Below are 53437 nucleotides of genomic sequence, written 5' to 3' on the forward strand. Positions count from 1 at the left end.
CAGCCGTCGGACACAACTTCCGCCGCATCCTCGCCTGGCTGAGATATCTCTTGTGCCTGTTCCTGGCCCAGCTATGGCGCACGCTCGCCCGGCCAGCCTCGATCAATCCGGCTTCTTAACGGACGACTGCGTAACCCAGTCGCTGTTCGGCGCGATCGACGACGCCTTGAAGCCGGAGGCGATCACGTAAGCCCAACGACGTCGGCCCGACTACGTAAGACTACGGGGTAGGGCTTGTTGGATAAAATTTGCAGCAGTTCTGTAAGTCGTTTGCAGAACCCTTTCCTTAGAAGCGGAACTCCAGCCAAGGTAGGGGTTATGCGAATGGGAAATCTTCCGGATCACGGTTTACCGCTGGTTCAGCTTAAGGAGCAGCGGCGCGATCTCGTGGTGGCGCTGCAAAACCGCAAGGGACCAGTGGGCAGCTGGGAATTGATGCAGATCGCCGCGATCCAGCAGGCGATCTCGGCGTTCGAGGATGTGATTGCCGACCTCGATGCGGAGCTCGAGCTCGAGGCCGCAGCGGCCTGAGCTTTTTTAGTTCAGCCGCGTTTTCTTCACGCGAACCGGTGTGCACGTCGCTCGAAAAGTCGGGCGAACTGATCAGGCCTGCAGATAGCGGCCTTCGAGCGCCTTGCGCTCGGCCTGGCCGAGCCCGAGGCCGTCGCGGAAATAACCGTCGAGGCCGCCATAGTCGGCATCGATCGCCTCGAATGCAGCCTCCAGAAACGCCGCGCGCACGGTGCCGAGCACCTGCTTGACGTCGTCAGGCAACTCGGTGCTATGGGCCGGGTCGCGCTTGTAGAACTGGTTGGTCAGGAGATAGTCGTCCGCGATCACCTGCTCGGACACGCCGAGCGCGTGCAGGATCAGCGCGCAGGCAAATCCGGTGCGGTCCTTGCCGGCGGTGCAGTGGATCACGAGCGGCGCCCGGTCTTCCAATAGATGAGCAAACAGCGTGCGGTAGCGCGCCGTGTTGTCCTGCACATAGCCCCGGTAGGAGTCCCGCATCACGTCGATCGCATCGGCTTCCGAGAGCTGACGGTTGCCGGCGATCTCGCGCAGCGAAGCCACCACGGTCGGCTCGACGGGAAGCGAATGCACGGTGACGTCGCTCATGCCGCAGAGCGCCTCGGCGCGCTCGGCGACGCCGCGAAAATCGAACGCGCTCCTGACCCCGAGCGAGCGCACCACGGCAACGTCCTGCTTGGTGAGATGCCCAAGATGGTTGGAGCGGAAGATCTGGCGCCAGCGCACCGTCCGGCCGTCGCGCGTCTGGTAGCCGCCAAGGTCGCGAAAATTGCTGGCGCCGGCGAGATTGAGATGACGGGCAGGGGCTTCGGACATCGGGCGGGCCTGTTGCAGCTGATGAGGTCTTGGCGCAGGAATAGCGGCGCAGACAGGTCTATAACCGGCCCGTTGGGGGGAGAATATGACTTATCGCGGGGGCGCCATTGTCATCGGCGCAATTCTTTTCGAGCTCTTTGGTTCCTCGAACGTGTCGGCGCAGTCCGCCTTCCGGAATTATCATTGCGCTGACGGCACGCAGTTCATTGCCGGGTTCTTCAACGGGGATACGCGCGCGCATCTGCAACTCGACGGCAAGGCGGTGACGCTGAAGAAGCGCCTGTCGCTGACGGGCACGCGCTACAAGGGCGGCGGGGTCACGCTCGAGATCAGCCGGGCCGGGCTTGCCAGGCTCCGGCATGCGAGGCGGCCGGCGACGGCATGCGAGCTGGCATGAAAAAAGGGCCGAAACGCTCGCGTTCCGACCCTTGTTATTGTTCTGCTGCTGTCTGACGTTTTTGCGTCGCGCCCCTCGATCGCATCGGCATCAGTGATCGCGGCCCGGCTTGGCGTCGTCGATGGCCGCCTGATGGTACCAGCTCTCGCTGCAGACCGAGGTCTCGACTTCAGCGGCGAGTTCGAGCGCGGTCCGCGTCTCGCCGTAGCGGCGTCCGCCAAGAGCCGCGCGGCCTCCTGCCGGGAATTGATAGATTGTTGCCGATCCCTGGATCGGTCCTTGGTTTTGGCCCGTGGTGATCATGTCAAAGTCTCCTTTGGCCGGAGCGAGCCTCCATGGTGCGCCCGACTCATTCGCGTGTGGTTACCGTGTTTTCGATATCGGCCCGGGCTCGGCGGGGTGCAAGTGACCAAGAAATAGTCATCGTTTGATCAATTCGTGGGCGGATTCGGGTTTGCTTCCTGTGAGGCAGGATGCGGCTGACCAACGCTTGAGCCGCGACGATGGTTGCGGGGCACCCGATCGTCGGACACGAACGGTCACATGGCGCTGCCGCCGCATTAAGCGGCGGGCGATGCCGTAGCCGAATTTGCTGCAGAAACGGGCGGCGGAGGGCGCGGGGAGAAGATTTTGACTGACCGCGGCGCATGCCAGCCGCGCTGCTATGTCGCAGAAAAAAATGCGATCTCCGCTGTGGACATCCGCGGTCAGGCGGCGGCCGCACTGCAGCGACTGGCATTTTAATTGCTTAGTAAGAGCCGGCCGATGGTGGCCGGGTACGCGTGCGGCGGCCGACTGGCTTTCGGTTCCTCACGGTTTTGCATCATCAACAGAGAGGTTCAATGACCAAGTACAAGCTCGAGTATATCTGGCTCGACGGATATACGCCGACGCCGAGCCTGCGCGGTAAGACGCAGATCAAGGAATTCGCGTCGTTCCCGACCCTCGAACAGCTTCCGCTGTGGGGCTTTGACGGTTCGTCCACCCAGCAGGCTGAAGGCCACAGCTCTGACTGCGTGCTGAAGCCGGTCGCCTGCTATCCCGACGCCGCGCGCGAGAACGGCGTGCTGGTGATGTGCGAAGTCATGATGCCCGACGGCAAGACGCCGCATGTCTCGAACAAGCGCGCCACCGTTCTGGATGACGAAGGCGCCTGGTTCGGCTTTGAGCAGGAATACTTCTTCTACAAGGACGGCCGTCCGCTCGGCTTTCCGGAAGAGGGTTATCCGGCGCCGCAGGGCCCGTACTACACCGGCGTCGGCTACAAGAACGTCGGCAGCGTCGCCCGCAAGATCGTCGAAGAGCATCTCAATCTCTGCCTCGCCGCCGGCATCAACCACGAAGGCATCAACGCCGAAGTGGCGAAGGGCCAGTGGGAATTCCAGATCTTCGGCAAGGGCTCCAAGACCGCCGCTGACCAGATGTGGATGGCCCGCTACCTGATGCTGCGCCTCACCGAGAGCTACGGCATCGATATCGAATTCCATTGCAAGCCGCTCGGCGACACCGACTGGAACGGCTCGGGCATGCACGCCAACTTCTCGACCAAGTACATGCGCGAAGTCGGCGGCAAGGAGTACTTCGAGAGCCTGATGAAGGCCTTCGACAAGAACCTGATGGATCACATCGCCGTCTACGGCCCGGACAACGACAAGCGCCTGACCGGCAAGCACGAGACCGCGCCCTGGAACAAGTTCAGCTACGGCGTGGCTGACCGTGGTGCCTCGATCCGCGTGCCGCACTCGTTCGTCAACAACGGCTACAAGGGCTATCTGGAAGACCGTCGCCCGAACTCGCAAGGCGACCCCTACCAGATCGCTTCGCAGATCCTGAAGACGATCTCCGAGGTTCCGACCGGCGCCAAGGCTGCGGCTTAAATGGCTGCGGCCTAAGCTGCTATCGGACCCGGATGGAGCCATCCGGTACCGCAAATCGGGTCCGCCAGGGCGATAGCCTTGGCGGACCTTCGCTGTTTAGCGATACCCTTTGCAGGCGGCGTTCCGCCGAAACCGATTTCGCTGCGTTATGAACCGCGCTAGATAACGGGTGCATCTTGGCTGCCGGGGACGCGGCGCTTGTTTGAGGGGTTTTACAAGGTCCGGTTCGAACTCGGCGGCGCCGTCGGCCGCAGCGTGATGTATGTCGGCGATGGCAAGATGCTGGGCGGCAATTCGGCGTTCGCCCATATCGGCACCTACGAGAAAGCCGGCGACGAGGTCGCAGTCGAGATCCAGACCGTCCGCCATAACCCCGATCCGAACTACCGCGCGATGGCCGGTACCGATGACGCCACGCTGATTGCCAAAGGCCGGCCGGACGGCGACCTCTACCGCTTCAAGGGCGAGCTGAAGGAGTTGCCCGGCGTGCCGTTCCAGTCGGTGATGACGCCGATCACCGAGGGGGACATCCCGCTCGCCGGCGGGGTCGGCGAGGGCGGCGTCATCAACGGGCTCTATTCGATCCACATCCGCGTGCTCGACGGGGTCGACGGCGGCCTCACCGGCGTGATGCTGCTGAACAACGGCCGCATCCTTGGCGGCGACGCCTTCTTCTACTATCTCGGCACCTACACTTCCGAGAAAGGCCGCTGGAAGGGCCAGATCCTCAATCAGGAGCACACTTCGGCGATGGGCGAGAACCCGATCTTCGGCGGCCACGAGGTCGGCATCGGCTTTGCCGGCACCTGCGACGCCGAGGGCGCCGTGCTGGAGGCGACCGCGCTTGCCGGCAAGCGCAGCCTGCGCCTCATGGCCGCGCTCAAGTTGATGCGGCGGGCATAGGCCATATGAGCAATTCGGTTCGTGTTCTTTCGACACTGGCGTTGAAGGGCGCGGTCGCGCGGCTTGCCGCCGCCTATCAGGCGGCGAGCGGCGTTGCGATCGACGCCGATTTTGCGCCGACGCTGGCGCTGCTCAAACGCCTGCGCGGCGGCGAGGGCGCCGACCTCGTGATCCTGACCCGCGAAGGCCTCGATGAGATGATAGGCGAGGGCCGCGTTGCGCGGGAGAGCGCAGTGGATCTTGCGCGTTCCCATGTCGGCGTCGCGGTGAAGGCGGGGGCGGCGCATCCCGACATCGCAACTGAAGCCGCGCTGCGTGCGGCGCTGCTCGGTGCGCGGGCGGTGGCCTATTCGCGGCTCGGCGCCAGCGGTATCCTGTTCGCGCAGCTGATCGCGCGTCTCGGCATTGTGGCGGCGATCAACGCGCGGGCGGTGATCATTCCGAGCGGCTTCACCGCGGAAAAGCTCGTCAGCGGCGACGCCGATCTCGCAATCCAGCAGATCAGCGAGTTGAAGCAGATCGAGGGCATCGAGGTCGTCGGGCCGATTCCGCTGGATTTGCAGACCCCGGCGGTGTTTTCCGCCGGCCGCATGGCAGCCTCACAGCGCGCAGCGGCCGCCGATCATCTGCTGCGCTATCTGTCGTCGGCTGATGTCGCGCCGGTGCTGCGCGAGACCGGGCTCGAGCCTTGAATTTGCCCGCACCGCGACGCAACCTGCTGGTCATGTTCAAACCACTTCACGCGATTGTCTTTGCTGCGGCGCTTGCCGCGCCCGTGTCTGCCCACGCGCAATCGGCCGACCTCGTGCTGTGCGACCGGCTTGCCGCCGATCCCACCGATCCCGACAAGCCGGCCGACGTGAAGGGCGTGCCCGACATCGCGTCGGCCGACATCGCGACCGCGATCAAGTACTGCGCGGTGGCCGCAAGATCGTCGCGCCGCGCGATGTACCAGCTCGGCCGGGCCTATGCCGCCAACCGGCAGACGGCGGAAGCCGCAAGCGCTTGGCGCAAGGCGGCCGACAAGGGCTCGACCTCGGCGATGGTCGAACTCGGCGTGCTTTACGGCAACGGCACCGGCGTTGCCAAAGACGAGGCGCAGGCGCGCAAATTGTTCGAGCGCGCGGCGCAGGCCGGCAACGCGCGCGGCGTCAGCAATCTCGCTGCGCTCGGCGGCGGCGGCGCGGCAGCTGATCCGGCACGCGCGCGCGAATTGCTCGCCAAATCCGCCGAGACCAATGCCGAAGCGCAGTACCAGCTCGGCATGATGCTGGCCGAAGGCCAGGGCGGCGCGCAGGACGATGCCGGCGCGCGGGCGCTGTTCGAGAAGGCCGCTGCGCAGAACCATCCGGGCGCGCTGGAGCGGATGGGCGCCTTCGCGCAGGCCGGTCGCGGCGGGCCGAAGGACAGCGATGCCGCGAAAGCCTATTACGAGCGGGCGGCGGCGCTCGGCGACGAGGATGCCAAGAAGGCGCTGGAGCGGGCCCGCTGTCCCTATGTCATCAAGGACAAGCGCGGCAATGCCGTGACCAATCTCTGCTTCTGACCGAACTGGAACGCTCGCCGCGGCATGTCGTTGACATGCGAAAGGCATTGGCGAGGCGTTGCGATGATCCGCAAACTAAGTTCCGGCGGGTACCGGCTCTATTCCCGCAAGGTCAATCCGAAGACCGGCAAGCGCCGCAATCTCGGCACCTTCAAGTCGCGAGCGGCGGCGGAGAAGCACGAGCGCGACGTGCAGTATTTCAAGCGCCACTAGTTGGGAGTTGCGCGACTTAAGGCACTGGGCAGGCCGCTCCGGTCTTCACCCAGGCCTCGACCAGCGCGCCGGCCTGCGCCTGCGTGCCCGGTGCCGGTGCGCGGCCGAAGCCGGGATGCCAGGCCCAGCCCACTAGCGTGTCCTTGCCGATATGCTCGACCAGCTCCTCGACCTTGCGGCCGCCATTGCGTGCGGGGTCGCGGATTTGCGCGCAAATCTCGCCGACGGTCTTGCCGGCCCATGCCATCTCGCGCGGCGCAAGGTGCCATTCCGGGTGGCCCGGCACCCGACCGGGATCGAAATTGGCGTGCTGGTGACAGATCGAGCAGCGCATGGCGTCCTTGCCGTGGCCGTCCGCACCGCGCGTCACCGGCGGCTGATGCATGCGGCTGATATCGCCCTGCCGCGGGCTGTCGCCGGCGGGATGGCAATTGGTGCAGCGCGGATGCGTCAGAACCTTGCCGAGCTCGGTGAAGATCGCCGCCGAGCGCTGCTCGACATTCCCGATGCCGGCAAAGCTTTCCGGCGAGGCGAGGGCATGGCTCGCGCTTTCCGACGCCGCGTAGCCCGCGCACAGGCTGGTCGCGAGCGCCGTCAGCACTGCAACGATCCGAAACCGCGTTTCCGATGGCATTGCTTGCGCGCTCACTTGCTAGCGGTCAGATAGCGTTTGGAATCGGCGAGGATCACGTCGCGCACCGCCTGGTGATACTTGATGTAGCCGGTGCAGCGGCACAGATGGCCGTCGAGCGCATCCGCAATGACGCTCTCGAGCTGGTCCCGCGCCACCGGCGCCTTCGCCAGCCGTTCGAGCAGCACCTGGCCCTCGTTGAGGAAACCGGCCGTGCAATAGCCGCACTGGAACGCGAAGTGGTCGATGAAGGCGCGCTGCAACGCCGAGAGTTCGCCGTCCCTGGCGTGGCCCTCGACGGTGCGGATCGCCTTGCCGTCGAAATTCGCGGCCGGCACAACGCAGGTCGGGGTGGTGTAGCTCGTGCCGTCGGGATTATCGATGATGACGGCACAGCTCAGGCATTGCGCGGCGCCGCAGCCGAACTTGGTGCCGGTCATGCCGAGCATTTCCCGAAGGAAATCGTTCATCGAGAGGTCGTCGCGGACCTCGATCGGGCCGTGCTTCCGGCCGTTGATGGTGAGGTTGAGCGTCGTCACGCCAGCGCTCCCTTGAGCAGGCTTGTTGTCACCGGCAGTGAGCGGAAGCGGTGGCCGGTGGCATCGTTGATGGCGTTGAGCAGCGCCGGCACGATCGGGATCATCACCACCTCGGCCATGCCCTTCGGCGGCTCGTCCGGCGTCAGCGGCGGCAGCATCTCGATCTCGAGATTGTGCAGCGGCAGGTCGGAGCCGCGCGCGATCAAGTACTGGCCGAGATTCCACTGCCCGTTGCCGGGCCCGCCTTCGAACGGCGGCAGGGTTTCCAGCAACGCGTAGCCGACGCCCATCGCGAACCCGCCATGCGACTGGCCGAGCACCACTTCTGGCACCAGCGCCTGGCCGCATTCGAACACGCTGTAGGCCTTGGCGATGCGCAGGATTCCGGTCGCGCGCTCGATCTCGACGCGGACCAGCGTGCCGCACATCGAGGTGTAGGCGGTGCCGATCCGGTTGTTGTCGGTCGGCGGGAATTTCACGCTTGTTCGGTCGATCCGCTCGAACTGGCTTCGGCCGCGACGAACAGCGAGCGCGTCGATCTCGGCGCGATACTGTTCGCCGAACAACGGGAAGCGGGCGCGCGACCAGGCCCAGCGCGAGAAGCTGTGCGCGATGGCGCCGGTGACGAAGCCGCGCGCATGCGCGGTCGCGGCAAGCTTTGCCAACGGCAGCGGCGCGAGATCGTCGAGCACCAGCTGGCCATCCTTCCAGCGCGCTCTGTCCCGTAGGCGGGTGCGGGGATCGGCCTTGGCGATGTGCCAGAGCTCGAGCGCCGCCGGCCACAGGCCGAAGCGGAAGATGACGCGGGCCGCCTCGGCCGACGAGTGCGTGCCGACATGGGCACCGATCGATGCGCTGGTCGCTGAGCTGATCGCCGGCACCCAGCGCGGGTTCCTCTCGGCGATATCCTGGGTCTTCTGATCCATCGTGTAGGGATCGCCCGAGGTGACCAGGCCAAGCGCGTCATAGCTGTCGACCCGGGAGACCGCGACCTCATCGGCGACGGCGCCGAGATGACTCGCGACCCGGTTGGCGAGCGCGGTGCCGACGCCATTGCCCATCTCGACGTGGTCGCAGTGGATCGCGATCCGTCCCTCGGGGTCGATCTCGACCCGGCCGAGCGAGCAATCCGCGCCCGAGCCGTAATCCTTGGTGACGCAGGCGACGCCGGTGCCGACCAGGCGTCCCTCCGGTGCCTTCTGCTTGAACTCAGCGCGCTGCCGCCAGATCGGATGCGTCTCGAGCTTGTCGAGGATGTCTGATGTGCGCACCGACACGATGTAGGGATTGCCGGTCATGGTCCGGCCGTTCTGCTTCAGCGCATTGTTGCGCCGGAATGCGATCGGATCGACCTTGAGCTCGCTCGCCGCCTCGTCGATCAGGACTTCTAGCGCGGTCATGGTCTGCAGCGTGCCGTAGCCGCGCATCGAGCCTGCGGTGACGCCGCGCGAATGCAGCGCCACGGTGGTGACGTCGACTTTCGGGATGTCGTAGATGCCGATCGCAGCGGTCGCGGCGACGACCGCGACATTGGCGGAGAAGTTGGCGAGCCCGCCGCCGTCGAGCACATGATCGGCGGCGAATGCCGTGATCTTGCCGGTGGCGCGATCGATGCCGATCCGCGAGCGCATCTTGATCGGGTGGCGTTTGATGCCGCCCTGGAATTGCTGGTAGCGGTCCTGCGCCAGCCGCACCGGCCGGCCCGGGAAGAACATCGCCGCCAGCGCCACATAAAGCACGAACGGGGTATGGTCGCGGCCGCCGAAGCCGCCGCCGACATGGGCGAACTGCGCGTTGATGTGCGAGGGCCGGAACGGCGGGCGAGCCTTGCCGAGCATGAAGGCGATCGACTCGGTCGCCTCATAGGGCGACTGCACGCCGAGCACCAGTTCGAGATTGCCGCTGTTGTCGCTGTACCAGGCGAGCCCGCTCTCCGGTTCCAGGAACATCGGATCGACCGACTGGGTCTCGAACTCGCGGTCGAGCACGAGCTGTGTCGGATCGTCCTTGGCGAGCTGGGCGCGGATCGCTTCGCCATGGGTTGCGGCCTTGGCGTAGTCGGCCTTGGTCTCCTTGGCGAGCGGCAGCCAGACCGGCAGCGCCGCGTTCTGGATGCGGCTCGGCGAAACCCAACCGGCCTGGATCGGCGAATAGACGTCGGGCGCGTCAGGCGTGGCGCCCGCCACGCGCGTGAAGCGATACGCGCCGTAGTTCGGCAGGATGACAGGCCCGGTCTCGTCGCCGAATTTGACGAAGCCGCCGTCACGCAGCGCGAGGCGCGCGCGGTCGAAGGCGTCGAACTGCTCGAAGATCAACAGCGCGACCGGCTGACCGAGATAGAGCGGCGTCTTGCCGACTGGGCAGAACAGGTCGCCGGTGTAGAATTCCGGGACCCGCGTGCCGATCCGGTCGAGATCGGCAGCGGTCACGATAACCGACGGCTTTGCCGAACCATCGAGACGGGCGAGGTCCATGCCGGCATAGACATGCGTCGCGTCATCGGCGCGGACCAGGATGGCATGCGCGGTGGTCGCGGGCCAGCCCGGCATGTCGGCGGCGCGGAAGTCGGACGCGTAGAGTTTTGCGCCGGTGACCTTGGCGACGCCGTCGACACGGCCGGCGCCCTTTTCCGCCGGGTTGAAATGGCCGCGGCCGGGCAGCGTCTCGCGGGTCGCGAAAGCCGGTTCCTTCGCCAGCGCCAGATGCGACAGGCTGACCGAGATGCCGCCTGCCGACAACCACTTCACGAAATCGCGTCGCGAAGGCCGCATGGTCTGATCTTTCATCGACACCTCGACGACGGCATATCGCGCCGGGGTTTAACAATTGGTGCAATACACGCGAAAGTATTGCGGCAAAGCGAGCGCAACCGCAACGCCGCAATAGGTCGTAGCTGCCTCACTTGTAGCTTTGGTCTCACTTCAGGTCGGCGATGGTGGCCGGTCCCGGACCCGGCGTGATCAGCGTCGGCCACTGCTTGGAACCGAACGGCACCAGCGGCGGCAGGAAGGCGGTCATGCCGCGCTTCTTGGTCTCGGCGATGATCGCCTCGCGCGCGTCGCCCCCCATCAGCTCATAGTCCATCAGGTGATAGCTGCCGAAGAACAGCGCGCCGACCGAGCGGTCCGCGATGATCCGGGTCAGCGACTCCAGCATGTCCGACGGCGTGGTGCTGAAGGAGATCGTCTCGATCAGCATCAGGCGGCCGTTGATGGCGTCGGGCCCGAAGAACTGCGCCAGCACGCTGAAGATCACGTTGTTCTGCCGCGCCACATAGATCGTGTTGCTCGCGCCGTAGGTCTTGTCCCAGTCGGCGCCGAGTTGCGACTTCCAGTCGGCCATGACCGTCATCCAGTGCGCAACCTGGGTCTGCGCAGCCCAGGCGACGTTCCTGGCGAGCAGCGGCGCCTGCTTCTTGCCGAACGCCTCGAGCGTCGCGAAGGGGATCGCGCCGGCAGTGAGGCATTCATCCATGAAGGCGATGTTGTTCTTGAGGATGGCACGGTTGTTGTCGCGCCAGTCCGCCTGCATCGGCGTGGCATCGAGCCCGTCGAGCGCCGACTGCATCCGGCTGCGATAGGCCTGCATCGAGCCGCGCCACGCCTTGTCGTCGGGATTGTTGACATAGGGGCCGACCACCTCGGCCAACGCCATCGTGCTGTGGCCGACCGATTTGAGCAGCTGATAGACGATCGGCACCTGCGGCGCTTCGGTCGGCGGCTTGCCCGGCCGGTACAGGATCAGGCGGCCGCCGGCGCCGGAGAACAGGCCGAGGATCACCGGGTGCTTGTCGAGGATGTTCTTCTGGAAGATCCGCGCCGCATCGCCATAGAGCTCGAACATGCCGGTGTTGAGCGCGAGCACGTCCTTGGTCGCGACGTCGGCCGGCGTTGATGAGGTCTTACCGGAGATCGGCCCCATATAGTCGGGCAGCGACTGGGCCAGGGCTGTGCCGCCGCTGCCGAGCAGCAGCGCCAGCGCGGCGGCCAGACCAAAGCGATTGATCATGTGATGCTCCTCGAAGCCTCGCCTGTGTCGAGGCCGGGTGCGGCCGCGCGACCATTGGCGGAATGCGCAAATGCTTGGACACAATGAACTGGGAGAGTAGAGAACCGGCAGACCGGATCCCGCGTGACGCAGCACGACGCGGGCGGTGCCTACAGCTAAGCGACGAATCGGCCGCTGTCCACACCCGGACATTGCGGGTTTGCCTGCGCCAAAAGACGCAATGGTGCGGCGTTCGGCCCGGTGCTATGTGGCGAATAGAATCAATTTTATTTTTTGGATTTTTTGCGTGCTCAACGGACTTTACAAGGTCGAGTACGGCATCAACGGCGCATTCGGCCGCAGCATCATGTGCATGCATGACGGCAGGATGCTCGGCGGCAATTCGGCCTTTGCCCATCTCGGCACCTATCAGGTGACGGAAGGCGAGATCGCCGCCGAGGTGATCACCGAGCGCCACAATGACGATCCGAACTTCAAGCCGCTGATGGGCGCCGACGTCACCGTCATCAAGGTGCGCGGCAGGAGCGAGGGTTCCACCATCCTGCTCGAGGGCAAGGCCGACGCCATGCCGGACGGCGTGTTCTGGGCGAATTTGGCGCCGCTCGACGACGAGGCCTTGCCGCCGCGCGGGGCGGTTGGTCCCGGCGGCATCGTCAACGGACTGTACTCGATCCATCTGCGCGCGCTCGACGGTGTCGATGCCGGGCTCACCGGGGTCATGCTGCTGATGGACGGCCGCATCCTCGGCGGCGATGCGTTCTTCTACTATCTCGGTTCGTATTCGTCGGCCGATGGCCGCTGGCGAGGCGAGATCGTCAACCAGGAGCATACGCCGGCGAAGGGCGAGTACCCGGTGTTCGGCGGTTATGAAGTCGGCATCGGTTTTGCCGGTTCGTGCCGTGTGGACGGTGCCGAGCTCGAAGGCATCGCGCTGGCCGGCAAGCGCAGCCTTCGTCTGTCCGCCGAATTGCGGCTGATGCGCCGCGCCTGACGAGAGCCCGTCAATCCTTGATCAGAAGCACGCCGCCGATGATCAGCGCGATGCCGGCCAGCCGTGAAACCGACACCGGGTGCTGCGCCAGCCCGAACAGGCCAAAATGGTCCATCGCGATGCCCGCGAGCATTTGACCCGCAACCACCAGTGCCAGCAGGGTCGCGGCGCCGAGCGGCGGCAGCAGCAGGATCATCAGCAGGATAAAGATGCCGCCGAGGACGCCGCCGCTCCAGGCCCACCACGGCACAGCCGTCACCAGCTTCCAGGACGGCACCGGCTCGCGCGTCGCGACCAGCACGACCGCCATCGTCACGAGCCCGCCGAGATAGCTGACGAGCCCGGCCCAGGCCGGCGAGTTGAGGGCGGACCTGAGATTGCCGTTCAGGACCTGCTGAACCGCGACGCAGATGCCGGCGCCGAGCGCGAGCAGATAGAGAAGCCAGACTTGCATAAGATGCCCCAAAACCGATCGTCGAACCGCTTCATGTCATATTCGATTGGCAACGATCGTGGCATGCACGAAACGCGGCACGAACCTGCGGAATGGGCTTCCACCGACGTCCCAGATCGAATAAGAGGCCGCAAACCCTCAGTTCCCCAGTATTAGAGCATGATCCGCCTCGATAACGTCTCCAAGCAAGTCGGCCACCAGATCCTCTTCATCGAAGCCTCCGCGGCGCTAAAGAAGGGCGAGAAGATCGGCCTCGTCGGGCCGAACGGCGCCGGCAAGACCACGCTGTTCCGGATGATCTCGGGCCGGGAAATCCCGGACGAGGGCCAGGTCTCGCTCGATCGCGGCATTTCGATCGGCTATTTCAGCCAGGATGTCGGCGAGATGTCCGGCCGCAGCGCGGTCGCCGAGGTGATGGATGGGCCAGGGCCCGTCAGCGTGGTCGCGGCCGAGCTCAGGGAACTCGAGGCCGCGATGGCCGACCCCGATAAGGCCGACGAGATGGACGATATCATCACGCGCTATGGCGAGGTGCAGCATCAGTTCGAGGAGCTCGACGGCTATGCGCTCGACGGCCGCGCGCGCGAGGCGCTGGCAGGTCTCGGCTTCAGCCAGGAGATGATGGACGGCGACGTCGGCAAACTCTCCGGCGGCTGGAAGATGCGGGTGGCGCTGGCGCGCATCCTCTTGATGCGTCCGGACGTCATGCTGCTCGACGAGCCGAGCAACCATCTCGATCTCGAAAGCCTGATCTGGCTCGAGCAGTTCCTGAAGGGTTATGAGGGCGCGCTGCTGATGACCTCGCATGACCGCGAGTTCATCAACCGGATCATCAACAAGGTGGTCGAGATCGACGCCGGCCAGCTCACCACCTATTCCGGCAACTACGAGTTCTACGAACAGCAGCGCGCGCTGTCCGACAAGCAGCAACAGGCGCAGTTCGAGCGGCAGCAGGCGATGCTCGCCAAGGAGATCAAGTTCATCGAGCGCTTCAAGGCGCGCGCCTCGCACGCAGCCCAGGTGCAGAGCCGGGTCAAGAAGCTCGACAAGATCGAGCGGGTCGAGCCGCCTCGGCGGCGGCAGACCGTGGCGTTCGAATTCCAGCCGGCGCCGCGCTCGGGCGAGGATGTCGTCAGCCTGAAGAACGTCCACAAGGCCTATGGCAGCAAGCGCATTTATGACGGCCTCGACTTCATGATCCGTCGCAAGGAGCGCTGGTGCGTGATGGGCATCAACGGTGCCGGCAAGTCGACGCTCCTGAAGCTGGTCGCCGGTTCAACCGAGCCCGACGACGGCGCGGTCGCGGTCGGCGGCAGCGTCAAGATGGGCTATTTCGCCCAGCATGCGATGGACCTGCTCGACGGCGAGCGCACCGTGTTCCAGTCGCTGGAGGACGCGTTTCCGCAGGCCGGGCAGGGCAGCCTTCGCGCGCTCGCCGGCTGCTTCGGCTTCTCCGGCGACGACGTCGAGAAGAAGTGCCGGGTGCTCTCGGGCGGCGAGAAGGCGCGGCTCGTCATGGCGAAGATGCTGTTCGATCCGCCGAACTTCCTGGTGCTCGACGAGCCGACCAACCATCTCGATCTCGCCACCAAGGAGATGCTGATATCAGCGCTCTCTGAGTTCGAGGGCACGATGCTGTTCGTCTCGCACGACCGGCACTTCCTCGCCGCGCTCTCCAACCGCGTGCTGGAGCTGACCCCTGACGGCATCCATCAATATGGCGGCGGCTACACTGAATATGTCGCGCGTACCGGCCAGGAAGCGCCGGGACTGCGGAGCTAGCTCAAGCTCTCCACCGCGCGCAAAACGCCTCGACATCGCCGGACTGGAATTCGGGCAGGCGTTCCCAGATGGTTTCAGCCGGCCAGTTCCACCAGGCGATCTGCGACAGCTCGGCGGCGATCTTGCGATTGAACCGCTCCTTGATCGGCCGGGCCGGCACGCCGCCGACGATGGTGTAGGGTGCGACATCGCGCGAGACCACGGCGCCGGCCGCCAGCACCGCGCCGTCTCCGACGGAGACGCCGGGCAACACGATCACGCCGTGGCCGATCCAGACGTCGTTACCGATCACGACGCGATCCGCGCGTCGGTTCCTGAAGAAGTCATGATCGCGCTCGGCTGTGGCCGTGTAGTATTCCGGGCAGTAGGTGAAGCGATGCTGGGAGGGGCGCTCGAGCGGATGATTGGGCGCGCCGATCCGGACCTGCGCCGCAATCGCGCAGAAGCGGCCGATCACGGCGTCGGCGACGATGCAGCCGCTGCCGAGATAGGAGTAATCGCCAAGCTCGGTGTATTCGATCGCGGTGTCGCCGAGCACTTCGCAACAACGTCCGACCTTGACCTCGCGCAGCTTGACCGTCGGCTCGATGACGGTTTCGGCGATCTTGGGGCGGGTCAGGCTCGGTGCGTTCATAGCGTTGTCCTCGATGCGACGAGCCGCTTCAGTCGCACAATTTCTATGACGAAGAGATGACAGGAGGCCGGATCTAACGCCCGGTGAGGCGGGCGATGGTCTCGATCTCGTTGGTCCAGATGCCGCCGGAATAGCTTTCGGGCAGGCGACGGAACAGATCGGCATCGTCGACCCCGGTAGAGAATTCGCCGCCCTGATAAGGCCCGAGCACGAACACCGCGCTGTTGGCCGCGGCTATGCGGTTGAGGAAGCGGTCCGGCCATCCCCATAGCCAGGGCGCGTAGTTGATCGGAACCAGCACGATGGCGTTGCGGCAGGCATCAGGCACGATGCCGGTCCAGCCATAGCCGATATAGCGGATGAGGCAGCTCTTGAGCGCCGCGCGGGAAATGGTGCGGGTCTCCGGCGCAAGCCGCCGGATCGTCTCGATCGGCTCGTCGCCGCCATAAACCATGATCAGCTTGCGCCGTTCGGCGGCGAGCCGGTTCAAGACCGTTGCGAGCTTCTCGCCTTCGGAGGGATCGCGGCTCTTGACGTTGATCAGGAGCCGGCGATCCGGAAAGGTCTTGAGCACCTCGTCCAGCGACGGCATCAGGCCGATGCCCTTGCCGCGGAACGGAAAGGTCTTGCCGCCATCGGCGGTGTAGCCATAGCCGATATCGAGCATCTTGAGCCGCGCCATCGGCTGTTCGCGGGTGACGCCTTGGCTGTCGGTGCGGCAATCGACGGTCCAGTCGTGAAACACCGCGAACTCGCCGTCGGTCGTCGGATGGACGTCGAGCTCGACGATATCGGCGCCGCGCTCGAAGCTCGCCCGCATCGAGCGGATCGTGTTCTCGAGATAGTCATGGGTCGGCGGCAGCATGCGCGCCGCGGTGCAGGTGTCGTTTTTGAGGTCGCGCTCGTCGAAACGCTGCGCCATGCCGCGATGGGCGAGCAGCACCGGCTTGCCGCCGGCATGCGTTGCGAGAAGGCTCGTGTTGTTGAGGTAGATTGCGGCGGCGACGGCAACGATCGCCGCTGCCGCGTATTTCAGTTTCCTGCCCAAGCGACTCGGTTCCTTGCTGGATCGCCGGCCCGGGTAGGGGGGCTTTCTGGTCGATTTGCGGCGGCCTAATCCTTCAAGCCGTCCACTGCGGCAATCGCCCGCACCATCACGTCCTGGAGTGCCGCGCTGTTGGCGGGATTCGACTGGCGGCGACGGCCGGGATCGTCGAAATCGTGGGTGGCACCCGGATAAACCACGACGTCGATTTTGCTGCCGGCAGCAACGGAGCGGCTGGCGACGTCTCGGCAGCGGTCGGGCGATACTTCCTCGTCGTCCGTGCCGAGCAACATCGTGATCGGTGCTGCCGACCTGAGCGTCTGCGCCAGCAGCGCGGCCGGCCCGCAGCCCGGATAGAACACGAGCGCGGCGCGATAGCCCGACGTCGGGCCTTGCCGCTGCATCACGTTCAGCGCGGTGCTGCCGCCGTTCGACCATCCCTGCAGGAAGATGCGGTTGCCGCTGATCTCGTTCTGACTGCGCAGCCAGCTCAGCGCGCCCTCGGCGTCGAGCGGCCGCACGGTCTTCTCATTGACGTCGGTGCGATCAGGATCGTCATGGGTGAAGCGGCCGAAGCCGTGCGCCTTGCCGCGCGGGCCAAAACTGTCCGGCAGCAACGCGAAATAGCCGTGGCCGGCCCAATACTGTCCCCACATCGCGTGGCGCTTGGACAGGCTGCCGGCATTGCAGGCCGCCGACGGATTGGTCTGCGACACCAGCGTGCAGTCCTTGTTGACGTTGATCGAATAGGGCCCGCCGCGGCCGTGCAGCAGCACGATGGCAGGGTGCGGACCTGGCGTTTGCGGCCTGAACAGGTAGCCGACGATCTCGGTCTTGCCGTCGGCGCTCGGAAAGAAAACGGTGTCGGGCGCGGCTGCCGCCGCTGTCGGCAATGTCGTGAGCATCAGGAGGACGATCGGAATCGCGCGATGGGTCATTCCCGCAGCATGAGCAGGATTTCGGATGAATTGCGGCATGGTTGTTTCCCTCCAGCAATGCAAAGCCGCATGGCGTGCTGCACGGTGCTCGGCTTGTGAGGCGAGGTGCCGCCGCTACGCTTTACAAAAAACCGGGAGCGAAACAACCATGAAGCAAATCAGGATCGGCGACATCACGATCGATGCGGTGATCGAGCGCGAAGGACCGTGGCGGCGGCCGCAGGATTTCTTCCCGACCTATAACGACGATGTGTTCAAGCATCATCTGAAGACGATGGAGCCGGAGGTCTTCGACGCCGCGCGCGGCATGATGGTGATCACCTATCAGACCTTCGTGGTGCGGACGCCGCGCTACACCATCCTGGTCGATACCTGCACCGGCGAGGACAAGGGCCACCCGCCGCCGTTCGACTTCCCGGGCAAGGAGCGCTGGCGCAACGAGCTGTTCGCGCTCGGCATCTCCTATGAGCAGATCGATTATGTGTTCTGCACCCATCTGCACATCGACCACACCGGCTGGAATACGACCCTGCGCGACGGGCGCTGGGTGCCGACCTTCCCGAACGCGAAATACGTCTTCCACAAGGGCGAGTACGCGGCCTGGGAGGCCGAGAACGCCAAGGGCGCCAATCCGCCCGGCACGGTGTTCCGCGACAATTGCCTGCCGATCGTCGAGGCCGGGCAGGCGCTCCTGGTCGACGACGACTACGCGCTCGACGACACCGTGACGCTGACGCCGACCCCCGGCCATTCGCCCTGCCATTGCTGCGTCAATATCTTCTCGAAGGGGCAGCGCGCGGTGGTCGCGCGCGACCTGATGCACCATGCGATCCAGTGCCGCGAACCGGAATGGTCGGCCAAGCCCGATTGGGACCCGAAGCAGTCGGCACTATCGCGGCGGAAGTTCTTTGCGTCCGTTGCCGAAACCGACACGCTGATCCTGCCGATCCATTTTCCGGCCCCGACGGTCGGCCTGATCAAGGCGGATGGCGATCGCTTCGACTATCGCTTCAAGCGGGAGTAGGCGCGCGACAGTCGGCAGCTCAAGGTCACCGCGCTGCGCGGGTCCGGTGCGGGACTTGGGTCAGAAACCGTTCCAGATCGGCGCACAGGCGATGCGCCATTTCCTCGTCGATCGCAAACGTCGCGACGGTGCCGGCGCAGTCGATCTCGATGGTCCCGCGCAACGGTGCGGCGGAGGCGGTCGATACCGTGATGTTGGTCGCTCTCTGCACGGTCATGTCGTCAACTTCCCTTCGGGCCGGTTGCGCCAATCCACATTTGGCAATCCTCACCTTGGAATGACGGGGCGTCCCTTGCGCCGTCTCTCTTCGATGAACCTCACGCCGATCTCGGCGCCGTCGACGCGAACCAGTTCGCAGCGGCGGAAAGCCAATCCACGCGAGGACAGCACCAGGAAGAACTCCTGGGCCTTCAGCACATCGAGCGTTCCGTCGACCTCGAGGCGGGCCCCGCTCTGCGAGACGTCGAGCAGGATGCAACTCCGCCGCCATGTGCCGTCGACACCCATGAGATTGACGGGATAGCGCGTCTCGAGCCTGACGCGTTCCGCCCTGCGGTCACCATACGTCATTCATCACTCACACTGCCTGGGAGCGCTTCGCGGTCAGCTCGCTAAGCGAACCAAACCGGATCGTGCGCTGCGCGTTGGATAGCGCCAGTCCTTCAAACATGTCCCGTGCGCGCTGCAGCTCATCGGGTGCAACCGTCAGCCCGGCCTTCCGGTAGCTGACGATGGCAGCCGTCGTGTTCCAGTTCAGTCGCGATGCGCGGCAGGCGATCACGAGTCCGCTGATGTCGGCGGCTTCTATCAGCGGTGCGATCGTCTCGATCGGCACGGTTGCGAGCTGCGCCAGCGCCGCAACGACGTTGCGGACCTCTCGCCTGATCGCGAAACGGTTGACGCTGGAATCGTTCAACTGCCCGGTTCTGTTCAAGGCCAGCACGGTGGCCCGCGCCTCCGCATAGTCGATTGTGGCTGGTGGGGTTGCGGAGGCGCGGGCTGCGCTGGCATCGATCGCAGCGCGGATCGCGTCCCGGGGCGTGCGCGTTTGAGCAGCCGGGCCTGTTGGCGCGGCGTTGATCGCATCACGAGGTCGACAAGAACGCGGTGGGGCAGGTCGCTGCGCGATATCAGCGCGTCGGCGATGTCGTCGTCGCGCTCGGCGGCATCGACCATCATGGCGAGGCCTGCGCTGGTCAGATCAGCGCCGGGATTGCGCGCGAGGACTCGAAGCACGCTGCTGTCGCCTCGCATCAGGAGAATGTCCGTGAGCTCCGCATTGACGGCCTTGCGTCCTGCGATCGCGCAGAGGTGTCCCTCGGCCCGCATCCAGGCGATGTCGATCAGGTCGGCATCGGGGAGGCATTCGCATTTGCGCAGGATCGGAGCGGCGACATCGGCGTCGTCATGGTTGGCCAGACGGCGCGCGAGTTCCCGCGGCACCAGGCGCAAATCGGCAAGCGAGCGGCTGAGCGTGGTCAGGGTCCGCAGTTCGACGCTCTCGGTCAGACGGACCAGGATGCCGTCGAACATCTCGACGTGGTGCGCGCTGAGGCGGTGAGCGTCTTCGAGAAACAGCCCGGCCACCTCCTGCAGCATGCGCGTGCGGAGGTCGGGCGAGCCAGCTTTCAAGACATGGTCGAGTTTGGCAATAAGATCGGGCGAGGCAATAACTGTCATTGCGGTCTCTAAAATGGTCCGCGACGAGGAACATCATCGTTCCCGATGCCAATTTGCTCCTCGAATCTTTAATAGGGGTATAGAAATCGATGGGGAGGGCCGATCGCGGCGGTGGATATCCCGCTAAAGACTATCGAAATTCGGCAGCCGCGTTACATTGCCGGATTGTCCGGTGCGACGAACGGACCGCATTTTTCCTGATTGAACCTATTGGACGATTCGCATTTTGTGCATGGAATTTATTGATGAGGCCGGCGCGCAAGGCGCCGCGTCGCGCGCAATTTTTCAAGAGCATTTCACGGGAGCGGTCATTTGACGGCGCCATTACCGGTGCCGAGAGTCTTTCGTTTTGACGACGTTGATGCATTCCGGAGTTCGATCCGAAATCTGGATGTTGATTTCACGCCACTGGCGCGGAAGATTTCGGCCGAGCAGGTCATCCTGAGTTTGCCGGGATGCGAGCTCAACTACACGCAGTCCTTTCCGCGGATCGTCGACGCACAGCTTGCGCCGCACACCACTGCGGTCGGCTTCACGATGGATGACGGGGTCCCGATCCGCTTCAACGGCGTCGAGCGCGATCGCGCGGTCATTGTGCTCGGTGGCGGTGGCGCGTTCTACTCGTCGGTGGAGGAGACGCCCCGCCAATATGCCTCGGTGATGTTTACGCCGGAGATTGTCGACCGCGGCTGGCCGCAGGCAGGTCTCCATTTCAGCATTCACGAAATTTCTCAACGCGCGCAGGATCGGCTGCGCGAAGTGGTAAGGCACATCCTGCTCGTGACCTCGCAGCCGACCGAGGACGCCCCGTTCGCTAGCGGCGAGTCGATCAAGGAGACGCTGCTTGCGGCGATCGACAACGCCTTCGCCGAGATCGTACCGGCCAAGTGGACGACGCGGGCCAACACGACGCGCCAGTTCAAGGTCTTCAACGACGCGCGCGCAATTCTGGCAGGCGACGTGGCGCACCCGATCTACAGCGGCGAACTCGCCAGGCAGATCGGCGTGTCGGTGCGCACGCTGCATGACGCCATCCAGCGCTACCGGGGCGTCAGCCTGCATCGCTATTTGCGGTTGCGCCGGCTCTGGCTGGTGCGCCAGCAACTGCTGGCCGGTGCGCCGAGCGTCAAGACGTGCGCGCTGGCCTACGGATTTTGGCACTTAAGCGATTTTTCGCGCAGCTATCGGTCGCAGTTCGGAGAAGCGCCATCGGAGACACTGGCCGCCTCGCGCCGTCCGGGCGCCACCCGCGCCGATCCGTCCCGCGGACACGGTTCGTAACCATCGATCTGAACGGAATCTTAACGGCCGCCGACGAGCCTGTGGGTACGATTTCACCAGAGGCGGCCTGATGCATCCCCGGAGATTTGCGCGTGTTCGTCCGAGCGGATGCGTGTCCAGCGTGGTCAAGCTCCAGCTTGAACCGAAGGCGCCGCTGATCGAATGCCGGCTGGTGGATTATTCGGCCGGCGGGGCCTGCCTGGAATTTGCCAAGCCGACCCAGCTGCCGGAACGTTTCGAAATGTTTCACGGCAACACCAGGAAGCGTTGCCGGCGGGTCTGGAGCAGGGGCGTGCGGGTCGGCGTCTCGTTCTGAGGGCGCCTCAGAATACGCGTCCCGTCCAGCGGCCCTCTACCGCCAAAAGCCGATCGGGCCGCGCCCGGCGCGACCCGATGGTCTGTCCCCGATTGTGGGGGCGTGTAGACGCCCGTCGAGGGCTCAGGCGCCGCTCTGGCACTTCTTCATGAACGAGGTTTTGGCCGCGCCGGCGAGCTTCTTGCCGTCGGAGCCGACTGCCTTGGTCTCGCAGGCATCCGTCGTGCACTTCTTCATGAACGAGGTCTTGGCCGCGCCGGCCAGCGGCTTGCCATCCTTGCCGACGGCTTTCGTCTCGCAGGAGGCGTCCTGTGCAAATGCCGAACCGGCGGCAAAGGTCGCGATCACGGCCGCCAAGAAAATCCGCTTCATCTGGGTTCTCCCTAAACCAAACCAGTGGCCGGATTGGATACGGGATTCTTGGTCCGATCAAGTTCCCATGGCCGATTTTGTCGATAAAATAACCCGATCAGATCAAGGAAATTCCGCGTGCAGCGCGGAACAAAATCGGGGAAGCGCGGAATGGAATTCGAGACGCTGGTACAATCACGCAAAAGCGTGCGCGGGTTCAAGAAGCAGCCGGTGTCGCGGGCGACCGTCGAGGAGATCATCGAGGTGGCCAAGCGCGCGCCGTCCTCGATGAACACCCAGCCCTGGCATGTCCACGTCCTGACCGGGGCGCCGCTGGAGGAAGTGCGCCGCCGCAACATGGAAGAGATGGTCGCCGGTGCCAAGGTGAAGCGCGACATCGTCAGCCATGGCGAATACCAGGGCGTGCACCGCGGCCGCCAGGTCGACATCGCCAAGAAGCTGTTCGGCGCGATGGGGATCGCCCGCGACGACAAGCCGATGCGGCAGGATTGGGTGCTGCGCGGCTTCCGCCAGTTCGACGCCCCGGTGTCGCTGGTCCTGACCTACGACCGGATCCTTGATCCGGGCGCGGTCTGCCATTTCGATCTCGGCGCGCTCTGCTACGGCATCGTGCTGGCAGCCTGGGATCGCGGCCTTGGCAGCGTGATCAACGGCCAGGGCATCATGCGCTCCGACATCGTGCGCGAGGTCGCCGACATCCCGGAAGATGAGGTGATCATGACCTGCGTCGCGATGGGCTATCCCGACGACGGCTTTGCCGCCAATGCGGTGCGCTCCGACCGCGAGGCCAACAACGATTTTGTCCGCTACGTCGGCTTTGCCGATTAGCGCGGCGTCGTTCGCTTGCTCGGGGCAACAACCTCGTGCGGCGCGATCGGCTGCGCGATGCACGGGCGTGTCCGGCGACTACGCCGCGGGATATTGAATTCCGCGCCGTGAAACCATCGCGCGAGCGTGAGCGCGGCTGCGCGTTTCCGCTATTCCCGCCGGTAAAAAATGCGCTACTGGTTTTTTGAAGCACAACAGCGCAGGCGAGGAATCTCAGATGAGCGACGATGAACAGACAGCCATGATCCGCGAAACCGTCGCGAGATTCGTCGATCGCGAACTGATCCCGATTGAGCCGCACTATCTGAAATCGAAGCTGCCCGGCAGCGATCACCCCGAGCTCACGTCGGAACAGCGCAAGCGGCTGCGCGACGTCTCGAAGGAGCTCGGCCTCTGGGGCCTCGATGCGCCCGAGGATCTCGGTGGCCACGACCTGCCGACGCGCACGATGGCTGCGGTGCACGAAGAACTCGGCCGCAGCTGCGTGCCGTTCGTGCTGCCGCCGGACTCGCCGAACCTGCGCATGCTGCAGGCGGTCGGTACCGACGCACAGAAGAAGAAATATCTGCAGCCCTATATCGAAGGCCGGATGGCCTCGGCGATCGCGATCTCCGAGCCCGGCGCCGGCGGCGATCCCGCGGGCATGAAGACGCGCGCGGTGCTCGAAGGCGAACAGTGGGTGCTCAATGGCCGCAAGATCTGGATCAGCAATGCACGCGCCGCCGACTTCATCATCGTGATGGCGCGGGTCGGCAACGATCAGCGCCAGGGCGGCATCACCTCCTTCATTGTCGAGAAGGGCACGGCGGGCTTCATCATCGAGCGCGAGATCCCGATGGTCGGCGGCGGCTCGACCTACGAGATCGTGTTCGAGGATTGCCGCATCCCGAAGGACTCCGTGCTGGGCGAGGTCGGCAAGGGCTACGCGCCGATGCAGCTGCGGCTGCGCACGCGGCGGCTCGAGATGGGATCGACCTGCGTCGGCATCACCAAGCGTGCGCTCGACATGATGTGCGAGCACGCCAGGCAGCGCGAGACGTTCGGCGTCAAGCTCGCCGATCGCCAGGCGATCCAGTGGTGGATCGCCGACATCTCCACGCGCATGCATGCGTGCCGGCTGATGGTGCGCGAGGCCGCCGACAAGACCGACCGCGGCGAGGACATCCGCCACGAGGCTTCGATGATCAAGGTGTTCGCAACCGAGATGGCCTATGACGCCTGCGACCACGCCATGCAGACGCTCGGCGCGCTCGGCGTGACGCTGGAATTGCCGCTGAACGCGCTGTGGCAGAAGGCGCGCCTGATGCGGGTCTACGAAGGGCCGAGCGAGGTGCATCGCCAGGCGATTGCCCGCCGCGTGCTCGGCCTGCGCGGCGGCTAGCAGGGCGCGCGGCCCTCAGGCAAACCCGTCATTGCGAGCGCAAGCGAAGCAATCCATCGTGCCGCAGTGGAGACATGGATTGCTTCGTCGCTGTCGCTCCTCGCAATGACGAGGAGAAAACCTGCCACGTGGTCACCACGTGCTCTCGATTACGCGGCTCGCACGTCGGACAGGAAGCGGTTGACCTGGCCGGCGAGGTCCTTGGACTGCGTCGAGAGCTGTTCGGCCGCGCCCAGCACCTGGTTCGCGGCGCCGCCGGTGTCGTCGGCGGCGCGCTGCACGCCGGAGATGTTGGAATTGACCTCCTGCGTGCCGCGCGCGGCTTCCTGAACACTGCGCGAGATCTCCTTGGTCGCCGAGCCCTGTTCCTCGATCGCGGCGGCAATCGCGGTGCCGATTTGGTCGATCTCGGTGATGACGTCGATGACGCTCCGGATCGCCGTCACGGTCTCGTCGCTCGCGGTCTGGATCGCGGTGATCTGTTCGGAGATCTCCGTGGTTGCCTTCGCGGTCTGGCCGGCCAGCGACTTCACCTCGGACGCGACCACGGCAAAGCCGCGGCCGGCCTCGCCGGCGCGGGCCGCCTCGATGGTGGCGTTGAGCGCGAGCAGATTGGTCTGTGCCGCGATGCTCTGGATCAGCGTCACGACGTCGCCGATCTTCTGCGCCCCCTCGGCCAGCGAGCGCGCGGTGTCGCCGGTGCGCCGGGCATGATCGACCGCGCGTGCGGCGATCTCGGTCGAGGTCGCGACCTGGCGGGCGATCTCCGAAATCGAGGAGGTCAGCTCCTCGGTGGCACTCGCCACCGTCTGCACGTTGGTCGAGGTCTGATCGGACGCGGCGGCGACGACGGCGGCCTGGCGGTTGGTGGCGGCGGCGGTGTCCGACATCGATTGCGCCGTCTCCTCCATCACCGAGGATGCCGCGGACAATCCGCCGACCAGCTCGGTGACCTTGGCTTCGAAGGTGCGGGTCAGGTCGTCGAGCACGCGGGCGCGGCGCATCTTGACGTCGTTCTCGGCTTCCTTCTCGGCGGCGAGGCGATCGGCTTCGATCTTGTTGTCCTTGAACACCTGCACGGCGGCGGCCATCGCGCCGATCTCGTCCTTGCGCGCGGCGCCCGGAATCGTCTCGGCAACTTCGCCAGAGGCAAGGCGCGACATCCGGCCGGTGAGGGCGGCGATCGGGTTGAGGATGCGGCGGCGGACCATGACGATCAGGCCGGCGCTGACGGCAACGACCGCGAGCAGCCCGATCAGCGCCACCACGAAGCTGAAGCGCGCCGACGAATAGGCGCTCGCAAGGCCTTGCTCGGCATTCTCGTAGAATGCGTCGCGCACGGTGATGATGGAGGCGAGGCCGATCTGGGATTCGGCGTAATAGGTCTCGACGTCCTGCTCATACTTGCCGGAGATCGCGCCTTCCTTGGCGAGCTTCAGCGCCTTGCCGAAACGCTCGACGTAGTCGGCCTGCATCTTGCCCAGCGCCGTCAGGACATTGGCTGATGTCGCCGGATTGTTGCGCAACTCCTGCAGCGTCGAGAGGATCTGCTCGGTGCGGCCGGTGCTACGGAACAACTCCAGCTTCTCCTGTTCGGTCGCGACACGCTTGGCGCCGACCAGCGCCTTGTGCAGGCTGGCATTGAGGCCGCCAGTGTCGCGCAGCGTCCAGGCGACATTGGCGTAGCTGGCCTGGCGGTAGGCGTTGCCGTCGAGGCCGGCGAGGCGGCGCACCTGCTCGTCGAGCAGCACGGTGACGCCGGCGTTGAAGACGGAGTTGTCGGCGACGATCTTGGTTGCCGCCGGACGGCGGGCGTCGACCGGACCTGCGATCGCCTTCTCGATCGCGTCGCGGAGCGCGGCGAACTTGGCCTTCAGCGCATCGATCGCGCTCGCAACCGCTTCGCCGTCGTCGAGCGAGCCGGGCAGCGTGGCGCGGACCTGATTGACCTTGGCGAGCGCGCCGTCGGTCAGCTTGCGCAGCTTGTCGAGATCGGCGATCTGCTTCTGGTCGATCGCGCCGGGGCTGAACAAGAGGTTGGTGGACATGCCGCGCTCGGAGTTCATGTAGCGCGGGATGTCGCTGACGGCGCGGACGATTTCGAGCCGGCTCTGCGCGGTCGAGACCTTGTCCATGGTCTGGTACTTGGTCACCGCGACATAGGCCGCCAGTCCGCCGCCGACCGCGGACAATGAGACGATCGCGGCCGTCAGGAGAGTACCGATTTTCATGGGATGCGCGCCATTCTTGACGAGAGAGGGGAGGCCTCAACCGTAGCGGGCGTGCATTAAGCTTGGGTTTATGATGCGGGAGCCGCCGCAACGGTCCCGGCAGTTTGGTCCGAAAGTCGAAGGCGCTGCGTCGCCCGGCCGCACGTGGCGGCAGGGCGTGACACGTCAGTGTTCGTCGTCGTCAGCGCCCTTGGCCGCGGGGCGGTGTTGGGTGGCGCCGTTCGAGCCCGCTTCGCCGCAGGGGAGCTGGTTCCAGGTGCCATCGGCGGCCTGCTGATAGGCTTGGCAGCCGGACGAAGTGGTGGTCGTGGATTTTTCGTCGGCCTTCTGCCGCTCGGTACTCTTCGCCAGCGCAGGCGTGGCAACGGCAGCGATGGCTGCGAGCGAGCCTGCGAAAACCAGCTTTGCGATCCGCATGTCGGTTCCTCCTTCTCGAAGCGAAAACATATCCAGAAAACAAATCTGGCGATTTTTGGCCACGGCGAGGGGCCTGCGACGAATTGCTTAATGCGGAACGAGCCGGCATGCCGGTTAACACTTGCGCGCGCCGCGCCGCAGGACGCTGTTGCCGCACCGTGCTAGGATCGGCTTATCATGACCCACCGCATTCTCGTGTTCTACGGCTCCTATCGCTCGGATCGCATGGGCATCCGGCTGGCACACTTCGTCGTCGACGGCCTTCGCGCCCGCGGCGACGATGTCGAGTTGATCGATGCCAAGGAGGTCGGCCTGCCGATGCTCGACCGGATGTACAAGGAACATCCCAAGGGGCAGGCACCGGCCGTGCTCGAAACGCTGGCCGGAAAAATCCGCGACGCCGACGGCTTCCTGTTCGTCACCGGCGAATACAATTGGGGCATCCAGCCCGGGCTGAAGAACCTGACCGACCATTTCCTCGAGGAATGGTTCTGGCGACCCGCGGCGATCGCAAGCTATTCGGCCGGGCGGTTCGCCGGCGTGCGCGCCGCGACCGCCTGGCACGGCACGCTGTCCGAGATGGGCATGGTGGTGGTGTCGAGCACGATCGGTGCGGGACCGATCGCGCAGACGCTGTCGGCCGAGGGCAAGCCGATCGGCGAAGGCGGCAAGGCGCTCGAACGCGCCTTTCCGCGCTTTGCCGAGGATTTTTCCTGGTGGATCGAAGCCGCCAAGGCACAGCGGGCGCGCAAGGCGCCGCCATACTGAGCGCAGGTCTGCCAATCCCGGGAGTTTCGCGATCATGAGCCTCTTCACATCGCCGTTCGATCCCGCGCGCGAGACAGCCCTGGTGACCGGTGCGGGCAACGGCATCGGCCGCGCCATTGCGCAGGCCCTGGTCGGCGAAGGTGTGCGGACGGTGTTTGCCGATCTGCATGAGGACAAGGTTCTGGCGGCGATCAACGCCGCGCCGCGTCCCGAACTCGCGGTCGCGTGGGTCGGCGATCTCGCGCAGCGCGCGGCGTGCGACGCCCTGCTGGCGCATGCGCAAGCCTCGCTCGGACAGGTCACCCATTTCGTCCACAGTGCTTCGCCGCCGCGCCGCGAAGCCGATCATGCGATGGCCGTCGACGAAGAGACCTGGCGGCAGATGCACGCGGTCAATCTCGATGCCGGCTTTCGTATGTCGCGCGAACTGGCGCGCAGGCTGATCGCAGCGAAGACGCCGGGCTCGTTCCTGCTGCTCACCTCGCTGCATGCCGGCACGCCGCGCAACCTGCCGCATTACTCGACCGCGAAGGCCGGCATGGCGATGCTGGTGAAGGAGCTTGCCAAGAGCTGGGGCCGCTATGGCATCCGCGTCAATGCGCTGGTGCCCGGCGCGATCGCGGCCGGCGGCTTCGTCGCCGATCCCGCGCTGGCAAAGCATATTCCGCTCGGACGGCTTGGCCAGGCGGACGATCTTGCGCCGATGGCGCTTGCCGTGCTCTCGCACAAGCTCTCCGGTTACGTCACCGGGGCGTCGATCGTGGTCGATGGCGGCCTGTCGCTGACCAACTGGTTCGCGCCGCCGGAACTCGATTGAGGATTCTTGTCTGACGCGTTTTCTTCACGCGAACCGGCCCATCCCGCATCAAGTGCGGGACAGGCTTCGCTCGAAAACGCTTTCTATTCCTTCGTCCTGATGTAACCCGCGAGCCGAGTCTTCTGGTCCTGGCACCAGGTCGTCATGCTGCCGGCGCGGCGCTGATCGAGGTCGGTGGTCTGGGTCGCGATCGCGACCTCCGTCATCAGGTCGTCGGCCTGCTTCTCGCCCATCTTGCCGCCGGTATGCATGAAGGCGATCGCCTTGCGCACCTTCTCGGTGGTGCCGTCGGGCAGATGCATGTCCTGCGCCCGCTGCACGAGGTCCTGATAGACCAGATCGGTGCCGGGGCACTCGACCTTGGCGGCGAAGGCCTGCAGCACCATCGTGACATAGGCCGCGCGCGGATCGGCATGGGCAGGGGTTGCTGCGACAATCAGGCCGCCGATCAGCAGGGCGTAACGCATGAATTTCCTCCGGAGGTTTTGGACGTTTTTTGTGAAGCTAGCGTCCAAGGGAACCGAGTGCAACCGCCAGGACACACTCACGGAAAGAACCGATCAAACGGACGTGTTCCAACCTGCGCTGCCACGATTTGAGCACGATTTCGGCAGCATGTGGCACAAGTTGACGCAGGGGAGAATGATCGTGTCAAAGTTGGGGCTTGCTGCGGTGCTGGTGGGATCGCTTGCGCTTGGCGGGTGCATGCAGGCGACGCTGTCGCCGGCGACGGACGTCGCGATGACGTCGCGCGATCGGCAATTGCTGGCGCATCCGCCCTATGCGGATGCCAAGATCCCGCAGCAGTTCCAGCGGCACATTGTCGAGTACACCCGTCGGGAGCAGCCGGGCTCGATCCTGGTCGATACCGACGCGCGCTACCTCTATTACGTGCTGCCCGGCGGCAAGGCGATCCGTTACGGCGTCGCCGTCGGCGAGGAGGCGATGGCCTTCTCCGGCGTCGCCACGGTCGGTCGCCTGGCCGAATGGCCGGATTGGGTTCCGACCCAGGATATCCAGGAGCGGCTCGGGCCGTATCCGAAGCGTGTCGCCGGTGGACCGGCCAATCCGCTCGGCGCCCGCGGCATCTACCTCTACCAGGGCAACAAGGACACGCTGTATCGCATCCATGGCACCAACCAGCCCGAATATATCGGGCAGGCGATCTCGTCGGGCTGCATTCGCATGACCAATGGCGACGTGATCGACCTTTATCAGCGGGTCAAGCCGGGCGCGACCGTGGTCGTTCTGCCGCCGGGACAGAGCGCGTAATTCGAATACGAAGCGTATTGCGGCCGATCGCGTCATCGCGATCGGCCGCACGCTTTTTTAAAGGTCAGTCAGGCTCAGCGTAGCGGCATCGGCGGCCGAACCACCGGGCCGCCATCATCCGCGTCAACAACCGAGGACTGCTGCTGCACCGGCCGCGGTGCCGCAACCGCCTGTGGGGCGGCGGCGGGAGCCGGCAGCGGCGCTGCTGATGCGGGCGGTGGAGGCGGCGGGATATAGGCCTGCGCCGGTCGGCGCACCGGCGGCGGCGCAACGGCGGCATGCGGCGCCGCCTGTGGCGTGACCGCGGCGCGCGGGCGCGGCGGAGCGACCGGCCGCGGCTCGACGGCCCTGGTCTCGGTCGTCTTCGCGACGCGCTGTGCCAACTGATCCTGGCCGGCCTTGAGCTGATCGATGCTGGTCTTCAGCTGCTCGATCTGCTGTCCCATCGACGCGAGATCGCGCGCCATCGATTGCAGCAATTGCGTCTGGTCGGGTGCCGTTGCGGCTGGTGCCGCCGCGGTAGCGGGCGCAACCGGTGCTGCTGTGGCAGCCGGGGCCGCGACAGGGGCGGGCGCCGGCGCGGCTGCGGCGGGCACGGCCGTGGCGACGTCCTGTGGCGGAGTGGCCGGTGCAGCTTCAGCTGCCGCCTGATCGGTTGTCGCCGCCGGTGCTGGCGGCGCACTCGCCTGATCCGAGGCGGAGGCTGCCTTGCCTGGGATCAGCGAAGTCAGTGCAGCGATCTGGGGCGCCCACTCGGCGGCGATCTGCTTGGCGCGATCGCCGTAGTGCTGCCACGCCGCGGTGCCCATGGCGCCGGCGATCGCGAAGCAGAACCAGAAGGCGCGGATCGCCCATTTGCTGGTGGGGCGCGGCGCGCGGTCCAATCTGATGTCGTCCAGTCGGCCGTCATGGCTTGGCGCGCTATAGGCCGGCTCGGCCGCCACTGACATTGGCGTGACCGGCGGCACCGAGGCGACGGCCGCGACCGGGGGGGTGGACGTAGGCGCGAGGCTCGAGCCGAAATAGGGCTCGCGTTGCCCCGGCGCTGCCCTTCCGGCAGGCGCTGCGGCGTTGTCCGGACGTACCGGAGCGAAGCTCGGTTCGATCGCGAAAATATCGTGTGGATCTGCGTCTTTCAATGTCGATTGCATGGCGGTCCCCGTTTCATTCCAAGGTCAACCGCAAATGGGCGGCCGGCAAATTTACGCTCTGTATTGACCCCTGACCCTGTCCCCACGACTCCAGTCCGGTTTGACCAAAGCAAGGCGAGAGGGTGGAGAGGTTGGGGAGTTTCGGGAACCCAAGCCGGGGACGAAGCGCACGAACGTCCACGGCCTCTCGCGCAGCGCCCCTACCGCATTCCGGATGAAAGCTCCCTGGGTTGTGTGGCGCATCCACCACACCCGAGGGCAAATCGCATCGCGTCCGGCACGTCTGACCGCGCTCCGCCACCGTTCCGCCCCGATTGGATTCGGCTGATAGGCCGTTGGATTTTCGGCTTGGGCTGGGGGCGCAAGTTGGGGGTGCAACATGTCACGCGACGATGCAGTCAACTCGTACGTCGGCGTCAAATGCAGCGCGCATGGTGCTGCGGCCCCGATCCCGTTTGCGCATGCCCGAAAGCCGCTCCGGCTGCTTGCCGTGATGATCGGCGCGGCATCGCTCGCGGCGTGCGCGCAGTCCTCCGTCGTCAGCCAGCGCTCACAGGCGCTCGCGAGCCGGCCTGCGTCGATCGAACCGACGCGGGCTGCGTCATCTGCGACACGCACACGTGTCGCCACGGCGCGCAAGCATACGCCGTATGCCTCGCGCAGGACCGGCCACACCAAGATTGCGTCGCAGGGCGTCGCGAGCTTCTACAGCGAGGAGCAGCCGACCGCGAGCGGCGAGAAGTTCGACGGGCGCGAGTTGACCGCCGCGCATCCGACATTGCCGTTCGGCACCAGGCTGCGCGTGACCGACGTCAAGAGCGGTCGTTCGGTCACCGTGCGCGTCAATGACCGCGGACCCTACGTCCCCGGGCGCATCGTCGACGTCTCGCATTCTGCGGCGCAATCGCTCGGCATGATCGGCAAGGGCATCACGAATGTCAGGCTCGACGTGGTGCAGTGAACCGCGCTGCACGGGCGAGGTCCGGGATTTTTGCCAGCTGGATCGGGAAAAAGTCCCGGCGTTGCGCGCGCTTTAATCCTGTTGTCCGAATGATGGCGGCAAATAGAATTGTTGCCGCTACTTCCCCGCGCTCTCCATTTCCAGGCGCGTGGATTTCTACCCAATGAACCTTCCCCGCCCTGGCGTCCCTCCAGGGCGGGGTTTTTCTTGTGGCCGCCATGCGCGCCGCATGCGTCGACAGGGCGAGCCGGCGCCATAACCTCCGTCCTGCTTTGGAGGGCGGCGATTCCAAACAACAATCAAGAAACGGACGGCTTCGCACGCTCGATGACGGCAGAGGCACGCACCGGATCGAGCTCGGTCTCGATGCGCCGCGCGAGGGCACCACGACGATGACCGGCAACAAGCTGCATCACGAATACCAGCCCCACCTGATGCGCGTGGTCGCGAGCGGTACCTGGCGCGACCTCCGCACGTTCGTGACGACCTGGACCTGCGTGGAATCGGCGTTTCGCGACACCGTGACCTGCACCTTCGAGGGACCGCAGATGCGATTCGCGCGCAGCGTCAACGTCAACTCATTGGCGCTGGATATGCCGACCTTGATGGGAAAGCTCGCATGGGCGCGACCGAACGTTGCGCGCTGGCGGATCCTGCGCCGGCGGTTCCACCAAATTGTCACAGTCCCAGCGAAATCCGGCCCAAAGCCGCTGCCAACAAACGCCGGATGGACCAAGTCGGCGAGGGACAAGCGTTGGCCTACAAGATGATCGCAGAACGCGAGAACGAAACGGTCAGGATCGAGCGCGAGAGCACCTTCATCATCATCGCCAAGGCCAAGGTCTGGGCGAGCGAAGGGTGGCAGGTGGTGATCACCGACAAGGACGGGAAATCATACCCGCCCGAGGAGTTCGACAAGCTGCTCGCGGCTTGACACCAAAGCGCGATGAGTTCGGGTTGAAGCTTCATCGCGCTTTAGCTCTTCAGTTAGAGCATGACCTCTTCGGAAAACCGCTTCGCACTTTTCCGGATCATGCTTTAGCGCTGCGCTGACACCAACAGCATCATCGGGCGTTCGAGCTCGTCGGCCAGTTCGGGCATCGCCTTGACCTGCTCACGCGTCGGGGAGAATTCCTCGACATGGCGCAGCGTGAAGCCGGCGCCGATCAACGCGTTGAGCGTGGTGCCGATGGTGCGGTGATATTTCAGCACGCCCTTCACATACCAGTCGGTCCGGCGCTCGCCTTCGATGAAATAGCGGTTGACCGGCCAGGTCTTGCGCCCGTCTTCGTCCTGCCCCCAGTCCGGATGGGCCGCCGCCATGTAGACCGGATGCTCGACGGTGAAGACCAGATGCCCCTCCGGGACCAGCGCGCGATACAGCATGCGCGCCAGGCGATCGAAATCCCTGATGTAATGGAAGGCGAGGGCAGAGTAGGCGAGATCGAATGTCGATTTCGGCAGCTCCAGCGTCTCGAGGTCGGCGATCTCGTAGGTGATCGCCGCATCCTGCGTCATGGCCGCGGCGCGGGCGATCATGTTCTGCGAGAGGTCGATGCCGAGCACGCCGGAGGCGCCCTGCTCGCGCATCCAGCGCGACACCCAGCCGAAGCCGCAGCCGAGATCGACCACGCGCTTGCCCGCGACATCGGGCAGCATGGCGCGGATCGCCGGCCACTCCGGCGCGCCGAGCAGTCCGCGGACCTGCCGCGGCAGCTGGCTGTAGCCGGCGAAGAAGCCGGGATCGTCGTAGATGTTCTGCGTCATGGCTCTTTCTGTAACCGCCGCCGCACCGTGTGGGAACCGCTGATTGTGTCGCGCCCGGCGCGCTGCTGGAACCAGACGCGGCGCTCAGTGGTTTCTGATGTCAGCAGTCGACAGCCGAGGAGAGCGCCATGTTAGCCGAGATGCAAATCCACACCATCGCGCGGCAGATGCTGTTGAAGCACGGTCCGGAGGCGATCGCCCAAGCCGCGCAGAACGCCGTGGCTTGCGAGAGCAAGGGCGAGACCGACGACGCGCGCGACTGGCGCCATATCGAGGACGCGCTGAAGATGATGCGCGGACCGCATCAGAGCTGACGGCGGGCAGGCTAGACGACCCCGCCGTCGCGCAACGACACAGGGACCGCGCGAGCGCGGTCGCCGCAGATCTAACCGACGGACGCTAGCCCGCCCTGCGCCACCGCGGCACGGGATCGAGCGGCGTACGATAGAGCTCGCGCCGGTCGATGTCGGTGACGCGCACCGCGCAGCCGCGCGCCTTCAGCTCCGGCTTGACCTGCGACAACTCGTTGGCGAGCTGGTCGGCGCGGTCGGAGGCGAGGCTGATGTCTTCGAGGATGATGGTTCCTTGATTGCGGAACTCGTCCCCCACCACGAGATCGAAGGTGTAGTACGGCATTCCGAAGTCTCCGTTTCGGTTTGCATCACAGGGTAACACTGAGTCGAGCATTCCCTAAGATGCGTGGCGCACAATCGGCGTGCGATCGGCGCAAAAACGATGTGCAGCGCATCAAGCACGACGAACGAACAAGCCACGCCGCACGGCGAAGGGGTCCTTTGAACCAGCTCACCGCCATGCCGTTAAGATTTGATTAAAACAGTCGTCGCAAGCTCAGGACCAAGTGGAATCGCAGCGGAACCGGACTCCGGGAACCGGCAGCTGCAGGAGAAGGCCGGTGGCGTAACGCCCGCCGGCCTTTTCTCGTCGGGGATGCCGCGAAGCTAGTGTCCCGAATCCGAAGTTCGCATCATTTGCCGCACCTTCGGAGCGAACTTCGGATTCGATAAGGACACTAGCAAGCTTATGATTCTAGTGTGCTTTATGAATGCGAAGTTCGTGAAAGTGGCTGCCGCGAAATCGCACGAACTTCGCATTCAGCACTCTAGTCGCGCAGTGTGGCTTGCCGCCGGGCGCGGCATTTCGGGCCTGGTCCGCGCATGTAGTACAGTTCGGGGCGATAGGGATTGATGACGCCATCGATCAGCGCGACGCAGCGCGCGATGAGGCGGGCGAGGTGGCGCCGCAACGGCTGCAGGGCAAGTTCCATCGAATTCATGGCATGCCCTCAGTGCAGCTCGCCGAGGATGGCGGTGAACGGCAGCTCGAAGATCTCGGTTCCGATGTCGTCGGTGACGTGGACCGCCCAGTTGCGCCAGTCCTCCACGCTCGGTGTCATGACAAAGCTGCGCGCCAGTTGCTCCGCATACACGCGCGCCTCCGCCAGATCCATCGCGGCGCCGGTGCGATCCAGGATGACGTGCTTGTCGTCGGAGCAGTGAAAGAAAACTGCGGACATTCTTCCGATTCCCATGCCGAAGCGATTCTCGCGCGCTGCAATAGCAGCGCGCGCGGGCACTGAGAATCCGGGTGATCCCCCATCGGTAAACTACGGGGAATCCAGACGATTTGAATCACGCGGCCGTGATCAGCCCGACGTCAGAAGATCGGCTCGCCGATCGCAACCTCGCTGCGCGGGCCGAGCACGATCACCTCGCCGCTGGCGTCCTTGGCGCCGAGGATCAGGAGTTCCGAGGTGAAACCCGCGATGTTCTTCGGCCCGAGATTGCAGATGCACACGACCAGCGAGCCGACCAGCGCCGCCGGCTCGTAATTCGTGATCTGCGCGCTCGACCACATGATCCGCCCGGCGCCGACATCGACGCCGACCTTGTAGGACGGATTGCGGGCGCGCGGAAACGGCTGCACCTCGACGACCTCGCCGATCCGGATATCGAGGCGGGCGAAGTCGTCGTAGCTGGCCTGCGGCTTGAGCGGAGACATCAGCGCTCCTGGAACGCAAGGCGGACGCCGAGCGCGATATAGATCGTGCCGACCACGCGGCCCTGCCACTGCCCGATGCGGCGATGCCGCCGGATCCACGGGCTGATCTGGCCGGCGGCGAGCGCCAGCAGCGAGGTGTAGACCGCGCTCATCACGACGAAGATCAGGCCGAGGGTCGCGAACTGCGCCACCGCCGAGCCGTGGCCGGGATGCACGAACTGCGGCAGGAAGGCGAGGAAGAACAGCGCGGTCTTCGGATTGAGCATTTCCGCCCAGATCGCCTGCCGGAACGCTCGGCGCGGATCGACCGGCTGCGCGGCCGGCAAATCCAGGTCGTCGTTCTTTTCGAACAGGGCGCGGACGCCGAGCACGATCAGGTAGATCACGCCGGCATATTTCACGACCGAGAACGCCAGCGCCGAGGTCATCAGCACGGCCGAGAGGCCGAATGTCGCCATCGCGGTGTGGACGAGATCGCCGAGCGCGATCCCGAACCCGGTCGCGACGCCGACGCGCGCTCCGCCGGTGACCGAACGCGCGAGCACCAGCAGCACCGCCGGCCCGGGGATCAGGAACAGGCCGAGCACGACGGCGGCGTAGGTGAGAAGGGTGGTGATGTCGATCATGAAGACCTGTCCCGGATCAGGATGCGGCGATGGCGACCGCCGCGAAGCGCGGCTTCGGATCAAGCATCACGCCGGCGCTTTCGACAATGCGCATTTCCTCGGTTCCGCTCTGCGCCGTGCGCTCCAGCACGCCGTAGATGCCTGACGCAGCGTGGCTGAGCGCATCCGGCGTCGCCAGGCCGCGCGCGCGGGCGGCGACGAACAGCGCGGCGAACAGGTCTCCGGTGCCGGACGGGCTGATCGGAAGCCGCGGCGTGCGCACGCGCCAGGCGCAAGTCTTGTCGGATTGAGTGCGCTCGATCGCCAGCGTCTCGATCTCGCTGTGCGGCGTGCCCGCCAGCTCGGCGCTGGTGATGACAACGGTCGCCGGTCCCCGCGCCATCAGCGCGCTCGCCTGCGCTACGACGTCGTCGATCGTCGTCACGCGCGCGCCGCAGAGGAATTCGAACTCGAAATGATTGGGCGTGATGATGTCGGCGAGCGGGCAGAGCTGGTCGCGCACCAGCGGCGGGATGTCCGATCGCACGAACATGCCGCGGTCGCGGTCGCCGAGCACGGGATCGCAGCAATAGAGCAGGGCCGGGTTCGTCGCCTTCGCGCGCTCGACGAAGTCGGCCACGTCCATCGCGATGTCGGCCGAGCCGAGATAGCCCGACAGGATCAGCCGCGCGGCCTCGACCGCGCCGCGCTCCTCGATGCCGCGCAGCAGGTCAGCGACCAGCTGCACGTCGAGCACCCGGCCGCGGATGGTCGGATAGCCCGGCCGGTTGCTGAGCAGCGTGGTCGGCACGGCGACGACATCGATGCCGTGCAGCTGGATCGGAAAGCTGGCGGCGCTGTTGCCTACATGACCCCAGGCGACCTGTGACTGGATTGAGATGACCGTCATCTTGTGCGCATCACCCGAACAGTGCGGCGTAGATGACGTAGAGCCAGCCCAGGATACCGTGGATGATGGCCCACAGGATCGAATGGTTCTTGGTGTAGGAGATCGCGATCGCCAGCGCCGAGCCGAACCCCACGCCGTATTTCGCGCCCTCGACGCGGACGCCATAATATCGATTGCCGTTCATGGGGAATCCTTCCAGCGGGAGGGCGTGAGCGTGAAGGCAGCGTAACCTGCTAGTTGCCGTCAGTTCAACGGCGGATTGGGATTCCGCGGCATTGCTAAGCTCGATCATTCCCGGGCAAAGCCTTCGCCTTTGCTGCCGGCATGACGGTGATGGAGTCGGCGCGCGCATCTTTCTCCATTCGTCGTCCCGGCGAAGGCCGGGACCCATACGCCGCAGCAAGTGTAGTGAATGGGACTCGTCGTTCCAGCGATGCTCAACAGCATCCTTTGTGGTTATGGGTCCCGGCCTTCGCCGGGACGACATCGAATGTGTGGTTCGCTGCGAGTCATACATCCGCATTCTCGCGCGACATGTTTTGTCCGAGCTTTGCTCTTCGTTCCGCCCCCTTTCGAACAGAGAGCGCAGCGAAAGCCGGGTGCCGATCGTACCCATGGGCCGCGAGCAAAGGGCAGTAAGCGGAATATTTTCTTATTCTGATATCGACAGGTTTTGCTGAGTTGTCCGTCGGGTTGTTTTGTCGCAGGCGGCGGAGCCGGGTTTGATTTGCGGGTTCACGTCGGGATCTCGTCTGTCACGCCGCGATCAACCGATCGTGTCGGGTCGACGTGGAAGAAGATGCACGGGTGGACTGTCTTGCATCCAAACGCTTGCCTCATGGCGTCGGAACAAGACGGCAGAGCGATCGATCTTGATGTGAGCGCGAACCGATCGGCGGGCGGCGAACAATGCGCCGGCGCGCCGAGTCCAACAGGAGCAACTGATGTCCAGGATCAAACAGATTGCGGCCGCGCTGACCGCGCTCGCCATGCTGACGGCGTCGGCCATGGCACACGAAGTGCCGGCGGCGGGCCCATCCGCGTTCGCGAAGAGCCATGCCGCCGCCGGCCGCTGGAGCGGCGGTCCGCCGCGCATGGCAGTCCCGCATTTCGGCGAGTCGGAGGCGCTGCCGCGCGACCAGCCCGGCGGCGTCTGCGATCACGGCGACAATGCCATGATCTGCTGAGCCGGATCGTGCATGGCGGTGATCTCCGGCGAAAGTTGCGCTAGCCTTGCTGGGTCGTCTCCCTCCAGCTCGCGAGCGCCGCCGCCATGCACATCCTCCGTCCCCAGTTTCGCATCGAGCAAGACCGCGCGCTCGCCTTTGCGGCGGCGCGCGGCTTCGGCGCCATCGTCGCCGCCGATGCGCGCGGCCCGCGCGCGTCCCACGTGCCGTTCGTGATCGAGCGGCGCGACGAGCGCGTGATCGTGCAGATCCATCTCACCGCGAAGAATCCGCTGGTCGAGCTCGCCGACGGTGTCAGGCGCTTCCTCCTGATCGTCTCCGGCGATGACGCCTACATCTCGAACGACTGGTATGTCTCACCCGACAACGTCTCGACCTGGCTCTACGAGGCGGTGCATTTGTCGGGCGTCGCGCATCTGCGCGATCACGGCGAGAACCGCGGCCATGGCGACGCGCTGCTCGCGGTCTCCGAGGCGCGGCTGCAGAAGCAGCCCTGGGACCTGACGCAGATGGAGCCCGGCAAGCGCGAAGCGATGCTGGCGGGGATCAGGGTGATCGACATCGTCGTCGACGAGATCGAGGGCCAGTCAAAGCTCAACCAGCACAAGAGCGATGCGGATTATGTCGCGCTGGTCAACCGCCTTGCGCAAGCGCAGGAGACGACGAGCCAAAGGCTAGCGGAGAAGATGCGCGCGTTGCGGCCGGAGCTTGAATATAGCGTTGGACGGTGCGTAGGGCGGGTCAGCTCCGTGTAACCCGGCGCTGTCTCAAGGCGGCAGAGAGCGGATTACGCTTGCGCTAATCCGCTCTACGGAGCCGATCGGCATCGAATCCGCAAACCTGTTGTTAAGAATCGCTCCGCGCTGATTTGTTCGATTCCGATTCGTTCTTTGCGAACAAAATGGAGTCGAATGGGGAACATGTGGTGCGTGATCCATGTAGCCGCATGCGTGAAGCGATATGCGGGGCCCGATCGCGTATTCTTGGAGCGGTCCCGGATGTCGCTTCGCTCATCCGGGCTACGCAGTCATGTGGCGGAGAGCGCCAGGAAGCTCGCCACCTCGCTGTTGAAGCGATCCGCCTGCTCGATATTGAGGATGTGAATGCCGGGCAGCAGAACGAGCTTTGTATTGGCGATTGTCGCGGCGATATCAGCGCTGTGGCTGGCCCGTGTGACGGTGTCGCTCTCGCCGCCGATCACCAGGGTCGGCGCCGCAATCAGCGAGATGATGCGGCGGAGATCGACGTCGCGCAGTGCGGCGTAACATCCGGCGAGACCGCGCGGCGGTGTGGTCAGCACCATGTTGCGGAATTCGTCGACGATCTCGTTCGGCGCGGCCAGCATCGTCGCCGGAAACCAGTTGCGCATGAAGCCGTCCGCGATTCCATTCATGTCCTTGGCCGCGAGCACCGCGCGGATCTGCTCGTCGAACGGCAGTTCGGACGCCAGATAGGACGAGGTGTTCGAGAGGATCAGGCGGTCGATGCGGTCAGGCGCGAAGATGCCGAGCCATTGCCCGACGAAGCCGCCGAGCGACAGGCCGAGGAAATGCGCGCGATCGATGTCGAGGGCGTCGAGCAGTTCGACCACGTCGCGGCCGAGCCGGTCGATCGAGTAGGCGCCCGTGGGCGCGTCCGAGCCGCCGTGACCGCGGGTGTCGTAGCGGAGCACCCGAAACGACCGGCTGAGGGGCGGCATCGAACGATCCCACATGTGCAGGTTGGTGGCGATCGAGTTCGACAGCGCGAGCACCGGCCGATCGTCGGGACCGTCGATACGGTACGCAATCCGGCAGCCATCCGCCGTCGTGAAGTGTCCATCGCTGCTCATCTCGTCAGTCCCTTGTGCTGGTGGAAGCCGGCAGGCTTCGCGTCGACCCAGGCTAGGACTCGCGCCTTCGAAGAAAAATTACTAAGATCGATCAATCTCTGTAGGTTCTTTGGACAATGGATCGGATCAAGCTGCACGATTTGCGCTGCTTTGACGCTGTCGCGACCAAGGGAAGCTTCCAGGCCGCCGGCACGGCGCTGAACCGGTCGCACCCGTCGGTGTTTGCGGCGGTCGCCCGGCTCGAGCAGCAGCTCGGCCTCACGCTGTTCGATCGCAGCGGATACCGTATCGGGCTGACGGACGCCGGCCGGACGTTTCACGCACGCGCGCAGGTGACGCTGCGCGAGCTCGATCTGCTGCAGAGCTATGCGGAGCAGCTTGCCGGCGGAGAAGAGGTCGTCCTGCGTGTGGTCATCGGCGACCTGTGCCCGCGGCCGCCGGTGCTGCAGATGCTCTCGGCGTTCTTTGCCCGCTATCCCAACACGCGCCTGCACCTGGAATATGAGGCGGTCGGCGGACCGCTCGAGCGCCTGATCGATGATAACGCCGATCTGGTGTTTCATCGCGCGGAGCCGTCCGATCCGCGCTTCGAACAGATCAGGCTCTCGAGCACGACCATGGTGCCGGTCGTCGCTCCCGGCTTCCTGCCGTTTGCGTGGACGAAGAAAGTCACGCCGGAGCAGATGCGCCCCTTCACGCAGTGCGTCATCCGCGACACGGCGCGGCGACCGTCGTCGGAAAACTTCTTCCTGATCGAAGGTGCGCACCAGTGTAGCGTGCCGGACCAGATGATGAAGAAGGAGCTGATCCTGCATCGTCTTGCCTGGGGCCATCTGCCCGCATGGCTGATCGAGGACGAGCTGCGGGACGGCAGGCTGATCAGCATCGCCGGACCGAATTTTCCGGGCCGCGAGGAAAATCTTGCGGCAGTCCGTCATCGCCAGCATTCGCACGGACCGGTCGCCGAAGCGCTCTGGCTTCACCTCAAAGGCTGGCGGCTCGCGCAGCGTGCAGGGCGGGCGACCCGACCGGTCCGCGCGAAGCGCGGCCGATAATGGGCGCGGAGTAACCCGACGCGGTGATGTCGTCGGTGGATGTCCGATTGCGCTTGCGCTCATCCGCCGTACGAAGCGCCGCGGCATCGAGTCGCGCAAACCTCTTGTTAAGAATCGCTTTGCGTCGATTTTTCGATTCCGATTCGTTCCTCGCGAACAAACTGGAGTCGGATCGGGAACGTGGCCGTGGTGCGACTCATCGATCGATCAGTGATGCGGGAGAACGCAGTGTGCCTGAGATGCGCCGCGGTGTTGCACGCCGAGAGCAATAATCCCATCATGATACAACATCGATTGTTCGGATGCGGTCGATGTATGTGCGTTGTTAACATCTGGATCGCGCCGATTTTCCTGATTCCGATTCGTTCTTCGCGAACAAATTGGAGTCAGATGCAGAACGTCGCTGTGGCGCGCGATACGTTTCTCTGCTCCACTCGGCGCGCACAAGAGAGCGGATTGATGGCCAAGAAGGCAGGCAACAAGACCAGCAAGAAAGCGAACAGGCCCGCGTCGCGGCGCACGGTGCTCGTGATCGACGTCGGCGGCACGCATGTGAAGGTCATGACCGACAAGGAGCGCATCAAGCGCGAATTCGAGTCAGGTCCAACTCTGTCCGCGACCGAGATGGTGCGGCAGGTCAAGCTGCTCACAAAGGACTGGTCCTATGATGTGATCTCGGTCGGTTATCCGGGACCCGTCGTTCACAACCGTCCGCTGACCGAGCCGCACAATCTCGGCCGCGGCTGGGCCGGCTTCGATTTTCACCGGGCGTTCGGCCGCCCGACCAGGGTCGTCAACGATGCGCTGATGCAGGCGATCGGCAGCTATCAGGGCGGCCGGATGCTGTTTCTCGGGCTCGGCACCGGCCTCGGCTCCGCGATGATCGTGGACGGTGTTTACGAGCCGATGGAGCTTGGTCATTTGCCGTACCGCAAGGGCGCAACGTTCGAGGATTATGTCGGCGCCGCGGGTCTCGAGCGGCGCGGCCGGAAGAAATGGCGCAAGAGCGTCGACGACGTCATCGCGCGGCTGTCAGCCGCGCTGGAGCCCGAGTACATCGTGCTCGGCGGCGGCAATGCCGACAAGGTCGACAACCCGCCGCCCAAGGTGAGGTTCGGCGACAACGCCAACGCATTCGAGGGCGGATTTCGAATGTGGAAGAAGAGAGCGCGCAAGGCGAGCAGCGCGCGTCGATGAAACCGGAACCGCCACCAAATCGCCGCAACTGCCGAAGTTTCGCGCTGCTTCGCACTCCTGTTGTCGGAACTGATGGGTGCGCCGCTCGTTTTATGCGGCATAACATCCTGTTCCATGAGGAGTGAGCCATGCGAAGTTTCATTATTCCCGCGATCGCGGCCCTGGCGATCGGCGCAGCGACGCCGGCGATGGCCTACGATTCCGGCAGCCAGGTCTCGATGGAGGCCGCGCTCGATGTCGCGACCGGTCTCGGCATCGTGACGGTGTCCAATACCCAGTTCCTCGGCGACGAGTGGGAGGTCGAGGGGCGTGACCGCCTCGGCCGCTGGATGAAGGTCGATGTCGACGCGCGGACCGGCGAGGTGCGCAACGTGGATCGCGGCTGGTAGCCCGCGTCTTCACACTGCCTGACATTCGGAGCGGCCGGCGGAGCAAGGCGCACGCCGGCCGTTCGTTATCCAGAACTGTCTGATGCCGTGCTTTGGCTGAATGGCATAAAGCTGGGGTATGCTGGTCCCATCATTCCGGGAATCGCCGCCAGCGCGGCGGCCCGTGAACAGGAGACCGGCCATGACAAAACCGTTTCCGTCCAAAACCCATATCGGCAATCACCTGCTGCATCCGGAAACCCAGATGCTGAACTATGGCTACGATCCGCAGCTGTCGGAGGGCGCCGTCAAGCCGCCCGTGTTCCTGACCTCGACCTTCGTGTTCCGCACCGCCGAGGACGGCAAGGACTTTTTCGACTTTGTCGCGGGCCGGCGCGAGCCTCCGGAGGGCATGGGGGCGGGGCTGGTCTATTCGCGCTTCAATCATCCGAACAGCGAGATCGTCGAGGACCGGCTTGCGATCTATGAGCGCACCGAGAGCTGCGCGCTGTTCTCCTCCGGCATGTCGGCGATCTCGACCACGGTGCTGGCCTTCGCGCGGCCCGGCGACGTGATCCTGCATTCGCAGCCGCTCTATGGCGGCACTGAGACGCTGTTCACCAGGACACTGGCGGGCTTCTCGATTCACGCCGTGGGCTTTGCCGACGGCCTCGACGAGAGTGTCATCCGCGCCGCTGCCGACGAGGCGATGAAGAAGGGCCGCGTCGCGATGATCTTCATCGAGACGCCGGCCAATCCGACCAACGGCCTGGTCGATATCGCGCTGACGCGGCGCATCGCCGACGCGATCGGCAAGGCACAGGGCCAAACGCCGATTATCGCCTGCGACAACACGCTGCTCGGGCCGGTGTTTCAGCGGCCGATCGAGCACGGCGCCGATCTCTCGCTGTACTCGCTGACGAAATATGTCGGCGGCCATTCCGACCTGATCGCTGGCGCGGCGCTCGGCTCGAAGAAGCTGATGAAGGACATCAAGGCGCTGCGCGGCGCGATCGGCACCCAGCTCGATCCGCATTCCTGCTGGATGATCAGCCGTTCGCTGGAAACGCTCAGTCTGCGCATGGAAAAGGCCGACCGCAACGCGCGGATCGTCGCCGACTATCTGCGCGACCATCCCAAGGTGGCGCAGGTGCATTATCTCGGCCATCACGATCCGGCGTCGCCTGCGGGGCGCGTGTTCGCGAGCCAAAGCAGCGGCGCCGGTTCGACCTTCTCGTTCGATATCGTCGGCGGGCAGCAGGCGGCGGAGAAATTCCTCAACTCGCTGCAGATCTTCAAGCTCGCAGTCAGCCTCGGCGGCACCGAGTCGCTCGCGAGCCTGCCGGCCACCATGACGCATTCCGGCGTGCCGGCCGACATCCGCAAACGGATCGGCGTGCTGGATTCGACAATCCGGCTCTCGATCGGGATCGAGCATCCGTCCGACCTGGTGGCCGACATCGCGCAGGCGTTGAGCCGGGTGTGAGCCAGTCAAAAGCGTGTAGGATGGGTCGAGCCAACGGGGCCGCGCGTCGCGCGGCCCGATGATAAACTAAGCGAAACCCGTCCTACGGGCTACCAAACCTCCGGAGAGAGTGCATGCTGGCAATCACGGCGATCATCCGCGCGAAGAAGGGCCATGAGGCGGCGATGCGTCAGGCGTTGCTCGACGTCGTCGAGCATGTCCGCGCCAACGAGCCGTCCACCGTCGGCTACTACGTCTCGCAGGATGTCGACAGTCCGCGGATATTTTCGACGTATGAGCGATACCTGGATCAGGCGGCGATGGACCGGCACAACAATTCGCCGGCTGTGGCGCGCTTCTTTGAGGTCGCGAAGCCGATCCTCGACGGCGAGGTGATAGTGGTCTTGGCGAACGAGATTGCGAGCAAGCAGGAGTAGGGCGTTCGCCACCGGGTCACAAATAATAGCTTGCTCCGGAAAGGCTTCGCCGCAGCGCGTTCATTCTCCGATTTGGGATGCGCGGAGTATTGCAGACCGGCGCGGTCGGCGATTTCAGGACAAACCCATCGCGGCGGAACCGCGCTTGAAGCGAGCGTACGCCCGGACAACGTTGACGCGGAGGCGGCACGCCGTTATTGGCGGCGCGGAAAATTCCGACACAACGATACGGGATGGTCTCGATGCAAGTGACTTTGATGAAGGGCAAGATTCATCGCGCGCACGTCACCGAAGCGGACTTGCATTATGAGGGGTCGATTTCGATCGACCGCAATTTGATCGAGGCCGCCGGTTTCCTCATCAATGAACGCGTCGACATCTATAACATCGACACTGGCGCGCGCTTCTCGACCTATGTGATCGAGGCGCCGGCGGGATCGGGCACCATCGGCCTCAACGGCGCGGCCGCGCGGCTCGCCATGGCCGGCGACAAGGTCATCATCGTCGCCTATGCCGGCTTCGACGCCGACGAGGCGCGCAAGTTTCATCCGCGGGTCGTGCTGGTCGACGACGAGAACCGGCCCATCGCGAAGGCTGCCGCCTCACCGGCGAAAGCATTGGCGGATGCGTAAGCTGGGCTACGCTAGGCCTTCTTGACGAACTCCGATTTCAGATTCATCGCGCCGATGCCGTCGATCTTGCATGCGATGTTGTGTCCGTCGCTGCCCTCGGTGAGGCGGATGTTCCTGACCTTGGTGCCGCCCTTGACCACCGACGACGAGCCCTTGACCTTGAGGTCCTTGATCACGATGACGCTGTCGCCGTCCGTCAGCGGGTTGCCGTGCGCGTCGCGTACGCCCGCTTCCTGCGCGCTCTCGGCGGCCGCATCGCTGCTCCACTCATGGGCACATTCCGGGCAGACCCAGAGAGCGCCGTCCTGATAGGCATGCTCGGAATTGCATTTCGGGCAGTTCATTGCGGCGTCCATGGTCGAGATCGTCTCCGTCGTTGCGGGCGCACCGTAGAGGCACAGGCAGCCAAAGCAAGCAAAAACCCGGCGATTTGATGCGCAAAGCGGCGCAAAGGTGGCGAGCCGCTCGTCCACCCGCGGATGCCGATGGAACGGTCCGCGCCCCTATCCGTTGCCGTCCGTCGCTCGGCATTGCGCCCCTGTGCTCGCGGGGAACGGTTCACTGATCGTCGCGTCCGGGCCGGCAATTCATCCAGGAGCAATCGGCTGATCCCAAACATGGATGCGGAAGATGAATCAGAGAAGTTCGGCCTTCGTCTGCCTTCGCACGTCGCTCGTCACCGCCGCCTTCACGTCGGCGTTGCTGGTGAGCGCAAGTCTTGTAGGCGCAAGTCTTGTAAGCGCAAATCTTGCCCGCGCACAGCCGGTGAATTCGCGCGCGGAACATGGCAATGGTGGTCCCGGCGAGTTCGCCGACCTTGCGGAGAAGGTCGGGCCGGCTGTGATTGGCGTCAACGCCAAGGTGGCGGCTGCGGCGGATGACGACGACTCGTCTCCCGGCGACTCACCAGGCGGTTCTCTCGGGCCGGACGGCTCGCCTGATCAGGACACGCCGGGGAGGGCCGTTCCGAATCCCGGCAGGCGCGGACCGGGCAATCTGCCGAAGCTGGGTGAGATGACCTCGATCGGTTCGGGCTTCTTCATCTCGGCGGACGGCTACGCAGTGACGAACAATCACGTCCTCGGCGGCAGCGACCGCGCCGATGTCCGCACCAGCGACAACAAGGTCTACAAGGCGAAAGTCCTGGGCAAGGATCCGGTCAGCGATCTGGCCCTGCTCAAGGTCGATGGGCGGACCGACTTCAGCTATGTCAATCTCGCGGATCAAGCGCCGCGCACCGGCGATTGGGTGCTCGCGGCCGGCAATTCATTCGGCCTCGGAAACACCGTCACCGCGGGAATCGTCTCGGCGCGTGCGCGCGATCTGGAGACCGGGTCTTCGGAAGATTTCGTCCAGATCGACGCGCGGATCAATCGCGGCGATTCCGGCGGCCCGAGCTTCAACACGCATGGTGAGGTGATCGGCGTGAACAGCCTGATCTTCTCGCCCTCCGGCGGCTCGGTCGGTGTCGCGTTCGCGATACCCGCGGATACCGTGAAGACGGTGATCCCGCAGCTGAAGGACAAGGGCTCGGTCACGCGCGGCTGGATGGGCGCCCAGATTCAATCGATCACCCCCGGCATTGCCGAAAGCCTCGGTGCGAACAATCTGCACGGCGCGGTCGTGGTCGGCGTGCAGACCGGCGGCCCGGCAGCGAAGGCCGGATTGAGGCGGGGCGACGTGATCACCTCGGTCAATGACGAGCCGATCAAGAGCGCCAACGAGCTGACCAAGAAGGTCTATGCGGGAGCGCCGGGCAGTTCGGTCAAGCTTTCGATGCTGCGGGACAATGCGCCGAATTCACTGAGCGTGACGCTCGGCCAACTCGCACAGTCGCAGGCGCCCGCCGGCACGCCGAAGTGAGGCTGCGTTGCTGCGCCACCGCCCATCCTGCAGGCTACGTCTGCGGCGTGATCCCGCCGGCCTGGGCGATCAATTCGAACGATCGCAGGCGCTTCTGGTGATCATAGACGTCGGACACGATCATCAGCTCGTCGGCGCCGGTCTCCGCGACCAGCGCGTCGATGCCGGCGCGCACCGTCGCGGGCGAGCCGATGATGGAGCGCGCGAGCATCCGCATCGCCTGCATCTTCTCCGACGGCGACCAGTAGCTCTCGATGTCGTCGATCGGCGGCTGGCTGAGGCCGCGCGCGCCGCGGAAGATGTTGGTGAACGACATCTGCTGCGTGGTCGCCAGCCGCCGCGCCTCCTCGTCGGTGTCGGCGGCGATGATGTTGACGCCGACCATGGTGTAGGGACGGTCGAGCTGCTCCGACGGCTTGAAGCGGGCGCGATAGATCTGCAGCGCCTGGATCAGCAGCTCGGGGGCAAAGTGCGAGGCGAAGGCGTAGGGCAGGCCGAGCTCGCCGGCCAGCATCGCGCCGAAATTGCTCGAGCCGAGAATCCACAGCGGCACGTCGGTGCCCGCGGCCGGCACCGCCTGGATGCGCTGGTTGGGACCGGCGGCCGCGAGGAAAGCCTGCACCTCGAGCACGTCCTGCGGAAAGTTCTCGGCGGATTCCGGCGTGCGGCGCAGCGCGCGCAGCGTGAGCTGGTCGGTGCCCGGCGCGCGGCCGAGGCCAAGGTCGATACGGTCCGGAAACAGCCGCGCCAGCGTGCCGAACTGCTCGGCAATGACATAGGGCGCGTGATTGGGCAGCATGATGCCGCCGGCGCCGACCCGGATGGTCTTGGTGCCCGCCGCGATGTGCCCGATCACGACCGACGTCGCGGCGCTGGCGATCCCCGCCATGTTGTGATGCTCCGCCACCCAGATGCGGCGATAGCCGAGCGCCTCCGCATGCGCGGCGACATCGCGCGCGTTATAGAGCGCGCCGCGCGCGTCGGTTTCCTCGGTGACGCGGACGAGATCGAGAATGGAGAGGGCGGCCACGGCGACTCCGGAGCGTTAGGGACGGGAGCCGATGGTATTTGGCTGTGTCCAGGTGGATGCGAAACGGCGGGGAACAGCCGGTTCATGCAGATGCATATGGATGCGGTCGCCATGCCGGTCAATCCGCCTGATGCGATCGAGGAAGCAGGGCTGCCCATCCAAAATATCGAAAACAACCCCATGCAAAGGTGCAGGTTGCCGCCGGCACTCGGAAGTACGACTTGACGCGTCGGGCAAATCGGTGGTACTTTCTATTATTCCGAAATTGTGAAGGTGGCGTAGGATGGGTAGAGCGAAGCGAAACCCATCATGTCTCCGCGCGGATAGAAGGTTGATGGGTTTCGCTTCGCTCTACCCATCCTACAGACCTGATCCGTACGCTCGACCACCGCTATCGGAGAATCGTCGCGTCAGGCCCCAGACGATTGCGGCCGTAGCTCCCGTCGCGAGCAGATGCTTCAAGGTGTGTCCGCTGACGAACCCGAGCGTGTCTGCGATCTCGTGGTCGAGCACCTCGGCGACCTTGGCCGCAACGTACAGCGCCATCGCGGCGGCGAACGCGATGCGGTCGGCACGCGGCGCGCGATAGACCGACTGCCACAGCGGGATCAGGATGAGCGGGAGGACCTGCAGCAGCAGATACGGTCGCAGGTCACCCGCACCGAGCCTGTCGGTGGCGGCCCACCATGCGACGCTACCGACAGCGAACAGCCCGAGAACGATCGCTTCGATGTTCGTCTTCGATCTCGGCTGGGTGTCGCCGCGGACGCCGACCAGCAGGCCGGCGCCGGCAAGTGCGATCGGCAGCATGTCCCAGGTCAGCCGGCCATTGCCGGGGGCGAGGTGAAAGAACGCGGACCCGAAGGCGGTCAGGAACAGGCCGATCAGGAACAGGCGGTAGCCGGGCCATCCGGCGCGCAGCCGATCGCTGTTGCGGTGAGGGCGCAGCGCCAGCCAGCCCCAGATCGCGACCAGGGCGAAGCCTGCGTTCGACAGGACATCGGCTGCGTGCGGGATGCCGAAGATGGCCGAGTGGTCGGCGAAATCGTTGTAGCTGGCCGGCTGCGCGATGCGTCCGTGCGCCGCGAAGGCCGCAATGATGCCGACCGTGATGATCGTCGGGGCGTGCTTGATCCACCGTTTTACGGGCCGCTCGGACCCGGTCAATCCGTCGATCCGGAAGGTCGTTTGCATCGCCGGCTCCGGCAAAAATGAACAATGTTCAATATCTGGCATAAAAATGAGCGACGTTCAAGTTCATTTTTCGGGAGGGGCCGATCATGCTGATGGGGAAGGTCCGCAACGCGCGCAGCCCGCGTAGCCCGCATGAGCGAAGCGATATGCGGGGGCCGGTGGTGTGTTCTTGCGAGGCGGATCCCGGATATCGCTTCGCTCATCCGGGCTATTGGCACAAAAGCGCAAGGCGCGTCGGCCAAGCGCGACTTGCCGAAAATGTGCTGATGATGGCGGCTTACGCGCGCGGCCGATCCACCCTACCTTCGCTGAGCGCGAACCGCGCAGCCCACCGATCCGATCCGGAGCGAACCAATTCCCCAGCTCATCTTCGGCCTGACCAGTCTGCTGATCCTGGCCCGCTTCATCTGGCCGCTCGACTGGCCGCTGCCGGCAAAGATCGTCGCCGCGTTGCTGGTGCTGGTCGCCTTGCAGTTTCACCGCTGGAACAGGCTGTCGTCGGGATCGGAATTCTCGCCGGAGTTTCCGCGTCCGGTGGTCGTCCTGTTCAACTGGGCGTTCGGCGCGATCATGCTGCTGGCGCTGCTGCAACTGGCGCTCGATGCCGGGCTGCTGGTGGCCGCGCTGATCCACGGCGGCTTCGTCGGCGCCCCCGACGGCGTCCGCTACGCACTTGCTGTGCTCGCGGCCGCCGCCGCCGCGATCGGCGTCCATCAGGCGATGCGCATTCCGCCGCTCAGGGATGTCGAGGTCGGGATCCGCGGACTTCCGCTCCAGTTTGACGGCTACACCATCCTGCAACTGACCGATCTGCACATCAGCCGGCTGTTTCCTGCGCCGTGGGCGCGTGCCGTGGTCGAGCGTTCGAACAAGCTCGGCGCCGACCTGATCGCGATCACCGGCGATCTGATCGACGGCACCATTGATGCGCGGCGGGGCGACATCGCGCCGTTGCGCGACCTGATGGCCGCCGATGGCGTCTACGTGATCTCGGGCAATCACGAATATATCTTCGGCTATGACGGCTGGATGGCGCACTACGAAGCGCTCGGCCTGCGCTCGCTCGAGAACAGGCACATCGTGCTCGAACGCGGCGGCGGCCGCCTGGTGATCGCAGGGATTACCGACCGCGCCTCGCGACACCGGGGGCATTCCATCCGCGACCTTGGCGCGGTTCTCGACGGCGCCCCCAAGGGCGCGCCGGTCGTCCTGCTCGACCACCAGCCGAGCGACGCACGCAAGGCAGCTCGGCTCGGCGTCGCCCTGCAGCTCTCCGGACACACCCATGGCGGATTGATCCTGGGGATCGATCGCCTCGCCGCGCGCGCCAATGCCGGCTTCGTCTCGGGCCGCTACAACGTCGACGGGATGACGCTCTACGTCAACAACGGCACCGCGCTCTGGCCGGGTTTTGCCTTGCGGCTCGGCCGCCCGTCGGAATTGACGCGGATCACGTTGCGCGTGGCTGATGACATCTGATTGATTTGCTGCGCGTGCGATGATGCAAACGCGGTGTTATCGCATTGGCGGGGCAGCCCGAATACGCGCGCCGCATGGTTGCGGTCTGCTTCTCGGCCAGGGTCGCAGCAGTAGCCCGCATGAGCGAAGCGATATGCGGGGTCGGTCGTGCGTCTGGTGACGTTGGTCCCGGATATCGCGGAGCCTGTCATCGGGCGCGCATTCGCGCGACCCGTTGGCTCATCCGGGCTACGCTTGCTGAGCAGCCGCCGCCAGATAGCCGGTGCATCAATGCTGTGATCTCATTTCGGACGCTTTTGTGCGGCGATGGTTGTCGAAAGACGCAGGTAGGGTGATTTGGACGTGGTCATGCTTTCGCGAAGGCTTGTCATTGTTGCAGCTGCGCTCGTGCTCGGGACTTGGTCGGCACGCGCGCAGCAAAGCACCGAGTATGATGCGTGCATGGACAAGGCCGAAGGGGTGTCAACGAAGATGCTGGCGTGCGGCAAGACCGCAATCGAGAAGTGGGACGTCAGGCTCAACATCGCCTATCAAGCGCTTCTCGCAAGGTCGAAGGGCGAGGCGCACGCGCAATTGCAGACCGAGCAGCGGGCCTGGCTGAAGCATCATCTGGGTGAAACCCATCGCCTCGCCGCGGACCCCAACAACGGGTCCGTCGCGTTCCTCGACTCCCAGGCGTTCGAATTGAATGATATCGCCGACCGCACGCTGCTCCTTGAAAAGCGTGCCAGCCAGTAGCCCGCATGAGCGAAGCGATATGCGGGGCCGGTCGTGCGTTTGGTGACGTTGGTTCCGGATATCGCAGAGCCTGTCATCGGGCGCGCATTTGCAGGACCCGTTGGCTCATCCGGGCTATAAGAAAGAACCCGTCGAAATGACCCTCCGCTGACCTTTGATGCTCGGCGACATGCCGTTGTGACCTGCTATCATGGCAGCTCACCTCAGTGATTCAGCAGTCGCTCGCAACTTTACGAGGAATGATGTCCCAGTCTTTCAAGGTCGGCGATCTCGTCAGGAAGCGTGCCGGTTATGAGTATCCTGGCATCATCGTTTCAGTTTTCACGACGCGCGCCGGTGCAGTGCGTTACGTCGTGGAGGCCGATCATCCCGGATTTGCGGGGATGCTCCATATTTTCAATGGCGAGCAACTGGAGCCGAGAGCCTAAGTTTGCAGATCAAACGTGCCGTCGGTGCCTGGTTCGAATGGTTGGACGGCAACAACGGCACTTGCGTTGAGAGGACCATATATATGCGGGTACAATTTGCCGTTGCCCGCGTCCTCGTACCGGATGGGCGGGATCACGCGAGCCGGATCGATGGCGAGCAAGATCAGGCCTCGTTGACCCTGGAAGAGGTAATTCGCGACTTCAATGAGTTGCTCGGGCGTCGAGCAATGAATGAACCCCTCGCTGTCGAACGACGCAGAGCGGTATTCGCCGTTGCTCGCTGCTGCCCACGCGGCAGGCGAGCAGATGTGGTAAATCACTGAAGGCTGCAAGTTCATCTCCATATTCGCCTTACGATGTCGAGAGAACGGCATGCTTGTCGATATTGACAACAGGCCGATCGCGCCCAATGATGGTGCCGGGTTGATACACCCGCTGCTTGCGCCCTTTGTGGATAGTGAACGTATCAAAATCCGCCACACCCTCGCTATTGGCGAGCGGGTCGGCAAGGCAAGCACCGATCTCCTCCGTTCGCCGATAGGGGTGTACCCATGCGCGATTTTCGCGATGCGAAGGCGATGGCGCGGTCTCTGCGCAACGCCTTGAATGCCAGGGCGATACAAACCACTCACAGCGAATCCCTGGAACTGATCGCGAAGGCGTTCGGCTGCGAGACCTGGAATATCCTGTCTGCCAGGATCGATGCCGCCGGCGCTCAGAAGCAAGCCGCCCAGGGCGGTCTGCTCTACTGCTCCTTCTGCGGCAAGAACCAGCATGACGTGAGCAAGTTGGTGGCGGGTCCTGCCGTCTTCATCTGCGATGAATGCATCGACCTGTGCACCGACATCGTCGACGAGCATCTAAACCAGCTGATTGCAGGAAACGAGGAGGGCGCGCGCGCCTTGTCGACCGATCGATTGCTGCACTATGTTCAGCTCGCGCGCAAGATCGTGGAGCGCCATCGTTCGATGTTGCAGCGCATTGACCGGATGATCGCGCTTCGATCGAACCCATCGCCGATGGACGCGGAGGTGCCACAGTCGGCCATCTTCGCTCAGCTCAAGGCCAAGACCTCAGATGAATTGCTGGCCATGAAGAAAATCTCGCAAGATCAAATCAGCCGCTATGAGCGGGTGCAACGGACGGCGACGCCGCTCATCGACGAGCGGACGCAATAGACTGTCCTGCGGGAAAGCGGGCAGAGAATAGAGTAGGGCGGGGTTGGCGAAGCGCAACCCCGTCGCGACAGTTGCGAGCGAGCTGGTGGATTTACGCCTTCGGCTAATCCGCGCTACGCTTGATGGTTTCAGGCAGGTGAAACTGTAGGCAAGACGTTTCGTATCGCGTCCGAAAATGCAGGCGCAACACGGTTGCGCAGCGCGCGCACTATCCACTGTTCGAACTGAACCTTTGTCTGACCTTTCACCT

At 64.7% G+C, this 53437-nt stretch carries 68 protein-coding genes (1 of these 68 cut by a window edge); 34 read left to right on the forward strand and 34 right to left on the reverse strand.

The features are described 5' to 3' along the window. The first annotated feature begins 324 nt into the window (after positions 1-324). Complete coding sequence (locus I6F38_RS30605) at positions 325-531, forward strand: hypothetical protein (RefSeq protein WP_035634033.1); 207 nt, start codon at positions 325-327, stop codon at positions 529-531. A gap of 72 nt (positions 532-603) precedes the next feature. Here I6F38_RS30605 and I6F38_RS30610 read toward each other — a convergent pair whose 3' ends face one another. Beyond that, complete coding sequence (locus I6F38_RS30610; RefSeq protein ID WP_225163020.1) at positions 604-1347, reverse strand: tyrosine-protein phosphatase; 744 nt, start codon at positions 1345-1347, stop codon at positions 604-606. A gap of 85 nt (positions 1348-1432) precedes the next feature. Here I6F38_RS30610 and I6F38_RS30615 point away from each other — a divergent pair, with 85 nt between their 5' ends. Beyond that, complete coding sequence (locus I6F38_RS30615) at positions 1433-1744, forward strand: MliC family protein (protein ID WP_028332324.1); 312 nt, start codon at positions 1433-1435, stop codon at positions 1742-1744. A gap of 90 nt (positions 1745-1834) precedes the next feature. Here I6F38_RS30615 and I6F38_RS30620 read toward each other — a convergent pair whose 3' ends face one another. Next, complete coding sequence (locus I6F38_RS30620) at positions 1835-2047, reverse strand: DUF2735 domain-containing protein (protein WP_225163021.1); 213 nt, start codon at positions 2045-2047, stop codon at positions 1835-1837. Positions 2048-2586: 539 nt separating this feature from the next. Here I6F38_RS30620 and I6F38_RS30625 point away from each other — a divergent pair. The 5 genes from I6F38_RS30625 (at position 2587) to I6F38_RS30645 (ending at position 6283) form a co-directional block, all read left to right on the forward strand. Beyond that, positions 2587-3621, forward strand: coding sequence for a glutamine synthetase beta-grasp domain-containing protein (locus I6F38_RS30625; RefSeq protein ID WP_024581543.1), 1035 nt, complete (start codon positions 2587-2589; stop codon positions 3619-3621). A 198-nt stretch (positions 3622-3819) separates the two neighbouring features. Continuing rightward, positions 3820-4524 (forward strand): hypothetical protein, encoded by a 705-nt coding sequence (locus I6F38_RS30630; protein WP_225163022.1) that lies wholly within the window; start codon positions 3820-3822, stop codon positions 4522-4524. Between the two features lie 5 nt (positions 4525-4529). Continuing rightward, positions 4530-5216, forward strand: a complete 687-nt coding sequence (locus I6F38_RS30635) for a substrate-binding domain-containing protein (RefSeq protein ID WP_225163023.1) — start codon at positions 4530-4532, stop codon at positions 5214-5216. 32 nt (positions 5217-5248) lie between these two features. Further along, positions 5249-6070, forward strand: coding sequence for a tetratricopeptide repeat protein (locus I6F38_RS30640; RefSeq protein WP_225163024.1), 822 nt, complete (start codon positions 5249-5251; stop codon positions 6068-6070). 63 nt (positions 6071-6133) lie between these two features. Then, on the forward strand, positions 6134-6283 hold the full coding sequence (locus I6F38_RS30645) for a hypothetical protein (protein ID WP_225163025.1): 150 nt from the start codon (positions 6134-6136) through the stop codon (positions 6281-6283). 16 nt (positions 6284-6299) lie between these two features. Here the strand turns inward: I6F38_RS30645 and I6F38_RS30650 are convergent, their stop codons facing one another. The 4 genes from I6F38_RS30650 to I6F38_RS30665 form a co-directional block, all read right to left on the reverse strand. Continuing rightward, positions 6300-6917, reverse strand: a complete 618-nt coding sequence (locus I6F38_RS30650) for an Isoquinoline 1-oxidoreductase subunit (protein ID WP_249794357.1) — start codon at positions 6915-6917, stop codon at positions 6300-6302. A gap of 11 nt (positions 6918-6928) precedes the next feature. Continuing rightward, on the reverse strand, positions 6929-7453 hold the full coding sequence (locus tag I6F38_RS30655) for a (2Fe-2S)-binding protein (RefSeq protein WP_225163027.1): 525 nt from the start codon (positions 7451-7453) through the stop codon (positions 6929-6931). Next, on the reverse strand, positions 7450-10224 hold the full coding sequence (locus I6F38_RS30660) for a molybdopterin cofactor-binding domain-containing protein (RefSeq protein WP_225163071.1): 2775 nt from the start codon (positions 10222-10224) through the stop codon (positions 7450-7452). The genes I6F38_RS30655 and I6F38_RS30660 overlap by 4 nt, the downstream gene beginning before the upstream one ends. Before the next feature lie 145 nt (positions 10225-10369). Beyond that, positions 10370-11461, reverse strand: coding sequence for a hypothetical protein (locus I6F38_RS30665; protein WP_225163028.1), 1092 nt, complete (start codon positions 11459-11461; stop codon positions 10370-10372). 286 nt (positions 11462-11747) lie between these two features. Between I6F38_RS30665 and I6F38_RS30670 the strand changes: the two genes are divergently transcribed. Continuing rightward, positions 11748-12452, forward strand: coding sequence for a GrlR family regulatory protein (locus I6F38_RS30670; RefSeq protein ID WP_225163029.1), 705 nt, complete (start codon positions 11748-11750; stop codon positions 12450-12452). Between the two features lie 10 nt (positions 12453-12462). On the opposite strand, the gene I6F38_RS30675 is transcribed toward I6F38_RS30670, so the two are convergent. Continuing rightward, a complete protein-coding gene (locus tag I6F38_RS30675) occupies positions 12463-12906 on the reverse strand; it encodes a DMT family transporter (protein ID WP_225163030.1) in 444 nt (147 codons plus the stop codon). Positions 12907-13065: 159 nt separating this feature from the next. Between I6F38_RS30675 and I6F38_RS30680 the strand changes: the two genes are divergently transcribed. Next, entirely contained in the window at positions 13066-14688 is a 1623-nt protein-coding gene (locus I6F38_RS30680; protein ID WP_225163031.1) for an ABC-F family ATP-binding cassette domain-containing protein, read from the forward strand. A gap of 1 nt (position 14689) precedes the next feature. Here I6F38_RS30680 and I6F38_RS30685 read toward each other — a convergent pair whose 3' ends face one another. The 3 genes from I6F38_RS30685 to I6F38_RS30695 form a co-directional block, all read right to left on the reverse strand. Next, on the reverse strand, positions 14690-15322 hold the full coding sequence (locus I6F38_RS30685) for a DapH/DapD/GlmU-related protein (protein WP_225163032.1): 633 nt from the start codon (positions 15320-15322) through the stop codon (positions 14690-14692). 73 nt (positions 15323-15395) lie between these two features. Further along, positions 15396-16370 (reverse strand): glycerophosphodiester phosphodiesterase family protein, encoded by a 975-nt coding sequence (locus I6F38_RS30690; protein WP_225163033.1) that lies wholly within the window; start codon positions 16368-16370, stop codon positions 15396-15398. Positions 16371-16435: 65 nt separating this feature from the next. Further along, the gene (locus I6F38_RS30695; RefSeq protein WP_225163034.1) at positions 16436-17344 is read right to left on the reverse strand and encodes a dienelactone hydrolase family protein; all 909 of its coding nucleotides are present in this window, start codon (positions 17342-17344) and stop codon (positions 16436-16438) included. Between the two features lie 109 nt (positions 17345-17453). On the opposite strand from I6F38_RS30695, the gene I6F38_RS30700 reads away from it, so the two are divergent. Next, positions 17454-18329, forward strand: a complete 876-nt coding sequence (locus tag I6F38_RS30700; RefSeq protein ID WP_225163035.1) for an MBL fold metallo-hydrolase — start codon at positions 17454-17456, stop codon at positions 18327-18329. A gap of 25 nt (positions 18330-18354) precedes the next feature. Here I6F38_RS30700 and I6F38_RS30705 read toward each other — a convergent pair whose 3' ends face one another. Genes I6F38_RS30705 through I6F38_RS43805 form a run of 4 tightly spaced genes read right to left on the reverse strand, consistent with a single transcriptional unit; the run spans position 18355 to position 19928 of the window. Then, positions 18355-18546 carry a hypothetical protein gene (locus I6F38_RS30705; protein WP_225163036.1) on the reverse strand — a complete coding sequence of 64 codons (192 nt, stop codon included), beginning with the start codon at positions 18544-18546 and terminating at the stop codon, positions 18355-18357. Between the two features lie 50 nt (positions 18547-18596). Next, on the reverse strand, positions 18597-18899 hold the full coding sequence (locus I6F38_RS30710; protein ID WP_028332307.1) for a PilZ domain-containing protein: 303 nt from the start codon (positions 18897-18899) through the stop codon (positions 18597-18599). Positions 18900-18906: 7 nt separating this feature from the next. After that, positions 18907-19356 carry a DUF2336 domain-containing protein gene (locus I6F38_RS43800; RefSeq protein WP_346657145.1) on the reverse strand — a complete coding sequence of 150 codons (450 nt, stop codon included), beginning with the start codon at positions 19354-19356 and terminating at the stop codon, positions 18907-18909. Next, positions 19260-19928 (reverse strand): DUF2336 domain-containing protein, encoded by a 669-nt coding sequence (locus I6F38_RS43805; RefSeq protein WP_346657143.1) that lies wholly within the window; start codon positions 19926-19928, stop codon positions 19260-19262. Before I6F38_RS43805 ends, I6F38_RS43800 begins: the two co-directional genes overlap by 97 nt. Positions 19929-20321: 393 nt before the next feature. On the opposite strand from I6F38_RS43805, the gene I6F38_RS30720 reads away from it, so the two are divergent. Further along, the gene (locus I6F38_RS30720; RefSeq protein ID WP_225163037.1) at positions 20322-21290 is read left to right on the forward strand and encodes an AraC family transcriptional regulator; all 969 of its coding nucleotides are present in this window, start codon (positions 20322-20324) and stop codon (positions 21288-21290) included. Between the two features lie 70 nt (positions 21291-21360). Continuing rightward, complete coding sequence (locus I6F38_RS30725) at positions 21361-21606, forward strand: hypothetical protein (RefSeq protein ID WP_076832093.1); 246 nt, start codon at positions 21361-21363, stop codon at positions 21604-21606. 123 nt (positions 21607-21729) lie between these two features. Here I6F38_RS30725 and I6F38_RS30730 read toward each other — a convergent pair whose 3' ends face one another. Continuing rightward, positions 21730-21978, reverse strand: a complete 249-nt coding sequence (locus I6F38_RS30730) for a hypothetical protein (protein WP_021079659.1) — start codon at positions 21976-21978, stop codon at positions 21730-21732. Positions 21979-22128: 150 nt separating this feature from the next. Between I6F38_RS30730 and I6F38_RS30735 the strand changes: the two genes are divergently transcribed. Further along, positions 22129-22806, forward strand: coding sequence for a nitroreductase (locus I6F38_RS30735; RefSeq protein WP_092086314.1), 678 nt, complete (start codon positions 22129-22131; stop codon positions 22804-22806). A gap of 217 nt (positions 22807-23023) precedes the next feature. Next, positions 23024-24187 (forward strand): acyl-CoA dehydrogenase family protein, encoded by a 1164-nt coding sequence (locus I6F38_RS30740; RefSeq protein WP_225163038.1) that lies wholly within the window; start codon positions 23024-23026, stop codon positions 24185-24187. A gap of 149 nt (positions 24188-24336) precedes the next feature. Here the strand turns inward: I6F38_RS30740 and I6F38_RS30745 are convergent, their stop codons facing one another. Next, complete coding sequence (locus I6F38_RS30745; protein ID WP_225163039.1) at positions 24337-26418, reverse strand: HAMP domain-containing methyl-accepting chemotaxis protein; 2082 nt, start codon at positions 26416-26418, stop codon at positions 24337-24339. A 165-nt stretch (positions 26419-26583) separates the two neighbouring features. Beyond that, entirely contained in the window at positions 26584-26835 is a 252-nt protein-coding gene (locus I6F38_RS30750) for a hypothetical protein (RefSeq protein WP_016843934.1), read from the reverse strand. A gap of 177 nt (positions 26836-27012) precedes the next feature. On the opposite strand from I6F38_RS30750, the gene I6F38_RS30755 reads away from it, so the two are divergent. After that, positions 27013-27603 (forward strand): NAD(P)H-dependent oxidoreductase, encoded by a 591-nt coding sequence (locus I6F38_RS30755; RefSeq protein WP_225163040.1) that lies wholly within the window; start codon positions 27013-27015, stop codon positions 27601-27603. A gap of 34 nt (positions 27604-27637) precedes the next feature. Next, positions 27638-28420, forward strand: a complete 783-nt coding sequence (locus I6F38_RS30760) for an SDR family oxidoreductase (RefSeq protein WP_225163041.1) — start codon at positions 27638-27640, stop codon at positions 28418-28420. 83 nt (positions 28421-28503) lie between these two features. On the opposite strand, the gene I6F38_RS30765 is transcribed toward I6F38_RS30760, so the two are convergent. Next, entirely contained in the window at positions 28504-28887 is a 384-nt protein-coding gene (locus tag I6F38_RS30765) for a hypothetical protein (protein WP_016843931.1), read from the reverse strand. 175 nt (positions 28888-29062) lie between these two features. On the opposite strand from I6F38_RS30765, the gene I6F38_RS30770 reads away from it, so the two are divergent. Beyond that, positions 29063-29692 carry a L,D-transpeptidase gene (locus I6F38_RS30770; protein ID WP_016843930.1) on the forward strand — a complete coding sequence of 210 codons (630 nt, stop codon included), beginning with the start codon at positions 29063-29065 and terminating at the stop codon, positions 29690-29692. 74 nt (positions 29693-29766) lie between these two features. Here the strand turns inward: I6F38_RS30770 and I6F38_RS30775 are convergent, their stop codons facing one another. Then, a complete protein-coding gene (locus I6F38_RS30775; protein WP_225163042.1) occupies positions 29767-30642 on the reverse strand; it encodes a hypothetical protein in 876 nt (291 codons plus the stop codon). Between the two features lie 580 nt (positions 30643-31222). On the opposite strand from I6F38_RS30775, the gene I6F38_RS30780 reads away from it, so the two are divergent. Further along, complete coding sequence (locus tag I6F38_RS30780) at positions 31223-31804, forward strand: septal ring lytic transglycosylase RlpA family protein (protein ID WP_092086293.1); 582 nt, start codon at positions 31223-31225, stop codon at positions 31802-31804. Between the two features lie 299 nt (positions 31805-32103). Here the strand turns inward: I6F38_RS30780 and I6F38_RS44090 are convergent, their stop codons facing one another. Continuing rightward, positions 32104-32235: a hypothetical protein gene (locus tag I6F38_RS44090; RefSeq protein WP_276573524.1), complete on the reverse strand. Its 132-nt coding sequence runs from the start codon at positions 32233-32235 to the stop codon at positions 32104-32106. A gap of 188 nt (positions 32236-32423) precedes the next feature. Between I6F38_RS44090 and I6F38_RS30785 the strand changes: the two genes are divergently transcribed. Beyond that, positions 32424-32738 (forward strand): hypothetical protein, encoded by a 315-nt coding sequence (locus I6F38_RS30785; protein ID WP_225163043.1) that lies wholly within the window; start codon positions 32424-32426, stop codon positions 32736-32738. Between the two features lie 104 nt (positions 32739-32842). On the opposite strand, the gene I6F38_RS30790 is transcribed toward I6F38_RS30785, so the two are convergent. Beyond that, positions 32843-33571, reverse strand: a complete 729-nt coding sequence (locus I6F38_RS30790) for a class I SAM-dependent methyltransferase (RefSeq protein WP_225163044.1) — start codon at positions 33569-33571, stop codon at positions 32843-32845. A gap of 128 nt (positions 33572-33699) precedes the next feature. Here I6F38_RS30790 and I6F38_RS30795 point away from each other — a divergent pair, with 128 nt between their 5' ends. Beyond that, positions 33700-33885 carry a hypothetical protein gene (locus I6F38_RS30795; protein WP_016840754.1) on the forward strand — a complete coding sequence of 62 codons (186 nt, stop codon included), beginning with the start codon at positions 33700-33702 and terminating at the stop codon, positions 33883-33885. 85 nt (positions 33886-33970) lie between these two features. On the opposite strand, the gene I6F38_RS30800 is transcribed toward I6F38_RS30795, so the two are convergent. The 7 genes from I6F38_RS30800 to I6F38_RS30830 all read right to left on the reverse strand — a co-directional run bounded on the left by I6F38_RS30800 (position 33971) and on the right by I6F38_RS30830 (position 37289). Then, entirely contained in the window at positions 33971-34207 is a 237-nt protein-coding gene (locus I6F38_RS30800) for a hypothetical protein (protein WP_016840755.1), read from the reverse strand. A gap of 484 nt (positions 34208-34691) precedes the next feature. Next, a complete protein-coding gene (locus I6F38_RS30805; RefSeq protein WP_225163045.1) occupies positions 34692-34865 on the reverse strand; it encodes a hypothetical protein in 174 nt (57 codons plus the stop codon). Positions 34866-34874: 9 nt separating this feature from the next. Continuing rightward, positions 34875-35105, reverse strand: a complete 231-nt coding sequence (locus I6F38_RS30810; protein ID WP_028332292.1) for a hypothetical protein — start codon at positions 35103-35105, stop codon at positions 34875-34877. A 140-nt stretch (positions 35106-35245) separates the two neighbouring features. Further along, positions 35246-35590 (reverse strand): tRNA-binding protein, encoded by a 345-nt coding sequence (locus tag I6F38_RS30815; protein ID WP_225163046.1) that lies wholly within the window; start codon positions 35588-35590, stop codon positions 35246-35248. Then, positions 35590-36216, reverse strand: a complete 627-nt coding sequence (locus I6F38_RS30820) for a LysE family translocator (protein ID WP_137482703.1) — start codon at positions 36214-36216, stop codon at positions 35590-35592. Before I6F38_RS30820 ends, I6F38_RS30815 begins: the two co-directional genes overlap by 1 nt. 16 nt (positions 36217-36232) lie before the next feature. After that, complete coding sequence (pdxY, locus tag I6F38_RS30825; protein ID WP_225163047.1) at positions 36233-37105, reverse strand: pyridoxal kinase PdxY; 873 nt, start codon at positions 37103-37105, stop codon at positions 36233-36235. A gap of 10 nt (positions 37106-37115) precedes the next feature. Then, positions 37116-37289, reverse strand: a complete 174-nt coding sequence (locus tag I6F38_RS30830; protein ID WP_016840760.1) for a hypothetical protein — start codon at positions 37287-37289, stop codon at positions 37116-37118. A gap of 760 nt (positions 37290-38049) precedes the next feature. Here I6F38_RS30830 and I6F38_RS30835 point away from each other — a divergent pair. After that, positions 38050-38292 (forward strand): hypothetical protein, encoded by a 243-nt coding sequence (locus I6F38_RS30835; protein WP_225163048.1) that lies wholly within the window; start codon positions 38050-38052, stop codon positions 38290-38292. Between the two features lie 86 nt (positions 38293-38378). Continuing rightward, positions 38379-39047: an FMN-binding negative transcriptional regulator gene (locus I6F38_RS30840; RefSeq protein WP_225163049.1), complete on the forward strand. Its 669-nt coding sequence runs from the start codon at positions 38379-38381 to the stop codon at positions 39045-39047. A 272-nt stretch (positions 39048-39319) separates the two neighbouring features. Here I6F38_RS30840 and I6F38_RS30845 read toward each other — a convergent pair whose 3' ends face one another. Beyond that, positions 39320-40123 carry an alpha/beta fold hydrolase gene (locus tag I6F38_RS30845; RefSeq protein ID WP_225163050.1) on the reverse strand — a complete coding sequence of 268 codons (804 nt, stop codon included), beginning with the start codon at positions 40121-40123 and terminating at the stop codon, positions 39320-39322. Positions 40124-40239: 116 nt separating this feature from the next. Between I6F38_RS30845 and I6F38_RS30850 the strand changes: the two genes are divergently transcribed. The 6 genes from I6F38_RS30850 (at position 40240) to panD (ending at position 45277) form a co-directional block, all read left to right on the forward strand. Further along, the gene (locus I6F38_RS30850; protein WP_225163051.1) at positions 40240-41178 is read left to right on the forward strand and encodes a LysR family transcriptional regulator; all 939 of its coding nucleotides are present in this window, start codon (positions 40240-40242) and stop codon (positions 41176-41178) included. Positions 41179-41637: 459 nt separating this feature from the next. Then, a complete protein-coding gene (locus tag I6F38_RS30855; protein ID WP_225163052.1) occupies positions 41638-42375 on the forward strand; it encodes an ROK family protein in 738 nt (245 codons plus the stop codon). Positions 42376-42503: 128 nt separating this feature from the next. Further along, on the forward strand, positions 42504-42764 hold the full coding sequence (locus tag I6F38_RS30860; RefSeq protein ID WP_057019961.1) for a PepSY domain-containing protein: 261 nt from the start codon (positions 42504-42506) through the stop codon (positions 42762-42764). 181 nt (positions 42765-42945) lie between these two features. Then, a complete protein-coding gene (locus I6F38_RS30865; protein ID WP_225163053.1) occupies positions 42946-44229 on the forward strand; it encodes a cystathionine gamma-synthase family protein in 1284 nt (427 codons plus the stop codon). Positions 44230-44342: 113 nt separating this feature from the next. Next, the gene (locus tag I6F38_RS30870; protein WP_225163054.1) at positions 44343-44645 is read left to right on the forward strand and encodes a putative quinol monooxygenase; all 303 of its coding nucleotides are present in this window, start codon (positions 44343-44345) and stop codon (positions 44643-44645) included. 242 nt (positions 44646-44887) lie between these two features. Next, positions 44888-45277, forward strand: a complete 390-nt coding sequence (gene panD / locus I6F38_RS30875) for an aspartate 1-decarboxylase (RefSeq protein WP_225163055.1) — start codon at positions 44888-44890, stop codon at positions 45275-45277. 11 nt (positions 45278-45288) lie between these two features. On the opposite strand, the gene I6F38_RS30880 is transcribed toward panD, so the two are convergent. After that, positions 45289-45633 (reverse strand): zinc ribbon domain-containing protein YjdM, encoded by a 345-nt coding sequence (locus I6F38_RS30880; protein ID WP_225163056.1) that lies wholly within the window; start codon positions 45631-45633, stop codon positions 45289-45291. A 274-nt stretch (positions 45634-45907) separates the two neighbouring features. On the opposite strand from I6F38_RS30880, the gene I6F38_RS30885 reads away from it, so the two are divergent. Then, positions 45908-47140 (forward strand): trypsin-like peptidase domain-containing protein, encoded by a 1233-nt coding sequence (locus tag I6F38_RS30885; protein WP_225163057.1) that lies wholly within the window; start codon positions 45908-45910, stop codon positions 47138-47140. A gap of 34 nt (positions 47141-47174) precedes the next feature. Here I6F38_RS30885 and I6F38_RS30890 read toward each other — a convergent pair whose 3' ends face one another. Next, a complete protein-coding gene (locus tag I6F38_RS30890; protein WP_225163058.1) occupies positions 47175-48170 on the reverse strand; it encodes an LLM class flavin-dependent oxidoreductase in 996 nt (331 codons plus the stop codon). Between the two features lie 84 nt (positions 48171-48254). Here I6F38_RS30890 and I6F38_RS30895 point away from each other — a divergent pair, with 84 nt between their 5' ends. Then, a complete protein-coding gene (locus I6F38_RS30895) occupies positions 48255-48395 on the forward strand; it encodes a hypothetical protein (protein WP_225163059.1) in 141 nt (46 codons plus the stop codon). Between the two features lie 135 nt (positions 48396-48530). Here the strand turns inward: I6F38_RS30895 and I6F38_RS30900 are convergent, their stop codons facing one another. Beyond that, the gene (locus I6F38_RS30900) at positions 48531-49364 is read right to left on the reverse strand and encodes a hypothetical protein (protein WP_225163060.1); all 834 of its coding nucleotides are present in this window, start codon (positions 49362-49364) and stop codon (positions 48531-48533) included. 354 nt (positions 49365-49718) lie between these two features. Between I6F38_RS30900 and I6F38_RS30905 the strand changes: the two genes are divergently transcribed. From I6F38_RS30905 to I6F38_RS30915, 3 genes are all read left to right on the forward strand, one after another. Further along, on the forward strand, positions 49719-50843 hold the full coding sequence (locus tag I6F38_RS30905; RefSeq protein ID WP_225163072.1) for a metallophosphoesterase: 1125 nt from the start codon (positions 49719-49721) through the stop codon (positions 50841-50843). A 441-nt stretch (positions 50844-51284) separates the two neighbouring features. Continuing rightward, positions 51285-51581 carry a lysozyme inhibitor LprI family protein gene (locus tag I6F38_RS30910; RefSeq protein WP_225163061.1) on the forward strand — a complete coding sequence of 99 codons (297 nt, stop codon included), beginning with the start codon at positions 51285-51287 and terminating at the stop codon, positions 51579-51581. Positions 51582-51787: 206 nt separating this feature from the next. Further along, complete coding sequence (locus tag I6F38_RS30915) at positions 51788-52009, forward strand: hypothetical protein (protein ID WP_225163062.1); 222 nt, start codon at positions 51788-51790, stop codon at positions 52007-52009. On the opposite strand, the gene I6F38_RS30920 is transcribed toward I6F38_RS30915, so the two are convergent. Next, a complete protein-coding gene (locus tag I6F38_RS30920) occupies positions 52006-52347 on the reverse strand; it encodes a DUF952 domain-containing protein (RefSeq protein WP_225163063.1) in 342 nt (113 codons plus the stop codon). The genes I6F38_RS30915 and I6F38_RS30920 overlap by 4 nt on opposite strands. A 213-nt stretch (positions 52348-52560) precedes the next feature. On the opposite strand from I6F38_RS30920, the gene I6F38_RS30925 reads away from it, so the two are divergent. Continuing rightward, a complete protein-coding gene (locus tag I6F38_RS30925; protein WP_225163064.1) occupies positions 52561-53187 on the forward strand; it encodes a ClpX C4-type zinc finger protein in 627 nt (208 codons plus the stop codon). A 128-nt stretch (positions 53188-53315) separates the two neighbouring features. Here I6F38_RS30925 and I6F38_RS30930 read toward each other — a convergent pair whose 3' ends face one another. After that, positions 53316-53437, reverse strand: partial view of an AAA family ATPase gene (locus I6F38_RS30930; RefSeq protein ID WP_225163065.1) — the 3' portion only. Its footprint extends 1486 nt past the window's final position; only the last 122 of its 1608 coding nucleotides appear in the window; the start codon falls outside the window, past its right edge; the stop codon is at positions 53316-53318.

The organism is Bradyrhizobium sp. BRP56, from assembly GCF_020194035.1.
GTDB lineage: Bacteria > Pseudomonadota > Alphaproteobacteria > Rhizobiales > Xanthobacteraceae > Bradyrhizobium > Bradyrhizobium australafricanum.

Bases quoted from the DNA above. Each gene is read 5' to 3' on its own strand.
- I6F38_RS30605 (WP_035634033.1), top strand. From the start codon at position 325: ATGGGAAATCTTCCGGATCACGGTTTACCGCTGGTTCAGCTTAAGGAG.
- I6F38_RS30610 (WP_225163020.1), bottom strand. From the start codon at position 1,347: ATGTCCGAAGCCCCTGCCCGTCATCTCAATCTCGCCGGCGCCAGCAAT.
- I6F38_RS30615 (WP_028332324.1), top strand. From the start codon at position 1,433: ATGACTTATCGCGGGGGCGCCATTGTCATCGGCGCAATTCTTTTCGAG.
- I6F38_RS30620 (WP_225163021.1), bottom strand. From the start codon at position 2,047: ATGATCACCACGGGCCAAAACCAAGGACCGATCCAGGGATCGGCAACA.
- I6F38_RS30625 (WP_024581543.1), top strand. From the start codon at position 2,587: ATGACCAAGTACAAGCTCGAGTATATCTGGCTCGACGGATATACGCCG.
- I6F38_RS30635 (WP_225163023.1), top strand. From the start codon at position 4,530: ATGAGCAATTCGGTTCGTGTTCTTTCGACACTGGCGTTGAAGGGCGCG.
- I6F38_RS30640 (WP_225163024.1), top strand. From the start codon at position 5,249: ATGTTCAAACCACTTCACGCGATTGTCTTTGCTGCGGCGCTTGCCGCG.
- I6F38_RS30645 (WP_225163025.1), top strand. From the start codon at position 6,134: ATGATCCGCAAACTAAGTTCCGGCGGGTACCGGCTCTATTCCCGCAAG.
- I6F38_RS30650 (WP_249794357.1), bottom strand. From the start codon at position 6,917: ATGCCATCGGAAACGCGGTTTCGGATCGTTGCAGTGCTGACGGCGCTC.
- I6F38_RS30660 (WP_225163071.1), bottom strand. From the start codon at position 10,224: ATGCGGCCTTCGCGACGCGATTTCGTGAAGTGGTTGTCGGCAGGCGGC.
- I6F38_RS30665 (WP_225163028.1), bottom strand. From the start codon at position 11,461: ATGATCAATCGCTTTGGTCTGGCCGCCGCGCTGGCGCTGCTGCTCGGC.
- I6F38_RS30675 (WP_225163030.1), bottom strand. From the start codon at position 12,906: ATGCAAGTCTGGCTTCTCTATCTGCTCGCGCTCGGCGCCGGCATCTGC.
- I6F38_RS30680 (WP_225163031.1), top strand. From the start codon at position 13,066: ATGATCCGCCTCGATAACGTCTCCAAGCAAGTCGGCCACCAGATCCTC.
- I6F38_RS30685 (WP_225163032.1), bottom strand. From the start codon at position 15,322: ATGAACGCACCGAGCCTGACCCGCCCCAAGATCGCCGAAACCGTCATC.
- I6F38_RS30695 (WP_225163034.1), bottom strand. From the start codon at position 17,344: ATGCCGCAATTCATCCGAAATCCTGCTCATGCTGCGGGAATGACCCAT.
- I6F38_RS30700 (WP_225163035.1), top strand. From the start codon at position 17,454: ATGAAGCAAATCAGGATCGGCGACATCACGATCGATGCGGTGATCGAG.
- I6F38_RS30705 (WP_225163036.1), bottom strand. From the start codon at position 18,546: ATGACCGTGCAGAGAGCGACCAACATCACGGTATCGACCGCCTCCGCC.
- I6F38_RS30710 (WP_028332307.1), bottom strand. From the start codon at position 18,899: ATGACGTATGGTGACCGCAGGGCGGAACGCGTCAGGCTCGAGACGCGC.
- I6F38_RS43805 (WP_346657143.1), bottom strand. From the start codon at position 19,928: ATGCTGCAGGAGGTGGCCGGGCTGTTTCTCGAAGACGCTCACCGCCTC.
- I6F38_RS30725 (WP_076832093.1), top strand. From the start codon at position 21,361: ATGCATCCCCGGAGATTTGCGCGTGTTCGTCCGAGCGGATGCGTGTCC.
- I6F38_RS30730 (WP_021079659.1), bottom strand. From the start codon at position 21,978: ATGAAGCGGATTTTCTTGGCGGCCGTGATCGCGACCTTTGCCGCCGGT.
- I6F38_RS30735 (WP_092086314.1), top strand. From the start codon at position 22,129: ATGGAATTCGAGACGCTGGTACAATCACGCAAAAGCGTGCGCGGGTTC.
- I6F38_RS30740 (WP_225163038.1), top strand. From the start codon at position 23,024: ATGAGCGACGATGAACAGACAGCCATGATCCGCGAAACCGTCGCGAGA.
- I6F38_RS30745 (WP_225163039.1), bottom strand. From the start codon at position 26,418: ATGAAAATCGGTACTCTCCTGACGGCCGCGATCGTCTCATTGTCCGCG.
- I6F38_RS30750 (WP_016843934.1), bottom strand. From the start codon at position 26,835: ATGCGGATCGCAAAGCTGGTTTTCGCAGGCTCGCTCGCAGCCATCGCT.
- I6F38_RS30755 (WP_225163040.1), top strand. From the start codon at position 27,013: ATGACCCACCGCATTCTCGTGTTCTACGGCTCCTATCGCTCGGATCGC.
- I6F38_RS30760 (WP_225163041.1), top strand. From the start codon at position 27,638: ATGAGCCTCTTCACATCGCCGTTCGATCCCGCGCGCGAGACAGCCCTG.
- I6F38_RS30765 (WP_016843931.1), bottom strand. From the start codon at position 28,887: ATGCGTTACGCCCTGCTGATCGGCGGCCTGATTGTCGCAGCAACCCCT.
- I6F38_RS30770 (WP_016843930.1), top strand. From the start codon at position 29,063: ATGATCGTGTCAAAGTTGGGGCTTGCTGCGGTGCTGGTGGGATCGCTT.
- I6F38_RS30775 (WP_225163042.1), bottom strand. From the start codon at position 30,642: ATGTCAGTGGCGGCCGAGCCGGCCTATAGCGCGCCAAGCCATGACGGC.
- I6F38_RS30780 (WP_092086293.1), top strand. From the start codon at position 31,223: ATGTCACGCGACGATGCAGTCAACTCGTACGTCGGCGTCAAATGCAGC.
- I6F38_RS30785 (WP_225163043.1), top strand. From the start codon at position 32,424: ATGGGCGCGACCGAACGTTGCGCGCTGGCGGATCCTGCGCCGGCGGTT.
- I6F38_RS30790 (WP_225163044.1), bottom strand. From the start codon at position 33,571: ATGACGCAGAACATCTACGACGATCCCGGCTTCTTCGCCGGCTACAGC.
- I6F38_RS30795 (WP_016840754.1), top strand. From the start codon at position 33,700: ATGTTAGCCGAGATGCAAATCCACACCATCGCGCGGCAGATGCTGTTG.
- I6F38_RS30800 (WP_016840755.1), bottom strand. From the start codon at position 34,207: ATGCCGTACTACACCTTCGATCTCGTGGTGGGGGACGAGTTCCGCAAT.
- I6F38_RS30805 (WP_225163045.1), bottom strand. From the start codon at position 34,865: ATGAATTCGATGGAACTTGCCCTGCAGCCGTTGCGGCGCCACCTCGCC.
- I6F38_RS30810 (WP_028332292.1), bottom strand. From the start codon at position 35,105: ATGTCCGCAGTTTTCTTTCACTGCTCCGACGACAAGCACGTCATCCTG.
- I6F38_RS30815 (WP_225163046.1), bottom strand. From the start codon at position 35,590: ATGTCTCCGCTCAAGCCGCAGGCCAGCTACGACGACTTCGCCCGCCTC.
- I6F38_RS30820 (WP_137482703.1), bottom strand. From the start codon at position 36,216: ATGATCGACATCACCACCCTTCTCACCTACGCCGCCGTCGTGCTCGGC.
- pdxY (WP_225163047.1), bottom strand. From the start codon at position 37,105: ATGACGGTCATCTCAATCCAGTCACAGGTCGCCTGGGGTCATGTAGGC.
- I6F38_RS30830 (WP_016840760.1), bottom strand. From the start codon at position 37,289: ATGAACGGCAATCGATATTATGGCGTCCGCGTCGAGGGCGCGAAATAC.
- I6F38_RS30835 (WP_225163048.1), top strand. From the start codon at position 38,050: ATGTCCAGGATCAAACAGATTGCGGCCGCGCTGACCGCGCTCGCCATG.
- I6F38_RS30840 (WP_225163049.1), top strand. From the start codon at position 38,379: ATGCACATCCTCCGTCCCCAGTTTCGCATCGAGCAAGACCGCGCGCTC.
- I6F38_RS30845 (WP_225163050.1), bottom strand. From the start codon at position 40,123: ATGAGCAGCGATGGACACTTCACGACGGCGGATGGCTGCCGGATTGCG.
- I6F38_RS30850 (WP_225163051.1), top strand. From the start codon at position 40,240: ATGGATCGGATCAAGCTGCACGATTTGCGCTGCTTTGACGCTGTCGCG.
- I6F38_RS30855 (WP_225163052.1), top strand. From the start codon at position 41,638: ATGGCCAAGAAGGCAGGCAACAAGACCAGCAAGAAAGCGAACAGGCCC.
- I6F38_RS30860 (WP_057019961.1), top strand. From the start codon at position 42,504: ATGCGAAGTTTCATTATTCCCGCGATCGCGGCCCTGGCGATCGGCGCA.
- I6F38_RS30865 (WP_225163053.1), top strand. From the start codon at position 42,946: ATGACAAAACCGTTTCCGTCCAAAACCCATATCGGCAATCACCTGCTG.
- I6F38_RS30870 (WP_225163054.1), top strand. From the start codon at position 44,343: ATGCTGGCAATCACGGCGATCATCCGCGCGAAGAAGGGCCATGAGGCG.
- panD (WP_225163055.1), top strand. From the start codon at position 44,888: ATGCAAGTGACTTTGATGAAGGGCAAGATTCATCGCGCGCACGTCACC.
- I6F38_RS30880 (WP_225163056.1), bottom strand. From the start codon at position 45,633: ATGGACGCCGCAATGAACTGCCCGAAATGCAATTCCGAGCATGCCTAT.
- I6F38_RS30885 (WP_225163057.1), top strand. From the start codon at position 45,908: ATGAATCAGAGAAGTTCGGCCTTCGTCTGCCTTCGCACGTCGCTCGTC.
- I6F38_RS30895 (WP_225163059.1), top strand. From the start codon at position 48,255: ATGCAGATGCATATGGATGCGGTCGCCATGCCGGTCAATCCGCCTGAT.
- I6F38_RS30900 (WP_225163060.1), bottom strand. From the start codon at position 49,364: ATGCAAACGACCTTCCGGATCGACGGATTGACCGGGTCCGAGCGGCCC.
- I6F38_RS30910 (WP_225163061.1), top strand. From the start codon at position 51,285: ATGGACAAGGCCGAAGGGGTGTCAACGAAGATGCTGGCGTGCGGCAAG.
- I6F38_RS30920 (WP_225163063.1), bottom strand. From the start codon at position 52,347: ATGAACTTGCAGCCTTCAGTGATTTACCACATCTGCTCGCCTGCCGCG.
- I6F38_RS30925 (WP_225163064.1), top strand. From the start codon at position 52,561: ATGCGCGATTTTCGCGATGCGAAGGCGATGGCGCGGTCTCTGCGCAAC.